At 73.5% G+C, this 57,671-nt stretch carries 19 protein-coding genes (1 of these 19 running past the window's edge); 6 read left to right on the top strand and 13 right to left on the bottom strand.

From position 1 onward, the window contains the following. The 3 genes in view from ACZ7CH_RS05085 to ACZ7CH_RS05075 are tightly spaced (at most 44 nt apart) and all read right to left on the bottom strand, a layout consistent with a single transcriptional unit that may run on beyond the window. On the bottom strand, positions 1–9,038 hold the 5' portion of the coding sequence (locus tag ACZ7CH_RS05085) for an SDR family NAD(P)-dependent oxidoreductase (RefSeq protein WP_470373196.1). Its footprint begins 6,475 nt before the window's first position; only the first 9,038 of its 15,513 coding nucleotides appear in the window; it begins with the start codon at positions 9,036–9,038; its stop codon lies beyond the left edge, outside the window. Positions 9,039–9,082: 44 nt separating this feature from the next. Then, complete coding sequence (locus ACZ7CH_RS05080; protein WP_470373456.1) at positions 9,083–13,891, bottom strand: type I polyketide synthase; 4,809 nt, start codon at positions 13,889–13,891, stop codon at positions 9,083–9,085. Next, on the bottom strand, positions 13,888–19,200 hold the full coding sequence (locus tag ACZ7CH_RS05075) for a type I polyketide synthase (protein WP_470373195.1): 5,313 nt from the start codon (positions 19,198–19,200) through the stop codon (positions 13,888–13,890). Before ACZ7CH_RS05075 ends, ACZ7CH_RS05080 begins: the two co-directional genes overlap by 4 nt. Before the next feature lie 608 nt (positions 19,201–19,808). On the opposite strand from ACZ7CH_RS05075, the gene ACZ7CH_RS05070 reads away from it, so the two are divergent. Beyond that, positions 19,809–22,592: an AAA family ATPase gene (locus ACZ7CH_RS05070; RefSeq protein WP_470368743.1), complete on the top strand. Its 2,784-nt coding sequence runs from the start codon at positions 19,809–19,811 to the stop codon at positions 22,590–22,592. A 69-nt stretch (positions 22,593–22,661) separates the two neighbouring features. Here the strand turns inward: ACZ7CH_RS05070 and ACZ7CH_RS05065 are convergent, their stop codons facing one another. The 10 genes from ACZ7CH_RS05065 to ACZ7CH_RS05020 form a co-directional block, all read right to left on the bottom strand. Further along, positions 22,662–33,122 (bottom strand): SDR family NAD(P)-dependent oxidoreductase, encoded by a 10,461-nt coding sequence (locus ACZ7CH_RS05065; protein ID WP_470373194.1) that lies wholly within the window; start codon positions 33,120–33,122, stop codon positions 22,662–22,664. A 64-nt stretch (positions 33,123–33,186) separates the two neighbouring features. Next, positions 33,187–43,716 carry an SDR family NAD(P)-dependent oxidoreductase gene (locus ACZ7CH_RS05060; protein ID WP_470373193.1) on the bottom strand — a complete coding sequence of 3,510 codons (10,530 nt, stop codon included), beginning with the start codon at positions 43,714–43,716 and terminating at the stop codon, positions 33,187–33,189. A gap of 89 nt (positions 43,717–43,805) precedes the next feature. Next, positions 43,806–45,071 carry a methylaspartate mutase gene (locus ACZ7CH_RS05055; RefSeq protein WP_360398837.1) on the bottom strand — a complete coding sequence of 422 codons (1,266 nt, stop codon included), beginning with the start codon at positions 45,069–45,071 and terminating at the stop codon, positions 43,806–43,808. Then, entirely contained in the window at positions 45,068–45,550 is a 483-nt protein-coding gene (locus ACZ7CH_RS05050) for a cobalamin B12-binding domain-containing protein (RefSeq protein WP_360398840.1), read from the bottom strand. Before ACZ7CH_RS05050 ends, ACZ7CH_RS05055 begins: the two co-directional genes overlap by 4 nt. After that, complete coding sequence (locus tag ACZ7CH_RS05045; RefSeq protein ID WP_360398843.1) at positions 45,550–46,782, bottom strand: type III PLP-dependent enzyme domain-containing protein; 1,233 nt, start codon at positions 46,780–46,782, stop codon at positions 45,550–45,552. The genes ACZ7CH_RS05050 and ACZ7CH_RS05045 overlap by 1 nt, the downstream gene beginning before the upstream one ends. Next, positions 46,779–48,305 (bottom strand): AMP-binding protein, encoded by a 1,527-nt coding sequence (locus ACZ7CH_RS05040; RefSeq protein WP_360398846.1) that lies wholly within the window; start codon positions 48,303–48,305, stop codon positions 46,779–46,781. Before ACZ7CH_RS05040 ends, ACZ7CH_RS05045 begins: the two co-directional genes overlap by 4 nt. 32 nt (positions 48,306–48,337) lie before the next feature. Then, the gene (locus tag ACZ7CH_RS05035; protein ID WP_458433535.1) at positions 48,338–49,912 is read right to left on the bottom strand and encodes an AMP-binding protein; all 1,575 of its coding nucleotides are present in this window, start codon (positions 49,910–49,912) and stop codon (positions 48,338–48,340) included. 3 nt (positions 49,913–49,915) lie between these two features. Next, on the bottom strand, positions 49,916–50,167 hold the full coding sequence (locus ACZ7CH_RS05030) for a phosphopantetheine-binding protein (protein WP_360398852.1): 252 nt from the start codon (positions 50,165–50,167) through the stop codon (positions 49,916–49,918). A gap of 21 nt (positions 50,168–50,188) precedes the next feature. Beyond that, positions 50,189–51,145, bottom strand: a complete 957-nt coding sequence (locus ACZ7CH_RS05025; protein WP_360398855.1) for an ACP S-malonyltransferase — start codon at positions 51,143–51,145, stop codon at positions 50,189–50,191. Positions 51,146–51,148: 3 nt separating this feature from the next. After that, a complete protein-coding gene (locus ACZ7CH_RS05020) occupies positions 51,149–52,015 on the bottom strand; it encodes a proline iminopeptidase-family hydrolase (protein WP_470373192.1) in 867 nt (288 codons plus the stop codon). A gap of 404 nt (positions 52,016–52,419) precedes the next feature. Here ACZ7CH_RS05020 and ACZ7CH_RS05015 point away from each other — a divergent pair, with 404 nt between their 5' ends. From ACZ7CH_RS05015 to ACZ7CH_RS04995, 5 genes are all read left to right on the top strand, one after another. Beyond that, a complete protein-coding gene (locus ACZ7CH_RS05015; RefSeq protein WP_360398861.1) occupies positions 52,420–53,661 on the top strand; it encodes a cytochrome P450 in 1,242 nt (413 codons plus the stop codon). 28 nt (positions 53,662–53,689) lie between these two features. Further along, entirely contained in the window at positions 53,690–54,931 is a 1,242-nt protein-coding gene (locus ACZ7CH_RS05010; protein ID WP_470373191.1) for a cytochrome P450, read from the top strand. A 23-nt stretch (positions 54,932–54,954) separates the two neighbouring features. Beyond that, on the top strand, positions 54,955–55,155 hold the full coding sequence (locus tag ACZ7CH_RS05005) for a ferredoxin (RefSeq protein ID WP_360398867.1): 201 nt from the start codon (positions 54,955–54,957) through the stop codon (positions 55,153–55,155). 320 nt (positions 55,156–55,475) lie between these two features. After that, complete coding sequence (locus tag ACZ7CH_RS05000) at positions 55,476–57,140, top strand: methylmalonyl-CoA mutase family protein (protein ID WP_470373190.1); 1,665 nt, start codon at positions 55,476–55,478, stop codon at positions 57,138–57,140. After that, a partial coding sequence (locus ACZ7CH_RS04995) for a methylmalonyl-CoA mutase family protein (RefSeq protein ID WP_470373189.1) occupies positions 57,137–57,671 on the top strand: 535 nt, incomplete at its 3' end. The genes ACZ7CH_RS05000 and ACZ7CH_RS04995, both read left to right, overlap by 4 nt.

The following is a 57,671-nucleotide window of genomic DNA, read 5'->3' as shown; positions in this document are numbered from 1 at the left end:
ACGAACCACGCGCCGTCCCGCAGCAGCACGTGCGGTTCACCGATCGCGACGGCCTGGCTGATCCGGTCTTCCGTCACGTCCGCGCCGTCGCTCTCCACGAGCAGCACGCGGCCGGGGTTCTCCGACTGCGCCGAGCGCACGAACCCGGCGACCGCGGCGCCCACGGGATCGGACCCGGTCACGACCGCCAGCAGACCGTCCGCGGCGAGGGCGTCCCGCAGCTGGGCGCACACCTGGTTCACCGCGGCGCGCGCTTCGTCCGCACTGCTGCCCGCCGCCGCCCGCAGGACCGCCGCGACGGGTTCGCCGGTGGCGTCCGGCACGGCAACGGGTGTCCAGCCGACGCCGTACAGGGCGCCGTTCGCACCGGCCTGCTCGGCGGCGGCGAGTGCGTCGGTGCGCAACGGCCGCAGCGTCAGCGACTCGGCCGTCGCCACGACGCCGCCCGCGGGATCGGCGAGCACCAGTGAGACCGCGCCTTCGCCCAGCGGGCGGATCAGCGCGCGCAGGGCCGTCGCACCGGTGGCGTGCAGGCGCACACCGGACCACGCGAACGGCAGCATCGGGCCGGACCCGGAGCCGCCGAGCACCTCGCCGGCGAGCGCCACGGTGTGCAGTGCCGCGTCGGACAGCGCGGGGTGCAGGCCGAACCCGTCGGCGGTGGCGCCGCGACCGTCGAGCACCAGGTCCGCGCAGAGGCCGTCCGCCGTGCGCCACGCGGCGCGCAGGCCGCGGAACAGCGGTCCGTAACCCAGCCCGATCTCGGCGAGCTCGTCGTAGAACCCTTCGAGCGGCAGCGGTTCCGCGTTCGCCGGTGGCCAGGCGGCCAGGTCCGCACCGGCGACGGCGGGCAGCGTGCCGGTCGGGGCGAGGACACCTTCGGCGTGCCGGGTCCAGCTCACCTCGTCCTCGCGGTCGGCCGGCCGCGAGTAGACGCCGACCTCGCGCGTGCCGTTGCCCGGGTCCGCGGCGCCGACCACCACCTGCAGCTGGACCGCGCCCTCGTCGGGCACCACCAGCGGGGCGCCGAGGGTCAGCTCGGCGACGTCACCGGCGCCGACCTGCTCTCCCGCGCGCAGGGCGATCTCCAGGTGCCCGGTGCCGGGGAACAGCAGCCGGCCGGCCACGCGGTGGTCGTTCAGCCAGGGCTGCAACGCGGGCGAGAGCCGTCCCGTGAACACGGCGCTGTCCTCGTCCGCGCGCAGGACCGCCGCACCGAGCACGGCGTGCTCCGTGGGCGCGAGGCCGAGCGAGGTCACGTCGGCGCCGGCCGCGGTGCTGTCGAGCCAGTACCACTCGCGCTGGAACGCGTAGCCGGGCAGCGCCACCCGCTTCGGACGCCCGCCGTGACCGTCGGCGACGGCGGCCCAGTCCACGGCGGCACCGTGCGCGAACGCCTCACCGAACGAGGCGAGGACCCGGTCGAGGCCTCCGTCGTCGCGGCGCAGCGAGCCGACAGCGGCCACCGCGGCGTCGGTCTCCTGGATTCCCACGGTGAGAACCGGGTGCGGGCTCGCCTCCACGAAGAGCGTGTGCCCGGCGTCGACCGCCGCGCGCACGGCCTGTTCGAACAGGACGGTGCCGCGCAGGTTCGTGTACCAGTAGCCGGCGCCCATCGTGGCGGTGTCGATCGGCTCACCGGTCACCGTCGAGTAGAACGGCACGCCGGTCGAGCTCGGCCGCAGGCCGTCGAGCACCTCGGCGAGGCGTTCGCGCAACGACTCGACGTGCGCGCTGTGCGAGGCGTAGTCCACCGGGAGCCGCTTCGCCCGGACGCCGCCGGCCACCAGCTGCTCGTACAGCTCGTCGAGCGCGTCACCGTCACCGGAGACCACGGTCGAGGCGGCACCGTTGACGGCGGCGACCGACAGCCTCCCCTCCCACGCGCCGAGGCGTTCCCGGACGTCGTCCACCCCGGCACCGACCGACATCATGCCGCCGGTGCCCGCGAGCACCTCCGCGATGGCGCGCGACCGCAACGCCACGACACGGGCGCCATCGGCCAGCGACAGCGCGCCCGCGGCGCACGCGGCGGCGATCTCCCCCTGCGAGTGGCCGATGAAGGCCGCGGGGGTGACACCGGCCGCCTGCCAGGTGTGCGCCAGCGACACCATCACCGCCCACAGCAGTGGTTGCACCACGTCCACGCGGTCCAGCGCGCCGGAGAGCTCGGAGTCGAAGTCCCAGTCGGTGTACGGCTTCAGCGCGGCCGCGCAGTCGGCCATGCGCGCGGCGAACACCGGTGAGGAGTCGATCAGCTCGGTGGCCATGCCCCGCCACTGCGACCCCTGGCCGGGGAAGACGAACACCGGCTTGGCCCTGCCCGCCGCGGTGGCGGAGGTGAGCGCGGCGTGGGTGCCGCCGGCCGCGAGCGCGGCCAGGGCCTCGCGCCGTTCCGCGTCGGTACCGGTGATGGACGCGCGCTGCGCGAAGCGTGCCCTGCCGTGGGCGAGCGACCAGCCGACTTCCGGCGTGCCGAGCCCGGGATGCGCGTTCAGGTGGTCGCGCAGGGCGGCCGCCTGGCCCGCGAGCGCGTCCGGCGTCTTCGCGGAGAGCAGCCAGGGCAGCCGCGCTCCTTCCCCGGCGGCGCTCGCGGCGGGCACGGCGGGCGCCTGCTCGACGATCACGTGCGTGTTGGTGCCGCTGATCCCGAACGAGGAGATCCCTGCGCGGCGCGGACGGGACAGCGCGGGCCACTCCCTCGCCTCGGTCAGCAGCCGCACCTCGCCCGCCTCCCAGTCCACCTTGGACGAAGGGGCGTCGACGTGCAGGGTCTTCGGCATGATGCCGTGGCGCAGCGCCTGGACCATCTTGATGACGCCGGCGACACCGGCGGCCGCCTGGGTGTGACCGATGTTCGACTTGATCGAGCCGAGCCACAGCGGTTCGCCGTGCTCGCCGCGTTCCTGCCCGTAGGTGGCGAGCAGCGCCTGCGCCTCGATGGGGTCGCCCAGGGTGGTGCCCGTGCCGTGCGCCTCCACGACGTCCACATCGGACGGTGAGAGGCGCGCGTTCGCCAGCGCGTCCAGGATGACGCGCTCCTGCGACGGCCCGTTCGGCGCGGTCAGGCCGTTGGAGGCGCCGTCCGAGTTCACCGCGGTCCCGCGGACCAGGGCGAGGACCTCGTGGCCGTTGCGGCGTGCTTCGGAGAGCCGTTCCACGACCAGCACGCCGACGCCCTCTCCCCACACCGTGCCGGACGCCGAGTCGGCGAAGGCGTGGGTGCGGGCATCGGCGGCGAGCGCGCCCTGCCGGCTGAACTCCACGAACGTGTCCGGCGTCGCCATCACCGCGACACCGCCGACGAGCGCCAGCCCGCACTCGCCCTGCCGCAGCGCCTGCCCCGCGAGGTGCAGCGCCACCAGCGAGGAGGAGCACGCGGTGTCCACGGACAGGCTCGGGCCCTCCAGTCCGAGGGTGTAGGAGATCCGGCCGGAGATGATGCTGCCGGTGCCGAAGCTGCCGAGGTAGTCGTGGTACTGCACACCGGCGAACACGCCCGTGCGGCTGCCCTTGAGGGACTGCGGGTCGATGCCCGCCGCTTCCAGCGCCTCCCAGGAGGCTTCGAGCAGCAACCGCTGCTGCGGGTCCATCACCGCGGCCTCGTTGGGGCTGATGCCGAAGAACGCCGCGTCGAACTCGCCTGCCTCGTGCAGGAAGCCGCCTTCGCCGACGTAGCTGGTGCCGGGACGCCCGCCGGTCGGGTCGAGGACGCGGTCGACGTCCCAGCCGCGGTTGCGCGGGAACGGGGTGATCGCGTCGGAGGCGTCGTGCACCAGCCGCCACAGCTCGTCGGGCGAGGTGACACCACCGGGGTACCGGCAGGCCATGCCGACGATCGCGAGCGGCTCGTCCGCGGGGGCGGTGGAGGTGCGGCCGCGACGCTTGCGCCCTCCGCCGGTGACGAGGGTGCCGAGGTAGCTGCTGAGCACCTCGGACGACGGGTGGTCGAACACGAGCGTCGCCGGCAGGCGCAGCCCCGTCTCCTGGATGAGCGCGTTGCGCAGCTCGATCGCGGCGAGCGAGTCGAAGCCGAGGTCGTTGAACGCGCGGTCGGCCTCGATCCCCTCGGGTGAGGCGTGCCCCAGCACCGCGGCGACGTGCGTGCGCACGAGCTGCAGCAGCGCCTCGGCGCGTTCTTCGTCCCCGAGGGCGGCGATGCGGTCGGCGAAGGCCGTCCCCGTCTCGCCCGCGGCGGCCCTGCGGCGCTCGGTCCGTCCGGCGAGCGCGCGGAACACGGGGGCGAGCGACTCACCCTGCGCGCGCAACGCGGTGAGGTCGAGCCGCACCGGTGCGAGCGCCGGCACGGCGGTGCGCAGGGCGCGGTCGAACAGCGCCGTGCCTTCTTCTTCCGTCAGCGGCGTCATGCCGCCGCGCGCGATCCGCGCGTGGTCGGCCGCCTCGATCGTGCTCGTCATCCCACCGGTGGGCACCCAGGGTCCCCATGCGAGCGACAGCGCGGGCAGACCGCTCGCGGCGCGGTGCGCGGCGAGGGCGTCGAGGAGGGCGTTCGCCGCGGCGTAGTTGCCCTGGCCCGGTGCGCCGGCGGTGCCGGCGATCGAGGAGAACAGCACGAACGCCGAGACCTCGCCGGCCAGTTCGTGCAGGTGCAGCGCGCCGAGCGCCTTCGGCCCCAGCACGGTGTCGAGCCGTTGCGGTGTCAGGGAGTCCACGACGCCGTCGTCGAGCACGCCGGCCGCGTGCACGACGGCGGTGAGCGGGTGCCCGGCCGGGATGGCGGCGAGCACGGCGGCGAGCGCGGCGCGGTCGGCCACGTCGCAGGCGGCGCTCGTCACCGCCGCGCCGAGATCGGTCAGCTCCGCCACCAGCTCCGCACCCGCGCCGCTCCGGCTGACCAGCAGCAGGTGCCGCACGCCGTGCTCGGTGACGAGGTGCCGGGCGAGCACCGGGCCGAGACCGCCGGTGGCACCGGTGAGCAGCACCGTGCCTTCGGGGTCGAACACGGGCCGGTCGTCGTCCGCGGCGCGGTTCGCGCGCAGGAGGCGGGCCGCGTACGCCCGGCCGTCGCGGACGGCGAGCTGCGGTTCGCCGGAGGCGAGAGCCGCCGGGACGAGCTCGGCGAGGTTGTCGGCGGCGCCGGGTTCGAGGTCGACCAGCAGGAACCGGTCCGGCTGCTCGGACTGGGCGGACCGCACCAGGCCCCACACCGCGGCACCGGCCAGGTCGGTGACACCTCCGGCGCCGGTGTGGTCGACCGCGCCGCGCGTCACGACCGCGAGCGGCCGCGCGTCGTCCTCCTGGAGCGCGGCCAGCGCGGCGTGCGTCGCCATGCGGACCGCCTCGGGCGTGGTACCGGGTGTCGTCATCAGCACCCGGTAGCCGGAGTCGCCGCCGGTCTCGCCGAGCGTCACCGGCTGCCAGCCGAGGGCGTACAGCGCGTCGGCGGTCGCGTCGTGCTCCCGGCGCAGGTTCGCCAGTGGCCGCGAGACGAGCGAGGCCGCGGTGGCGACCGGTGCGCCCTCGCTGTCGGCGAGCTCCACCGCGAACTCGCCGTCGGACAGCGGCAGCAGCCGCGCGCGCAGCACCGCCGCACCCGTGGCGTGCAGCGCGACTCCGGTGAACAGGAACGGCAGCCGCGCGCCGTCACCTCCCGGGGTGTCGCCGCCGAGCAGCGCGAGGGAGTGCAGTGCGGCGTCGAACGCGGCCGGGTGCAGACCGAACCGGCCGGCGTCGGCCGCCGGGCCGTCCGGGAGGCGGACCTCGGCGTACACCTCACCGGTCGCACCGCGCCACGCCGCCGTGAGCGCGCGGAACGCGGGGCCGTAGTCCAGCCCGGACTCGGCCAGCCGCTCGTAGAGGCCGGTGACGTCGAGCGGTTCGGCGTCCTCGGGCGGCCAGACGTCCAGCCCGGCCGGCCGCTCAGTCCGCCCGGAGCCGAGCAGGCCCGACGCGTGCAGCGTCCAGGGCTCGTCCGGCGCCGCCTGCTCGGGACGCGCGTACACCGCGACCTCCCGGAGGTCGTCCTGTCCCCCGCCGACGACGACCTGGATGCGCACGGCCCCGTCGGGTGGGAGCACGAGGGGCACCTCGAGCGTCAGCTCGTCGATGCTCCGCGCACCGACCTGGTCTCCCGCGCGGACGGCGAGCTCCACCATCGCGGTACCGGGCAGCACCACCGCGCCGCCCACGACGTGATCGGCGAGCCACGGGTGCGTGCGGGTGGAGAGCCTGCCCGTGAGCACCACCCCGCCCGAACCGGCGACCACCGTCACCGCGCCCAGCAGCGGGTGCTCGGCCGCGTCGACACCGAACGCGGCGACCGAGCCCGTCGAGCCCGTGTCCCCAACCGTCTCCGGCCAGAACCGGTCGCGCTGGAACGCCGTCGGCGGCAGGTCGACCGGACGTGCGCCGCGCACCAGCTCCGTCCACTCGGGACCGGCGCCGGAGACGTGCAGCCCGGCCGCGGCGGTCAGGAGCGTCTCGGCCTCGTCGCGCTCACGGCGCGCCGTCGCGACCAGCACCACGTCCGCCTCGGTGCCGTCCTCGGCGACCAGGCACTCGCGCGCCATCGCGGTGAGCACCGCGTCCGGGCCGATCTCCAGGAAACGGGTGACGCCCGCGTTGTGGAGGGCGCGCACGCCGTCGTGGAAGCGCACCGCCTCACGCACGTGACGCACCCAGTACTCCGGTGCGGCGAGCTCTTCGTGCCCGGCGAGCGCGCCGCTGACGTTGGAGACGACGGGAATCGTCGCGCGCCGGTAGGTCAGCGCGGCGGCGACCGCGCGGAACTCGGCCAGCATCGGCTCCATGAGCGGCGAGTGGAAGGCGTGGGACACGCGCAGCTGCCGGGTCTTCTCGAACTGCGCGGCAACCGACTGCACGGCGTCGGTGTCACCCGAGATGACCACGGACCGCGGTCCGTTGACGGCCGCGATGCCCACCCGTCCGCCGGTCCTGTCGAGCAGCGGCAGGACCTCGCTCTCGGTGGCGCGCAACGACACCATGGCGCCGCCCTCCGGCAGCGCCTGCATGAGCCTGCCGCGCGCGGCCACCAGCCGGACGGCGTTGTCCAGGTCGAGCACCCCGGCGACGTGCGCCGCGGCCAGCTCGCCGATCGAGTGGCCGCCGACGTGGTCCGGTGCCATGCCCCAGGACTCGATCAACCGGTACAGCGCGACCTCGAAGGTGAACAACGCGGCCTGCGTCACCGCGGTGCGGTTCAGCGGTTCGGCGTCGGTGCCGAACATGACGTCGCGCAAGCCGGACAGCGCCGCGTCCTCCTGTGCGAAACGCTCGCACAGCTCGTCGAACGCCGTCGCGAAGACCGGGAAGCCGGCGTGCAGCTCCCTGCCCATGCCGGGCCGCTGCGAGCCCTGTCCGGTGAACAGGTACGCGGTCTGTCCTTTCCGGACACGACCGGCCACGGCGGCGGGTCCGCCTTCGGCGACGCGCGCGACGGCGGCCAGCAGCGCGTCGCGGTCCGCGCCCAGCACCACCGCCCGGTACTGCTGGGCGGTGCGCGTCCCGGCGAGCGACCAGGCGACGTCCAGCGGGTCCAGGTCGCGAGCGTGCTCGGCCAGTCCCGCGGCCTGTGCGCGGACCGCCGCCGGCGTGCGACCGGACAGCACCCACGGCACGACCGCCGGCACGAGGCGGTCCGCCGGCGTTTCCCCGTCGCCCGCGGGCTCCACGACCGGGGCTTCCTCGATGATGGTGTGCGCGTTGGTGCCGCTGGCGCCGAACGACGACACGGCGGCCCGCCGGGGACGGTCCGCCTCCGGCCACGGCCGGTTCTCGGTCAGCAGCCGGATCTCGCCGCCGCTCCAGTCCACCTTGGACGTCGGCTCTTCGCCGTGCAGCGTCTTCGGCAGGGTGCGGTGCCGCAACGCCATGACGACCTTGATGATCCCGGCGACGCCCGCGGCGGCCTGGGTGTGCCCGATGTTGGTCTTGACCGAACCGAGGAACAGCGGGGCCTCACGGGTGTGCTCCGCGCCGTACGTCGCCTGCAGGGACTGGGCTTCGATCGGGTCGCCGAGCGTGGTGCCGGTGCCGTGCGCCTCGACCAGGTCCACATCGGCCGGGGTGAGCCTGGCCGAGTCCAGCGCCGCGCGGATGACGCGCTGCTGCGACGGTCCGTTCGGGGCGGTGAGGCCGTTCGAGGCGCCGTCCTGGTTCACCGCGCTGCCGCGCACGACGGCCAGCACCTCGTGGCCGTTGCGGCGCGCGTCGGAGAGCCGTTCGAGCACGAGCATCCCGGCGCCCTCGCCCCAGCCCGTGCCGTCCGCGGAGTCGGAGAAGGCCTTGCACCGGCCGTCCGCCGACAGCCCGCGCTGGCGGCTGAACGCGATGAAGGCGTTCGGCGTGGCCATGACCGTCGCGCCGCCCGCGAGCGCGAGCGTGCACTCCTTCGCCCGCAGCGCCTGGATGGCGAGGTGCACCGCGACGAGCGCGGACGAGCACGCGGTGTCGACCGTGACCGCGGGGCCTTCGAGCCCGAGGGTGTAGGAGATGCGGCCGGAGAGCACCGCGGCGAGCACACCGGTCCCGAGCGCCGCCTCCCGGTCGCTCGGCATCCGGGCGAGCAGGTCCTTGTAGTCCTGCCCGTTCGTGCCCGCGAAGACGCCGACGCGCGCGCCCCGCAGGGTGCCCGGCGCCACCCCGGACCGCTCCAGCGCCTCCCAGGAGGTTTCGAGCAGCAACCTCTGCTGGGGGTCCATCGCGAGCGCCTCGCGCGGGCTGATGCCGAAGAAGTCCGGCTCGAACCCCGCGGCGTCGTCGAGGAAGGCGCCGCGGGTGAGGTAGGTCTTCCCCTCGGCGTCGGGGTCCGGGTCGAAGAGCTGCCCGATGTCCCAGCCGCGGTCGGACGGGAACTCGTCCACCGCGTCGACCCCACCGGTCACCAGCTGCCACAGCTGTTCCGGCGTGGTGACACCGCCGGGGAACCGGCAGCCCATGCCGACGATCGCGATCGGTTCGGCGTCCTGCGTCTCGACCTCGCGCAGCCGCTGCCGCGTCGCGTGCAGCTCGCCCGAGACGCGCTTGAGGTAGGCGAGCAGCTTCTCGTCGTTGGTCATCGGTGTGTCGCCACTCCTGTGCGAAGCCGAGGGCCGCGGCCGGATCAGGCCGAGCCGAGTTCTTTGTCGATGAAGGCGAAGACGTCGTCCGCCGACGCCTCCTCCAGCCGTCCGGCCAGCACAGCCGCCCCGTCACCGACGAGGGCCTCGTTCAGGTCGGTGAGCAGCGCCTGCAGCCGCATGGTGATCCGGCCCTGCTCCAGGTCGGACGGGCTCATCGCGGTCAGCCGGGCGGCCATGCCCTCCAGCTCGGCCACCACGCCGTCCACGGTGCCCGCCGCGTCCGCGGCCGCGCCGCCGCCGATCTGCTCGTCCAGGTGCCGGGCGAGGGCCAGTGGCGTGGCGTAGTCGAAGATCAGCGTCGCGGGCAACGGGACGCCGGCCGCGCTGCTGATCCGGTTGCGCAGGTCCACCGAGGTCAGCGAGTCGAAGCCGAGGTCGCGGAACGCGGTGCCCGGCTCGATCGCGGTACCGCTCTCGTAGCCGAGCACCGACGCGGCCTGGGTGCACACGAGGTCCTGCAACGCCCGGTCGCGCTCACCGGCGGTCAGGCCGGCGAGGCTGTCGGCGAAGCCCGCGAGCTCGGCGGTGCCGGCACCGCCGCCCGCGCTGACGGTGGCCCCGGGAAGCTCCGCCAGCAGCGGGCTCGGCCGCGTCGCGGTGAACGCTGGGGCGAAGGTGGACCACTCGACGTCCGCGACGGTCACCGCGCTGTCGCCTCCGTCGAGCGCACGGCGCAACGCCACCAGCGCTTTGCCGGGGTCGAGTGCCGTGATGCCCATGGCGGCCGTCGCGGAGCGCACCGCGCCGTGTGCCGCCATGCCCTCGCCGCCCCACGGTCCCCAGGCCACCGACGTCGCCGCGAGTCCCATGCCACGGCGGTGCTCGGCGAGCGCGTCGAGGTAGGCGTTGGCCGCCGCGTAGTTGGCCTGGCCCGCGCCGCCGACCGTCGCGGTCAGCGAGGAGAAGAGCACGAACGCCGAGAGGCCCTTGTCCTTCGTCAGCTCGTGCAGATGCCTCGCGGCGTCGGCCTTCGGCGCGAAGACGCCGCTGAACCGCTCGGGCGTGAGCGAGTCGAGCACGCCGTCGTCCAGCACGCCCGCGAGGTGCACGACCGTCGAGAGTGGACGGTCCGCGGGGATGCCGTCGAGCAGTGCGGCCACCGCGTCGCGGTCGGCCACGTCGCAGGCGACCAGGCGCGCCTCGACACCCGCCGCGGCCAGTTCGGCGACGAGCTCGTCCGCACCGGGTGCCTCCGCGCCGCGCCGCGAGATCAGCAGCAGGTGCTTCGCACCCTGGTCGACGAGCCAGCCGGTGACGGCGGCGCCGACCGCACCGGTGGCGCCGGTGACCAGCACCGTTCCCTCCGGCTCCCAGCGGGACGCGATCCGCGCGGGCGCGGGTTCGAGCCGCCTGCCGTAGGCGACGGACTCGCGGACGAGCAGCTGGTCCTCGTCTCCCGGGTCGGCGAGCACGGCCGCGAACCGCGCCACGGCGGCGGTTCCCAGCTCGGCGGGCAGGTCCACGACGCCGCCCCACCGGTCGGGGTGCTCCAGCGCGGCGACCCTGGCGAGGCCCCAGACCGCCGCCTGGTCGACCCCGGTCACCGCGGATGAGGCGCCGTGGGCCACCGCATCCCGTGTGACACACCAGAGCGGTGCGCCGTGGCCGGCGTCGCCGAGGGCCTGGACGAGGGCCGCGGTCACCGCGGCCGCCTCCACCGCGGTGCCGGCGGCCGGTGCGAGCAGCGACAGCACTCCGTCGGCGCCGGGGCCGGCCGAGGCGAGCAGCTCGGCGAGCGCGGTGCGACCGGTGCCACCGGGCACGGCGAGCACCTCGGTCCGCAACCCGGCCGCCGCGAGACCGTCGAGCACCGCGCGCGTCCAGTCGTCGGGGTCCTGCGGTGCCAGGACGAGCCAGGAGGCCGCTCCACCGGGCGTCGCGGGCGGTGCCAGCGGAGCCCACGTGACCCGGTGGCGCCAGGCGTCGGCGGCCGCGTCGGCGCGCTGCCGGTCGTACCACGAGGCGAGTGCGGGAAGCACCGGCGCGACCGAGTCCTCGCCGACGCCCAGCGTCGCGGTGAGAGAGGCCAGGTCCCCTTCGGACACCAGGTCCCAGAAGGCCGCGGTCACGTCGCCGCGGGTGCCTGCGGACCGTTCGGCCTGCAGGATCGGCGCGTCCTCCCAGTAGCGGTCGCGCCGGAACGGGTACGTCGGCAGGTCCACCTTGCGCCCGCCGGCGAACACGGTCCTCCACTCAGGACCTCCACCGGTGGTGTGCAGTGCGCACAGGGCTTCCACGAGGGTCTCGTCCTCGGCCCGGTCGCGCCGCTGCGTACGGAGGACCGCGACCGTCTCGCCCACCACGGCCAGTGCCATGGTGGTCAGCACCGAGTCCGGCCCCACCTCGAGCAGCCGCGTCGCGCCTTCCTCGACCAGCGTGGAGACACCGTCGCCGAAGCGCACGGCCTGGCGCACGTGCCGCACCCAGTACTCCGGTGAGGTCAGCTCCTCCGCCGTGGCGAGCACGCCGGTGACGTTGGAGACCACCGGCAGCGAGGGCTCGTGGAACGTCAGTCCGGACAGGACTTCCCGGAACTGTCCGAGCATCGGGTCCATGCGGTGCGAGTGGAAGGCGTGCGAGACGGTCAGGCGGGTGGTCTTCTCGAAGTGCGCGGCCACCGCGGTCACGGCGTCCTCGTCACCGGAGATCACGACCGAGCGCGGTCCGTTTACCGCCGCGATGTCGACGCCCTCGGTCAGCAGCGGGACGACGTCGGCTTCGGCGGCCAGCAGCGACACCATCGCACCACCGGACGGCAAGGCCTGCATCAGCCTGCCGCGCGCGGCCACCAGCGCGACGGCGTCCTCGACGCTCAGCACGCCCGCGACGTGCGCGGCCACCACCTCGCCGATCGAGTGACCGCCGACGTGGTCGGGACGCACGCCCCAGTGCTCCAGCTGGCGGTAGAGCGCGGTCTCGAAGGTGAACAACGCCGCCTGCGTGTAGGCCGTGCGCGCGAGCGCCGTCACGGCGGCCGGGTCCTCGGGGTCGGCGAACATCAGGTCGCGCAGCGGTTCGTCGAGGTGCTTGCCGAACGCCAGGCAGAGCTCGTCGAAGGTCTGCGCGAACACGTCGAACCCGGCGTGCAGCGTGCGGCCCATGCCGGGTCGCTGGGAACCCTGGCCCGAGAAGAGGACCGCGAGCCCGCCGGGCGCCCCGGCGACGACGGCGGGAATGTCCCCGGACGCGACCGCGCGCAGCGCCTCCAGCAGTTCGGCGCGGTTCCTGCCGGTCACGGCGGCGCGGTGGGAGAACGCCGCGCGCGTGGTGGCGAGCGAGAACCCGATGTCGAACGGATCGGCGTCGGCGTCGTCGCCGAACCTCGCGCGCAGCCGGTCGGCCTGACGCCGCACGGCGTCGGACCCCTTGCCCGACAGCACCCACGGCACCACCGGCAGCGCGGCGCGCTCCCGCTCCTGCCCGGCGGCGGGCTCGGGTGCCTGCTCGACGATCACGTGCGAGTTGGTGCCGGAGATGCCGAACGACGAGACGCCGATGCGGCGCGGGTGGTCCTGCTCCGGCCAGTCGCGGGTCTCGGTGAGCAGCCGGACGTTGCCCGCGGACCAGTCCACGGCCTTGCTCGGCTCGGTGACGTGCAGCGTCTTCGGGAGCACGCCGTGCCGGATCGCCTGGACCGCCTTGATGATCGAGGCCACGCCCGCCGCCGCCTGCGGGTGACCCATGTTCGACTTGATCGAGCCCAGCCACAGCGGCGCCTGGCGGTTCTGGCCGTAGGCGGTGATCACGGACTGCGCCTCGATCGGGTCCCCGAGCGTGGTGCCGGTGCCGTGCGCCTCGACCGCGTCGACGTGGTGCGGTGCGAGCCGCGCGTCGGCGAGCGCCTGCTCGATCACGCGCACCTGCGCCGGGCCGCTGGGCGCGGTGAGGCCGTTGGAGGCGCCGTCCTGGTTGACCGCGCTGCCGCGCACGACGGCCAGCACCTCGTGCCCGTTGCGCACGGCGTCCGAGAGGCGTTCGAGCAGCAGCATCCCCGCTCCCTCCGACCAGGCGGCACCGGCCGCGTCGTCGGAGAAGGAGTGGCAGCGCCCGTCCGGGGACAGCGCGCGGCGCTCGCTGAACTCGAGGAACATCTCCGGGCTCGCCATGACCGCGGCGCCGCCGGCGAGGGCGAGCGTGCACTCCCCGCGGCGCAGCGACCCGATCGCCGAGTGCAGTGCGACCAGCGAGGACGAGCACGCGGTGTCCATCGTGACCGCGGGCCCCTCCAGTCCGAGCGTGTAGGCGATGCGGCCGGAGACGATGCTGCCGGAGATGGTGCCGCCGACGTAGTCGTGGTGCATCAGTCCGACGAAGACCCCGGTCGGGGTGCCCTTGCAGGCCCCGGGGTCGATTCCCGCGCGCTCGAACGCCTCCCACGTGACCTCCAGCAGCAGCCGCTGCTGCGGGTCGGTGCCCGGAGCGTCCTTGGGGCTGATGCCGAAGAACGCGGGGTCGCACTCGGCGGCGTCGTGCAGGAAGCCGCCCTCGCGGACGTAGGAGGTGCCGGGCGGGCCGGGCTCGGGGACGTAGAACGACTCGGCGTCCCAGCCCCGGTCGGACGGGAACTCGCTCACCACGTCGACGCCGTCGGCGACGATCTCCCACAGGTCCTCCGGCGTGCGCACCCCGCCGGGGTACCGGCAGCCCATGCCGATGATCGCGATGGGCTCGCGGTGGCGGTCCTCCAGCTCGCGGACGCGGCGGCGGCTGCGCTCCAGCTCTGTCGTCGCCCGCTTGAGGTAGTCGCGGAGCTTGTCCGCAGTCGCCGAATCTGCCGTGGCATCCATCAGAGGGCTCCCAGTTCGTTGTCGATCCTCGCGAAGAGCTCGTCGTCGCTCGCCTCGCCGGCATCGGGCGAGGCGGGTTCGGAGCCGTCCGTGCGGCCGTCGCGCCAGGCGTGCAGCAACGCCTCCAGCCGTGCCGTCACGCGGGCCTGCCCGTCACCGTCGCCGTGCAGCGCGCGCAGGGCCGCTTCCAGGCCGTCGATCTCGGTCAGCACCGCCTGGGCGAGGTCCTCGGGGCCGGGCACGAGTGCGGCCTTGAGGTGCGCGGCGAGCGCGATCGGGTTCGGCTGGTCGAACACCAGCGTCGCCGGGAGGGTCAGTCCCGTCGCCGCGGCGAGCAGGTTGCGCAGCTCCACGGCGGCGAGCGAGTCGAACCCCAGCTCCTGGAACGCGCGGCCCGGGTCGATCGACTCGGCCGACGGGTGGCCGAGCACAACGGCCACGTGAGTGCGCACGAGGTCCAGCAACGCCTTGTCCCGCTGCGCTTCGGTGAGCGACGCGAGTCGCTCGCGCCAGCCCGCGCCGTTCGCGGCGCCGGCACCCGGCTCGGCTGCGCGCCGCGGTGCGCGCACGAGACCGCGCAGCAACGGCGGCACACCGCCCGCGCGGTGCCGCACGGCGGCCGCGTCGAGCCGAGTGGGGACGAGCACCGCCTCCTCGCCACCGACCGCGGCGTCGAAGAGGCGCAGGCCCTGCTCGGCGGTCAGCGGCGGGAACCCGAGGCGCCGCAGGCGTTCGGTGTCCGCCTCGTCCATGTCGTCGCTCATGCCGCCGGTGCCCGTCCACAGGCCGTAGGCGAGTGAGACGGCGGGAAGTCCCAGCGCGCGGCGGTGCTCGGCGAGCCCGTCGAGGAAGGTGTTCGCCGCGGCGTAGTTGCCCTGGCCGCCCGGTACCAGCGTGCCCGCGGCCGACGACAGCAGCACGAAGGCCGACAGGTTCCGTTCGCTCGTGAGCTCGTGCAGGTGCCACGCGGCGTCCACCTTCGGCCGCAGCACCCGGTCGACGCGCTCGGGGTCGAGCCCGGCCAGCACACCGTTGTCCACTACGCCGGCCGCGTGCACCACGGCGCGCACGTCGTGCTCGGCGAGCAGCGCGGCGAGCGCCGCGCGGTCCGTCACGTCGCAGCGGGCGAGCGTCACCGACGCGCCGGCCGCCTCCAGCTCCGCGCGCAGCTCCTCGGCGCCGGGCGCGGCCGCTCCCCTGCGCCCGGCCAGGAGCAGCCGCCGCACACCGCGTTCCGCGACGAGGTGCCGCGCGAGCTGCGCGCCGAGGCCACCTGTGCCGCCGGTGATGAGCACAAGTCCGTCGGGGTCCCAGGACAGCGGTTCGGCCGACTCGGCCCGTGCGAGGCGCGGCACCCACAGCTCACCGCCGGCGACGACGACCTCCGGCTCGCCGACGGTCAGCGCCGCGCGGACCGCGTCGTCGGCGGCGACCTGCTCGTCGGTCGCGGCCAGATCGGTGCTCACGACGAGGAACCGGCCGGGGTTCTCCGCCTCCGCGGCGCGGATCAGCCCGCGCACGGCCGCGTGGGCGAGGTCGCCCGTGCGCAGCACCACGGCCAGGCGGCGTCCGGCGGACAGCGGGTCGTCCAGCCACCCCCGCACCCGGTCGAGCGTCGTGTGCACGCGTTCCCGCACCATTCCCGGCACCTCGTCACCGGCGTCGGGCACCGGCGGGACGAACACGGGGTCGGTGTCGGAGCGGTCGGCCGCACCGGACGCCGCGACCAGCTCGATCCGGTACAGCGGCAGGTCCGCGGAGCCCGCGAGCGCCTCCGGGGACACCGGGCGCGCGACGAGGCTGCGCACACTGGCCACCGGGTGCCCGTGCTGATCGGACAGCTCGAGCGACACCGCACCCGTCCCGTCCGGCGAGAGCCGCAGCCGCAGCACGTCGGCTCCCGCGCGGTGCAACCGCACCCCGCCCCACGCGAACGGCAGCACGGCACGTCCATCGGGCAGGTCGAGCAGGTTGACGTGCAACACGGCGTCGAGCAGCGCGGGGTGCAGGCCGAACCCGGCGGCGGTGCCCCGGGCGGAGTCGGGCAGCGCGGCTTCGCCGAACAGCTCGTCGCCGCGGCGCCACATGGCCCGCAGGCCCTGGAACACCTCGCCGTAGCCGTAGCCGGTGCGCGCCAGCCGCGGGTACAGGTCGGCCAGCTCGACCGGCTCCGCTCCCTCCGGCGGCCAGACCTCCGGCGCCGCGGCCGCTTCCCCCGCACCCGCGGCCAGGGTGCCGCTCGCGTGGCGCGTCCAGGAGCCACCTTCGTCTGCGGCGTCACCCCGGCGGGACCAGATCGTCAGTTCACGGCGGTCCGGCGCGTCGTCGCGCGCACCGCCGACGACCACCCGGACGGCCACCGCGCCGTCGCCGGGGAGGAGCAGCGGTGCGTCGAGGGTCAGCTCCTCGACGGTGTCGCACCCGACGTGCTCACCCGCTCGCAGGGCCAGCTCGACGAACGCCGTACCGGGCAACAGCACCGCGCCGTGCACCGAGTGGTCGGCCAGCCAGGTCTGCGCCGTCGGCGAGAGCCGTCCGGTGAGCACGGCGGCCCCGTTCTCGGGCACGTCGGTCGCCGCGGGCACCAGCGGGTGCCCGGTCGAGTGCTGGCCGAGCCCCTCCGGGTCGCCCGCCGGCGTCGTGCTCTCCTCCAGCCACAACCGTTCGCGCTGGAACGCATAGGTCGGCAGCTCCACCCGCTGGGCGTTGTGGGCGGCGAAGAAGCGCTCCCAGTCGACTGTGCCCCCCGCGGCGTGCAGGGTCGCGGCGGCGCTGACGACGTCCAGTTCCTCGTCACCGTCGCGGCGGAGCCCGGCGATCGCCACGCTGTCACCGCCGAGTGCGTCGGCGGCGAGCGCGGTGAGCGCGGCGTCCGGTCCCAGCTCGACGAACCGGCGCGCGCCGAGCGCGTGCGCAGCCGCCAGCGCGGGGGCGAAGCGGACCGGTTTCACCACGTGCTCGACCCAGTACTCCGGTGTGGTCAGCGCGGTGGTCGCGAGCTCACCCGTCATCGTCGAGACGATCGGCACCCGCGGCTCCGCGTAGGAGCACCGTTCCGCCACCTGCGCGAACTCCGCGAGCATCGGACGCATCAGCGGCGAGTGGAAGGCGTGGGACACGGTGAGCCGCTTGACCTTCCCGAACCGCGCGGCGAGCTCGTCGACGGCTTCGGCCGTGCCGGAGACGACGACCGACCGCTCGCCGTTGACGGCCGCGAGTGCCACCTGGCCGGTGAGGAACGGCGCGACCTCGGCCTCGGAGGCCCGCACCGCGGCCATCGCGCCCCCGGACGGCAGTGCCGCCATCAGGCGACCCCGCGCACCGGTCAGCGCGACCGCGTCCTCCAGCGAGAACACACCGGCGACGTGAGCGGCGGCCAGCTCACCGACCGAGTGGCCGACCAGGTGGCCGGGCACGATCCCCCAGGACTCGAACAACCGGTACAGCGCGACCTCCACGGCGAAGATGGCGAGCTGCGCGTAGTCGGTGCGGTTCAGCAGCTCGGCGTCGCCGTCGATCACGGCGGCCAGCGGCTCGTCCAGGTACCGGTCCGCGAGCACGCACACGGCGTCGAAGGTTTCGGCGTACACGGGGAACGCCGCACGCAGCGCGCGGCCCATGCCGATCCGCTGCGAACCCTGGCCGGTGAACAGGAACGCCGTCGAACCCCTCTTGCCGGCCAACGGGGACGCGAGGGCGAGCCGGTCGAGCAGCTCCCCCTCGTCCCTGCCGACGGCGATGACGCCGTGCTCGAACCTGGACCGCGTGACGGCAAGGGACAGCGCGACGTCCGCACTGCGCAGCTCGGGGTGTTCGGCGAGGTGCGCTCGCAGGCGGGCACGCTGGTCCTCGAGCGCACGCGGCGTGCGCGCGGTGACGATCCACGGCACCGCGGAACTCGCCGGTGTCCCGGCCTCCGGGGGCGGTGCCGGCGCGGGAGGCTGCTCCAGCACCACGTGCGCGTTGGTCCCGCTGAGCCCGAACGAGGACACGGCGGCCCTGCGCGGCCGGCCGGTCTCCGGCCACGGCTGCCGCTTCACCGCCAGCTCGACGGCGCCCGCGGCCCAGTCCACCTGGTCGGTGGCGGTGTCGGCGTGCAGCGTCGGCGGAACCTCGCCGTGCTTCATGGCCAGCACCACCTTGATCACGCCCGCGATCCCGGCCGCGGCCTGGGCGTGACCGATGTTCGACTTCACCGAACCGAGGAGCAGCGGGTGCGCGCGGTCCTGACCGTAGGTGGCCAGCAGCGCCTGCGCCTCGATCGGGTCGCCCAGCGCCGTACCGGTGCCGTGCGCCTCCACGACGTCCACGTCCGACGGCTTCAGGCCGGCACTCGCCAGCGCCTGCCGGATGACGCGCTGCTGCGACGGCCCGTTCGGTGCGGTCAGCCTGCTGCTCGCACCGTCGGAGTTGATCGCGGAACCGCGGATCACCGCGAGCACGGGGTGACCGTTGCGCTGAGCGTCGGACAGGCGTTCCAGCAGGACCATCCCGGCGCCTTCGCCCCAGCCCGTGCCGTCCGCGTCGGCCGAGAACGCCTTGCACCGGCCGTCGGGAGCCAGTCCGCGCTGCCGTGAGAAGTCCACGAACGTCTCGGGAGTCGACATCACCGTCACGCCGCCGGCCAGCGCGAGTGAGCACTCGCCGGACTGCAACGCGCGCACCGCCCAGTGCAGCCCGACCAGGGAGGAGGAACAGGCGGTGTCGACGGTGACGACCGGGCCTTCGAGCCCGAAGGTGTAGGCGACGCGACCGGAGGCGATGCTCGCGGCGCTGCCGTTGGAGAGGTAGCCGTCGAGGTCTTCCGGGACCGAGGTGATCCTGGTGGCGTAGTCGTTGTACATGACGCCCGCGAAGACTCCGGTGCGGCTGCCCCGCAGGGACGACGGGGCGATGCCGGCGCGCTCGAACGCCTCGAAGGACGTTTCGAGCAACAGCCGCTGCTGCGGGTCCATGGCGAGCGCTTCACGCGGGCTGATGCCGAAGAAGTCGTGGTCGAACTCGGCGGCGTCGTGCAGGAATCCGCCCGTGCGGGCGTAGGTGTGCCCGCGGCGCGACGGATCGGGGTCGTACAGCGCCGAGATGTCCCAGTTCCGGTTCGACGGGAACTCCGAGATCGCGTCGACACCGGAGGAGACCAGGTCCCACAGGTGTTCCGGCGCCGTGACGCCGCCGGGGAACCGGCAGCCGATCCCGATGATCGCGACCGGGCCGCGTTCCCGCTCTTCCTGCTCGCGCAACCGCTTCCGCGCCTCCCGCAGCTCCGCCGTGGTCCGCTTGAGGTAGTCGAGAAGCTGATCTTCGTTGTTCACCAGCGCGCCATCCGATCACGATCGCCGTGCCTGTTCGGCCGTTGGCTTCCGCCCGCGGACCCCCTTGGCCGCTCTGCATCGGAGGCTAGGGAGACGGCATTCACGTCAGGTACCCCTAATGCCCCCAGGAGGGCGTCCTGCAGTGCAGGGGTCAGACGTGGGGACGGGCCGGCACACCCTGGCGCAGGTCGCTTGCCGGAGAGGGCCGGATGAGGCCGGCACACACGCGCGACCAAGTGGTTTAGGAGAATTCCCAGGACGGTTCCGCGTTGATCCGCGAGTCAGTTAACAACGGTGTTACCGGCAGGTTCACCGTCCGGAAAGGATCTTGAACGGCCGGGCGCGAATTGAGACATGTGCCCTTCGTACACCGGCGAAAGTATCCCGAATCGTGCTAGCTTGGACCCATGCCGGGCAACACCGCTGCATGACATGAGCGACTCCGGAAGCAGTCATTGCGGAGTCGTTCCCCGTGAGGTCGGAGTGACCGCGGACGAACGGTCATCACCCTTCTCACCGGCGGTGGCTTCGCACCAGGGCGCGGCCGCACACAACGGCGAGTGCGAGTTCCCCGGCTCCCTGCGGGTACTGGGACGGAATACGAGGCGATGGCGCGCATATTCGGTCGAACGAGAGAACTGGCCAGTCTGCACGAAGCATTCGTCGAGAGCACCAGAGGAAACGGCCTGCTCGTACTGGTGAGCGGCACACCCGGTTCCGGAAAGACCCAGGTTCTCGACGAGTTTCTGATCAGCGTCCGGGAATCGGGTGCGCGGATACTGCACGCCACGGCAGACCCCGCCTCCCGGGACAGACCGCTGAGCCTCGCCCGGAATTTGCTGAAGAACAGCGGAACCGCCTGCCCGGAGCTGTGGAGCGAAAAGCAAGACCACATCGTTTCCGACCGCGTTCACCCTCCGCGAGAAAAAAGTGAAGAAGTCGATTTCCCCACGGCCGAGCTGGAAGCCTCTGCGGAGGCTCTGCTCGGCCGCGCGGACGAGGACTGCCCGCTGGTGCTCGCGGTGGACGACGCCCACCTGATGGACGCCTGGTCCACCACGAGCATCGTGCACCTGCTGCAGCGCGGCCGGTTCCGCAAGCTGCTCGTCGTGTGCACGCTCGGGATCGAGGACGACGCCTCGCGCACCGTCTCCTCCCGGCAGCTGAACCGCCATCCGCACCGGCGCATCCGGCTGGCGCCGCTGTCCGCCGCGGAGCTCGCCGAGCTGCTCGCCGCGGACGCCGGAGGACCGCCTTCCGAGGAACTGACGACCGGGTTCTCCCGGATGACCGCGGGTGTCCCGCTGCTCGCGCACGCGCTCCTGGACGACTGCAAGACGCGCGGCGCCCTGGTCGAGCGGCCGGTCGCGGGAGCCGCGTACCGCAACGCGGTCCTGCAACTGCTGCACCGCAACTCGTCCGAGAAGATCCACGTGCTGCGGCTGCTGGCGTTGTTCGGCGAGTCCGTCCAACACCTCAGCGACACCATCGACAGCGTCAACCTGTCCGAGACCATGGGTGTGAGCGACGAAACGGTCAGCAACGCCGTCGACCGGGGCAACTCGACCGGCCTGCTCACCGGTCGCCGTTTCCTCGACCCGGCCGCGGCGGCCGCGGTGCGCGAGGACATGAGACCGGACCTGCGCACGACGCTGCACTGCAGGATCGCCGAAGCGCTCTACAACTCCGGCGCACCGGCCGAGGTGGTCGCCTCACACCTGCTCGCCGCCGAGCTCGTGCCGGCGGGCTGGGGCACGAGCACGCTGCGCAGCGCCGCGGAGGCGGCGCTCGGGCGGGACGACCTCGAACGCTGTGCCGCCTGCCTCCAGCTCGCCCTGCGCGGCTGCTCCGGCACCGCGGAAAGCCACGAGATCACCGCGGCGCTCGCCAGGGTCGAGTGGCTCACCAACCCGGCCGCGGCCGGCAGACGCCTCGACCCGCTGCGGCAGGCCGCCGAGAAGGGCGAGCTGGACCTGCGTGATGCCACCACGGTGCTCCGGCACGTGCTGTGGCAGGGCGACACGGAGCTGGCCGGCCGGATCGCGGAAGCGCTGCCGCCGCCGGTCTCCTCGGCCGACGAGCTGGTGCGGCAAGAGGTCGACATGATCCGGCAGTGGTTCTACGGCGCGGGCGAACCCGCCGGCCCCTCCCGTTCGAACGGGCACCCCGACAAACGGCGCACCATGTACGGCATCATGGCGCCGCTGAGCGCGCTGCTCAACGGGGTGGACACGGCGGAGTCCACCACCGCGCTGGCGCAGTGCCTGCAGGGCCACCGGCTGGACGACCTCAACCTCGAGATCGTGGCGATGTCGCTGCTGGCGATCGCGTACGCCGGCCAGCCGGCGCTGGCCGGCGCCGCCTGCGAGGGACTGCTGGAGTCCGCCGTCGCGCGGCGTGCCAAGACGTGGCAGGCGATCCTGGGCAGCGTGCAGGCCGAGGTCGCACGATTACAGGGAGACCTGCCGGCCGCGCTGACAGGGGCGAGGGAGGCGGTGGAGCTGCTGGCCCCGCAGGGGTGGGGTGTGCTCATCGGCCTGCCGCTGTCCACCGCGTTGTTCGCCAACCCCGGGCTGGGCGCGATCGCGCACAACGAGCAGCTGCTCAACCTCCCCGTGCCGAAACCGATGTACCGCACCGTGTTCGGCGTGCAGTACCTGCGCGCGCGAGGGCACCACTACCTGGAGACCGCGCAGCCGTTCGCCGCACTGAACGACTTCGAGACCAGCGCACGGCTGATCCGGGAGGGCAACTCCCAGCTGCAGCGCGGCATTCCGTGGCGCACCGACCTCGCCATGGCGTACCTGCGGCTGGGCAAGACGCGCACGGCCCGCACACTGGCCGAGGAGGAGCTGCGGCGTTCGCGGACCAGCAGCGCGAACGCCCAGGCCCTCGCGCTGAGGGTGCTGGCGGCGACCAGCAAGCCCTACCAGCGCGCACCGCTGCTCCACCAGTCGATCGACCTGCTCAAGGCTTGCGGCGACCGGCAGTCCCTCGCTCACGCGTACGCCGAACTGGCGTCCGCGCACTACGAGTTCGGCGAGTTCGCCCGCGCACGGCTGGTCGCCAAGCACGCCGCGCGCGAGGCGGAGGCGTGCCGGATGGTCTCCCCCGTCGACCAGCACCTGCTCGAGGACGCGGAACCGACGGCCTCCGACTCCGACCAGAGGGGGACCGTCCTGCTCAGCGACGCCGAACGCCGCGTCGCGCACTTCGCCGTGCTCGGCTACACCAACCGCGAGATCAGCGACCGGTTGCACGTCACGATCAGCACCGTCGAACAACACCTGACCCGCGTGTACCGCAAGCTCAACGTCGCCAAGCGCTCCGAGCTCCCGTCGGACATCATCGTCGGTGAGCAGGCGCAGCGGCAGAAGACGGCGGTGGACTGACAACCGCCCGGGGGACGAGCCCAGACGTGCCGAAGCGGCCCGCCACAGGACGGCGGGCCGCTTCGCGCGTCAGATGTGGCTTCCGAGCTCGTCGTCCAGGATGCCGAGCAGTTCCTCCACGGTCGCGGTCTCCAGCGCGCGCTCGTCGCTCACGACCGGTACGTCCGCGCCGTAGGTGGCGGCACCGTCCCAGCGCGCGCTCAGTGCGCGCAGCCGGGCGCCCACCCTGGCGCGCTGCTCGTCGTCCACCGAGGCCGGGTCCGCGGTGGAGTCCAGCAGCGTCTCCAGCCGGACCACCTCGGCCTCCAGGTCCACCGCCCCCGCAGCCGCTGTCGCCCCGCCCAGCTCGGTGAACAGGTGCTCGGCGAGTGCGTCGGCGGTCGGGTGGTCGAACGTGAGCGTGCTCGACAACCGCAGGCCGGTGTCGGCTCCGAGCCGGTTGCGGAGCTCGAGCGCGGCCAGTGAGTCCACGCCGAGGTCACCCAGGGAGCGGTCGGGTTCGACCGCGGCCGCGGAGGTGTGGCCCAGCACGCCGGCGACGTGACCGCACACCAGCTCGGTGAGCAGCTTCCTGCCTTCGGCCGCCGGGAGCTTCGGCAGCCGTGCGGACAGCGGCTCGGCCACGACCTCACCGGCGGCGTTCGCCACCCGGCGAACCGGTGCCGCCGCGGCGTGCCCGGACAGCGCGCGGACGAGGGCGGGAGCGTCCTCGGTGACGCGCACCCGCACCGGCAGGACGGCAGCGTGGTCAGCACCGAGCGCGGCGTCGAACAACTCCAGCGCGCGACTCACCGGCAACGGCAGGATGCCGTCGCGGGCGAGCCTGCTCCGCTCCGCCTCGTCCAGGCTCGCGCCCATGCCTCCCGCGCCCGCGGTCTCCCACAGGCCCCACCCGAGCGAGTGCGCCGGCAGGCCCAGGGAACGGCGGTACGCGGCGAGGGCGTCGAGGAAGGCGTTGCCCGCCGCGTAGTTGGCCTGTCCCGCGGCTCCCAGGGTGCCCGCCGCCGACGAGAACAGCACGAACGCCGCCAGGTCCAGGTCCTTCGTCAGCTCGTGCAGGTGCCACGCCGCGTCCGCCTTGGGCCGCAGCACCGTCTCGAACCGGTGCGGGGTGAGGTCGGTGAGCAGTCCGTCGTCGAGGACGCCCGCCGCGTGCACGACGGCCGTCAGCGGGCGGTCCGCGGGCACCGCGGCGACCAGTCCGGCCAGCGCGGCGCGGTCGGTGACGTCACAGGCCACCACCTCCACCAGCGCACCGAGCTCGTGGAGCTCCGTCAGGTCCGGCTCGCGGTGACCGCGCCCCACCAGCACCAGGTGACGGACCCCGTGGTTCGCCACCAGGTGGCGGGCCAGCAGCAGACCGAGGCCACCGGTGCCGCCGAGGACGAGCACCGTGCCCGCCGGGTCGAGCGGCACGGGCGTGCCCGGACCGTCCACTTCGGACAGCTCGGGGACGTGGGCCACCCCGGCGCGCAACGCGAGCTCCGGAGACCCGGTCGCGACAGCGGCCGCGAGGACGGCGTCCGACTCGGCCGTGCCGTCGGAGTCGAGCAGCACGAACAGGCCGGGGTGCTCGACGGCGGCCGCGCGCACCATGCCCCACACCGCCGCCTGCGCGAGGTCGGGGGTCTCGTCCGCGGTGACCGCCACCGCACGCCGGGTGCGGACCACGAGCGGACCGCTCGCGGTGCCACCGGCCTCGCGTTGCAGCACCGCGAGGGTGGCCGCCACCGTCGCACGCGTCGCGGCCGTCACCTCGCCACCGGCGTGGTCCACGGTGTGCACCCGCGGTTCGGCGGTCGCGGTTCCGACCGGCTTCGGCGTCCAGTGGAGGCGCAGCAGGTCACCGGGCTCGGTCGTCCGCAGCTGGCCGGGGTCGATCTCGCGCAGGCTCAGCGCGGCGACGTCGGCGACCGGAGCGCCCACGCCGTCGTACAGGCGCACGCCGAGCCGGCCCTGCTCCAGCGGCGTCAACCGCACCCGGAGCGCGGTCGCCCCGGTGGCGTGCACCTCGACGCCCTCCCACGAGAACGGCAGGGCCATGACGTCCGGGTCCTGGCCATCAAGGAGGTCGAGCAGGTGCAGTGCCGAGTCCAGCAGTGCCGGGTGCAGGCCGAAACCGGTGCCCTTGCCGTCCGGCAGCCGCACTTCGGCGCACACGTCGGCACCGTCGCGCCACGCGGCGCGCAGCCCGCGGAACAGCGGCCCGTAGTCGTAGCCCTGTGCCGAAAGCCGGTCGTAGACGCCGCTGACGTCGATCGGCTCCGCACCCGCGGGCGGCCACTCGCCCAGCGCGGGCGGTTCCTCCGCCGAGGCCGTGCCGAGGACACCGGTGGCGTGCCGCGTCCAGGCCGCGTCCGTCCCTTCCGGACGCGAGTGCACGGCGAGCGCGCGACTGCCGTCCGATCCTGGTGCGGCAGCGGTCACCTGCAGCTGAACGGCCTCGCCTGCGGTGAGCGTCAGCGGCCGTTCGAGCGTCAGCTCGGCCAGGTGCGGGCAGCCGGCCTGGTCGCCCGCGCGCACAGCGAGTTCCACGAACGCGCTGCCGGGCACGAGCACGGTCCCGGCGACGACGTGGTCGGCGAGCCACGGGTGCGTCGCGATCGACAGCCGCCCGGTCAGCGCCACGGTGTCGTCGCCCGCGAGCGTCACGGCAGCGCCCAGCATCGGGTGCGCCGCGGGGGTCTGGCCGAGGCCGCGGGCGTCCACCACCGCGCCGGGCTCGTCGTGCAGCCACAGCCGCTGGTGCTGGAAGGCGTAGGTCGGCAGGTCGATCGTGCGCGCGCCGGTGCCCTCGAACGCCTGCGCCCAGTCGACGTCGACTCCTCGGACGTGGGCGGTGCCGAGCAGCGTGGCGAAGGTGCGCACCTCGTCGTGCCCGCGTCGGCACACCGGTGCGAAGGCCGGCGTGGCGTTCTCCGCGTCACCGACGACCTCGCGGCCCATCGCGGTGAGAACCGCATCGGGACCGACCTCGATGAAGGTGCCCACCCCGGCGTCGGCGAGCGTGCGAACGCCATCGGCGAAGCGCACGGCCTCGCGCACGTGCCGCACCCAGTACGCCGGTGAGCACAGCTCCTCGTCGGTCGCGCGCTCACCGGTCACGTTGGACACCAGGGGGATCGACGGCGCCGCGAACTCCAGTCCGGCTGCGACCTGCTCGAACTCCGCGAGCATCGGTTCCATCAGCGGCGAGTGGAAGGCGTGGCTGACCCGCAACCGCTTCGTGCGGCGGCCGGTCAGCTTGTCCGCCACCGCGGCCACGGCGGCTTCGGAGCCGGACACGACGACGGCGCTCGGCCCGTTGACCGCGGCGATCGCCACGTCGTCGGCCGTCAGGTACGGCAGCACGTCGGTTTCCGCCGCGTCGACGGCGAGCATCGTGCCTCCGGCTGGCAGGGCGGCCATGAGCCGTCCGCGTGCGGCGACGAGACGCGCGGCGTCCCGCAGCGACCACACGCCCGCGACGTGGGCCGCGGTCAGCTCGCCGATCGAGTGGCCCGCCACCCAGTCCGGCCGCACGCCGTAGGACGCGAGCAGCCGGAAGAGCGCGGTCTCGACGGCGAACAACGCGCACTGGGTGTAGTCGGTGCGGTCGAGCAACGCGCTCGTGTCGTCCGCATCGGCCCACACGACCTCGCGCAGCGGTACGTCGAGGTGCTCGTCCAGCGCCTCGCAGACCTCGTCGAAGGCGGCGCGGAACACGGGGTGGCTCTCGTACAGCGCACGCCCCATGCCGAGTCGCTGGGCGCCCTGCCCGGTGAACAGGAACGCGACCTTGCCCGCCACCGGACGCCCGGTGACGACCGCCTCCGACGTGCGTCCCCCGGCGAGCGCCTCGAGCGCCGCGTCCAGCTCACCGGCGTCGCGCGCCACCACGGCGGCACGGTGGCCGAACGTGCTGCGCGTCGTGAACAGCGAGTAGGCGAGGTCCGGCAGCGACGCGCCCGCGACCTGCCGCAGTCGCGCGGCCTGCGCGGCGAGTGCGTCCGGTGTGGTCGCGGAGACCACGAACGGCAGCAGGGGGGCCTCCGCCGCGGGTTCCGGCGCGGGAGGTGCGGCCGGGGCCTGCTCCAGGATCAGGTGGGCGTTGGTGCCGCTGATCCCGAACGACGACACGCCCGCACGACGCGGGTGGCCGGACTCCGGCCAGGCGCGCTGCTCGGTGACCAGCCGCACGGCACCGGCGTCCCAGTCCACCTCCGCCGACGGCGCGGTGACGTTCAGCGTCGCGGGCAGGACGCCGTGGCGCATCGCCTGCACCATCTTCACCACCCCGGCGACGCCCGCCGCGGCCTGCGTGTGCCCGAGGTTCGACTTGATCGAACCGAGCCACAGCGGTTCACCGCGGTCCTGGCCGTAGGTCGCGAGCAACGCCTGCGCCTCGATCGGATCGCCGAGGGTCGTTCCGGTGCCGTGCGCCTCCACGGCGTCCACATCGGACGGTCCGAGGCCGGAGACGCGCAACGCCTCCCTGATCACGCGCTGCTGCGACGGGCCGTTGGGCGCGGTGAGGCCGTTCGACGCCCCGTCCGAGTTCACCGCGGAGCCGCGGACGACGGCCAGCACGTCGTGGCCGTGGCGCCGGGCCTGCGACAGCCGTTCCACCACGAGGACGCCGACGCCTTCGGACAGCGCCGTGCCGTCCGCGTCGGCGGAGAAGGCCTTGACCCTGCCGTCGGCCGCGAGGTTGCGCTGCCTGCTGAAGTCCACGAACGTGTCCGCGGTCGACATCACGCTCACGCCACCGGCGAGAGCACGGTCGCATTCGCCCCGTCGCACGGCCTCAGCGGCGAGGTGCAGCGCGACGAGCGACGACGAGCACGCGGTGTCCACGGAGAGCGTCGGGCCCTCCAGGCCCAGCGCGTAGGCGACGCGGCCGGAGGCGACACTGCCGAGACTGCCGTTGCCGAGGTAGTCGCGCACCTCCTCGGGCACGGCGCGCAGCCTGCTGCCGTAGTCGTGGTACATCACGCCCACGTAGACACCGGTCCGGGTGCCGCGCACGGTGTGCGGGTCGACGCCCGCGCGCTCCAGCGCCTCCCAGGAGACCTCCAGCAGCAACCGCTGCTGCGGGTCCATCGCGAGCGCCTCCCGCGGGCCGATGCCGAAGAAGTCGGGGTCGAACCGGTCGGCGTCGTGGAGGAACCCGCCCACGGCCGTGCTGCAGTGCCCGGCCTTGCCCGGCTCCGGGTCGTAGAGGTGCGCGAGGTCCCAGCCGCGGTCGGTGGGGAACCCGCCCATGCCGTCGCGGCCGTCGGTGACGAGCTGCCACAGGTCCTCCGGCGTGGCGATGCCGCCGGGGAACCGGCAGGCCATGCCGACGATCACCACCGGATCGTCCTGCGCGTCCACGGTGACCGGCGCGGCCGGCACGGGCTCGTCCGCCTCGGCGCCGAACAGCTCCGCGCTGACGTATGCGATCAGCGCGTCGGCGTCGGGGTAGTCGAAGACGAGCGTGGCGGGCAGTCGCAGGCCCAGCGCCGTGCCGAGGCGGTTGCGCAGTTCCACGGCGGTCAGCGAGTCGAAGCCGGTCTCCCGGAACGGGCGGCGCGGGTCGAGCACGAGGTCGTCACCGAAGCCGAGCACGGCGGCGACGAGCGTGCGGAGGAGCTCGCGCAGCTCGGTGTCGCGTTCGGCGGGACCGAGGGCGGTGAGGCGGTCGACGAGCGACGACCGCGCGGCGGCGGCGAGGCCGGTCGCGGCGCGCTTGCCCGAGGGCACGACGCCCCGCAGCAGCGGTGCCACCTCTCCCGCCCTGCGCAGAGCGGGGAGGTCGAGAGCGATCGGCACCAGCCGGGCGTCCGGCGCGGACAGCGCCACGTCGAACAACCGGAGTCCGTCGGCGGTCTGGATCGGGCGCACGCCCGCGCGGGCCATGCGCTCGACGTCGGCGTCGGTCAGGTGCTCGGTGAGCCCGGTGCGCTGGTCCCAGAACCCCCAGGCGAGGGAGTGCGCGGGCAGGCCGAGGGACCGGCGGTGCGCGGCGAGCGCGTCGAGGAACGCGTTGGCCGCCGCGTAGCCGGCCTGTCCCCCGCCGTCGACCGTGCCGGCGGCCGAGGAGAACAGCACGAACGCCGCGAGGTCCAGGTCCTTCGTCAGCTCGTGCAGGTGCCACGCCGCGTCCGCCTTGGGCCGCAGCACCGCGTCGAGGCGTTCGGGGGTCTGGTCGCTCACCAGGCCGTCGTCGAGCACACCCGCGAGGTGCACCACGGCGGTCAGCGGGTGTGCGGGGTCCACGGCGGCCACCACGCGGGCGAGCTGGTCGCGGTCTGCGGCGTCGCAGGCGACCACCGACACGTCGGCGCCGAGGTCCGACAGGTCGTCCGCCGCCACACCGCGGCGGCCGGTGAGGACGAGCCGCCGCACACCGTGCTCCCGCACCAGGTGCCGGGCGACCAGGCAACCGAGGACACCGGTGCCCCCCGTCAGGAGCACCGTGCCCTCCGGGTCGAGGGTCGCGGTCCGCGCGGTGGCCGGCACCCGCGCGAGGCGTGGCACGGACACGGTGCCGTCGTGCACGGCGAGCTGCGGTTCGGTGGTCGCGCCCGCGGCCGCGACCGCCGCCTCCACCCCGTCGCCGGAGTCGACCAGCACGAACCGGCCGGGGTGCTCGTCCTGGGCCGCGCGCACCAGGCCCCACACCGCGGCGGCGGCCACGTCGCGGACGGGTTCGGTGACAGCGCCCCCGGTGAGCACGAGCAGCCGCGCGGAAGGCTCCTCGGCGATCCAGCGCTGGATCGCGGCGAGCGCGAGTCCCGTGGTGCCGCGTGCCGCGGCAGCGGGGTCGAGAGCGCCTTCAGTGGTCCCGTCGATCGGCAGGACCACCCACTCGTGTGCGCCATCGGGCAGTGCGGAGTCACCGTCCCACACGACGAACGAGCCGGGTTCGGTCCTGGGCACCGGCAGCACCGGCCAGCTCAGGCGGTAGAGGTCGTCGGTGCGGGTGGCGACGGCACCCCGGTCGACCGGGCGTGCCACCAGCGCTTCCACCTCCGCCACCGGCGCGCCGGTGGGGTCGGCCATGCGCAGCGACAGGGTCTCACCGCGCCGGATCGCCACTCGCAGGGCGGTCGCGCCGGTGGCGTGCAGGGAGACACCGGTCCAGGCGAACGGCAGGCTCGTCTCGCCGGCACCGTCGGCGGCCAGGCCGTCCACGTGCAGGGCGGCGTCGAACAGCGCCGGGTGCAGGCCGAAGCCCGCCGCCTCGACGGGCAGCTCCACCTCGGCGAACAGCTCGTCACCCCGCCGCCAGGCCGCGCGCAGCCCCTGGAAGGAGGGACCGTAGTCGTAGCCGAGCGCGGCGAGCCTGTCGTAGGCGTCGTCGACGACCAGCGGTTCCGCGCCGCTCGGCGGCCACACCGCCAGGTCGAAGGCCGCGGCCGCGGACTGGGGAGCGAGCAGGCCGGAGGCGTTGCGCGACCAGGGTTCGCCGGGATCGCCGTGCGGTCGCGAGTGGACGGTCAGCGCGCGGTGCCCGGTCTCGTCCGGCGCGTCGACGCGCACCTGCAGCTGGACGCTCCCCCACCCGGCCAGCACGACCGGCGCGTGGAGGGTGAGCTCCGCGAGGTGACCGTGCCCGAGGTCGTGGCCCAGCGACAGCGCGAGCTCGACCAGCGCCGTGCCGGGGAGCAGCACCGTGCCGGCCACGGCGTGATCGGCGAGCCACGGCAGCGCCGACGTCGAGAGACGGGCGGTGAAGACCACCGCTCCCGCACCGTCCTCGTCCTGGGCCACGGGGACCGCGGCGCCGACGAGCGGGTGCGCGACGGTGTCGAGGCCGGCCGCCGTGACGTCGCCCGTCGCCCCGGACCGGCCCAGCCAGTAGCGTTCCCGCTGGAACGCGTACGTCGGCAGATCGGTCACGCGCGCGCCGGAAGCGCTGAACACCGCGCGCCAGTCCACGGGAACCCCGGCGACGAACGCCTCGGCCAGCGAGGTGAACAGCCGTTCGGGACCGCCGTCGTGCCGGCGCAGCGACCCGACCCCGGTGACGTCGACGCCGGCGGCGTCGGCCGTCTCCGCGATGCTGTGCAGCAGCACCGGATGCGGGCTGCACTCGATGAAGGCACCGTACCCGGCGTCGAACAGCTCGCGGGTCGTCTGTTCGAAGAGGACGGTCTGCCGCAGGTTCTCGTACCAGTACTGGGCGTCGAGGACCACCGTGTCGATCCGGCCGCCGGTCACGGTCGAGTAGAACGGCACGTCCGCCGTGCGCGGCCGGATGCCGGCGAGGTCGGTGAGCAGCCGCTCGTGGATCGCCTCGACGTGCGCGCAGTGCGACGCGTAGTCGACCGGCACGAGCTTGGCCCGGTGCCCGTCCGCGATCACCGCCGCGCGCAGTTCGCTGAGCGCCTCGGGGTCGCCGGAGACCACCACCGACAGCGGGCCGTTCACCACGGCGATCTCGAGGAGGCCGCCGTGGGCCGCGAGTCGTTCGCGCACCTGCTCGGCCGGGAGCGCGACCGACAGCATCCCGCCGCGGCCGGAGAGCTCGTCGGCGATGGCCTTCGCGCGCAGGGTCACCACCTTCGCACCGTCGGCGAGGCTGAGCGCGCCCGCCACGCACGCGGCGGCGATCTCGCCCTGCGAGTGGCCGATGACCGCCGCGGGCTCGACCCCGTGCGCACGCCAGAGTGCCGCCAGCGACACCATGACCGCCCACAGCACCGGTTGCACGACGTCGACGCGGCTCAGCTCACGCCGGGCGCGGACGGTGTCGAGCAGGTCCCATCCCGTGATGGGGTCGAGCACCGCCGCGCACTCCGCCAGCGCGGCGGAGAACGCCGGTGAGGAGTCGAGGAGGTCGGCGGCCATGCCGGCCCACTGCGAGCCCTGGCCCGGGAAGACGAACGCGACCCGCGACTCGGGGGCGCGGGCACCGCGCACGACACCGGTGGCGGTGTCGCCCGCGGCCAGCGCGGTGAGCCCCGCCGTCAGCGCGGCGAGGTCGTTCCCGACGACGACGGCGCGTTCGTCGAGCACCGCACGCGACGCCACGAGGCCGTACGCGATGTCGGCCGGGGAGTCCGGGGTCGCGGCGAGGTGGTCGAGCATCCGGCGGGCCTGCGCCGCGAGGCCGCGTCCGCTCGCTCCCGACAGCACCAGGGGCACCGGGCCCGACCACGGCTCGGCCGGTTCCACGACGGGCTCTTCCGCCGGCGGTGACTCGAGGATGACGTGGGCATTGGTGCCGCTGATGCCGAACGAGGACACGGCGGCCCTGCGCCGCCCGTCGCGCGCCGGCCAGTCGCGCGCCTCGCGGAGCAGCTCGACCGCGCCCTCCTCCCAGTCGACCTTCGAGGTGGGCTCGCCGGCGTGGAGGGTCCGGGGCAGCCTGCCGTGCCGCATGGCCTCGACCATCTTGATGATCCCGGCGACGCCCGCCGCGGCCTGCGTGTGCCCGATGTTCGACTTGATCGAACCGAGCCACAGCGGTTCACCGCGGTCCTGGCCGTAGGTCGCCAGCAGCGCCTGCGCCTCGATCGGGTCACCGAGCGGCGTGCCGGTGCCGTGCGCCTCCACGACGTCCACATCGGACGGTTCGAGTTCCGCGTCGGCCAGCGCCGCCCGGATCACGCGTTGCTGCGACGGGCCGTTCGGCGCCGTCAGCCCGTTCGACGCACCGTCCTGGTTGATCGCGGAACCGCTCACCACGGCCAGCACCCGGTGCCCGTTGCGCCGCGCGTCGGAGAGGCGTTCGAGCAACACCATCCCGGTGCCCTCGCCCCAGCCCGTGCCGTCCGCGCCCTCGGCGAACGACTTGCAGCGCCCGTCCTGCGCGAGACCGCGCTGCTTCGAGAAGTCGATGAACGTGTCCGGGGTGGACATCACCGTCACCCCGCCCGCGAGCGCCAGCGAGCACTCGCCTGACCGGAGCGCCTGCACCGCGAGGTGCAGCGCGACCAGCGAGGACGAGCACGCCGTGTCCACCGTGACGGCGGGGCCTTCCAGCCCGAGCGTGTACGACACCCGCCCGGACGCGACGCTGCCCAGGTTGCCGTTGCCGAGGTAGCCCTCGACCTCCTCGGGCACCTCGGTGAGCCAGGTCCCGTAGTCGTGGTACATCACGCCCGCGTAGATGCCGGTCCGGCTGCCGCGCAGGCTGTGGGGGTCGATGCCCGCGCGTTCCAGGGCCTCCCAGCAGACCTCCAGCAGCAACCGCTGCTGCGGGTCCATGGCGAGCGCCTCCCGCGGGCTGATGCCGAAGAAGGCGGGGTCGAACCACGCGGCCTCGTGCAGGAACCCGCCTTCGCGCACGTGGGTCCTGCCCGGTGCGTCGGGATCGGGGTCGTAGATGTTGTCGACGTCCCAGTCGCGGTCGGCCGGGAAGTCCCCGATCGCGTCGGTGCCTCCGGCGACCAGCTCCCAGAGCTTCTCCGGGGTGTCGGCGCCACCGGGATACCGGCAGCTCATCCCGACGATCGCGACCGGTTCACGAGCCGCTTGGGCGTTCTGCGCGCGCAGCCGCTCGTTCTCGATCAACGACTGGCGCAGCGCTTCGACGATCTGTTCGACGGATGTTTCCATGCTCGGTGTCGCTCCCCTGCTCGCTCGGCTTGGCCCTGCTTCCCCGGGTGGCCGGGCGGGCGGCTCAGGTGCCGCTGCGGTTCAACGCGGCGCGCACGAGGTCGGCCACGTCCATGGACTTGATGTCGGTGCCGGGTTCGCCGTCCGCTGTCCGCGGCACCTGCGGTTCGGCCGGCGGTTCCGGGGCCAGGCGGCCGAGGAGGTAGCCGGCGAGTGCGGCGGGCGTCGCGTAGTCGAAGATCATCGTGGACGGCAGCCGCAGCCCGCTGACGGCGTTGAGCCGGTTGCGCAGCTCCACCGCGGCGAGCGAGTCGAACCCCAGCTCGGTGAAAGCGCGCCGTGGTTCCACGTCGGCGGGCCCTGCGTGGCCGAGCACCCCGGCCACCTCGGTGCGGACGGCGGTGAGCACGACGTGCTCGTGGTCGGCCTTCGGCAGCCCGGCGAGCCGGTCGCCGAGGGTGCGGGCGTGCTGGGCGGGTGCCACGGCGACGCCGGCGAGCGTCCGCAGCGGCGCGGGCACCTCCTCGCCTCGCCGCCGCAGCGCGCGGAGGTCGAGCCGGACCGGCAGCACGGCGGGCAGGCCGGTCGTCACGGCGGCGTCGAAGAGGGCGAGCGCGTCGTCCGGTTCGAGCACGCCGACGCCGGAACGCTCGATCCGGGCGAGCTCGCCCTCGTCCAGCGACGCGCCCATGCCGCCGCCCGCCCACAGGCCCCACGCCATCGACGTCGCGGCGAGCCCGAGGTCCGCCCGGTGCGCGGCGAGCGCGTCGAGGAACGCGTTGGCCGCCGCGTAGTTGCCCTGGCCGGAGGCGTCGATGGTGCCCGCGGCCGACGAGAACAGCACGAAGTGCGCCAGCTCGCGGCCGAGGGTCAGCTCGTGCAGGTGCCAGGCGGCCTCGGCCTTCGGGCGCAGCACGGTGTCCACACGCGACGGTGTCAGCGCCGTGATGACGCCGTCGTCCAGCACACCGGCCGTGTGCACGACGCTGTCGACCGGTGTGAGCGCGAGCAACGCGGCGACGGCCGCGCGGTCGGCGACGTCGCAGGCGACGACCTCGGCCTTGGCACCCAGCGCGCTCAGCTCGCCGAGCAGGTCGGCGGCACCCGGCGCGTCCGGCCCGCGCCTGCTCGTGAGAACGAGCCTTTCGACGTCGTTGCGCCGTGCGAGGTGCTTCGCGACGAGCGCGCCGAGCCCGCCCGTCCCTCCGGTGATGAGCACGGTGCCCCACGGGCGCTGCGCCGTGCGGTCCACCGCGTCCGGTGCGCGGACGAGACGCGGTGCGTGCACGTCGCCGTCCTTGAGGCGCACCTCCGGCTCACCGGTGTCGAGTGCCGCGCCGAGGGACGCGAGGTCCGGCCGGGCGTCTCCGAGGTCCACGAGCACCACGCGTCCGGGTTCCTCCGCGTACGCGGCACGGACGAGACCGCGCACCGCCGCGCCGGCGAGATCGTCGCGGGTCAGCACGACGAGCACCGCCTGCCGTTCGTCGGCGAGCCACGCCTGCACGACCCGCAGGGTCTCGGCGAGGGCTGACCGCACGGCGTCCGGCACAGCGGTGCCGTCCGGCACCGGTGCGGCGTACAGGACCGCGTCGGCGGTGCCCAGCGCGGCGGGCTCCGGTGCGACCGGGACGCCGAGTCCGAGGTCGTCGTCACCGAGCACCGCCCAGCTCCGGTGTGCCCGCACGACGGGCTTCGGCACCGGCTCGCCGGCCACGACGTACAGCTCCCGGGCCGGGGCACCCAGCCGGTCTGCGGCGACGGGCCGCGTCACGTACGACGCCACGGTCGCCAGCGGTGCTCCGTCCTCTGTGGAGAGTTCGATCCGCAGGCCGCCGGTGCCCGCGCGGGTCACGCGCACCCTGGCGGCGAGCGCGCCGGAGCCGTGCTGGGTGACCCCGGTCCACGCGAACGGCAGCTCGACCACGCCCGCGCCGGCATCGGCGGGTTCGGCTCGCGGGTCGAGCAGACCGGTGACGTGCAGCGCCGCGTCGAGCAATGCCGGGTGCAGGCCGTAGCGGGCGGCGTCGTGCCTGGCCTCCGCGGGCAGTTCCAGCTCCGCGAGCACGGTGTCCTCGCCGGCCCGCCACGCGGCGCGCACGGCGTGGAAGACGGGCCCGTAGTCGTAGCCCTCGGCGTGCATCCGCTCGTACAGGCCGCTGACGTCGAGCCCGGTCGCGCCCGGCGCGGGCCACTCGCCGACCGGCGCCTGACCGGACGCGTCCCCGACCACGTCGAGAACGCCCGTGGCGTGGCAGGTCCACTCGCCGGTCGCGTCGTCGGGCCGCGAGTGGATCTCGACGGTGCCGTCGGCGGCGGCCGAGACGTGCAGCCGCACGGCCGACTCCCCCGGCACGACGAGCGGCGACTGCAGGGTCAGCTCGGTGAGCGCGGGGCGGCCGGTGAGGCGGCCGGCGTGCAGGGCGAGGCCGACCAGCGCGGCACCGGGTACCAGCACGGTGCCGAGGACGGCGTGCTCGGCGAGCAGCGGGTGCGTGGCGAGCGAGACGCGTCCGGTGAGCAGCAGGCCGCCGTCGCCTGGCAGGTCCACGGCCGCGCTGACCAGCGGGTGGTCCACTGAGGACAGTCCGTGCGCGGTGACGTCGCCACCGGTCGCGGCCAGCGGCAGCCAGTGGTGCCGGTGCTGGAACGGGTAGGTCGGCAGGTCCACGTGCGCGCCGGTGAAGTCGCCGTAGAGCTGACGCCAGTCGACGTCGAAGCCCCGCACGTGCACCTCGGCGAGCGAGGTCAGCAGCGCGCGCACCTCCCCGGTGTCCTTGCGCGCGGTGCACGCGAAGGCCGGTTCGGCATCGCCCTGGGCTTCGACGAGGCAGTCGGGTCCCATCGCGGTCAGCACGGGGGCGGCGCCGAGCTCCAGGAACGTGTCGACGCCGCGGTCGGCGAGCGCGCGCACGGCGTCGGCGAAGCGCACGGTCCCGCGCACGTGGTCCACCCAGTAGCCGGCCGAGCCGAGCTGGGCGGCGGTCGCGGGCTCGCCGGTGAGCGTGGACATGATCGGCACCGCGGGCTCGTGCGCGGTGAGCCCGGCCATGACCTCGCGGAAGCCGGCCAGCATCGGTTCCATGCGCGGCGAGTGGAAGGCGTGCGAGACCCGCAGCCGCCGGGTCGTGGCGAACCGCGCGGCGACCGCCTCCACGGCGTCCTCGTCACCGGACACCACGACCGCGCGGGGCCCGTTGACCGCGGCGATGCCGCACCGCTCGCCGAGGAGCGGGGTGACCTCCTCCTCGGTGGCCTGCACGGCGATCATGGCCCCGCCGGCGGGCAGGGCCTGCATCAGCTCGCCCCGCGCGGCGACCGCGGTCACCGCGTCGGACAGCGACCAGACACCCGCCACGTGCGCGGCGGCGAACTCGCCGATGGAGTGCCCCGCGAGCCACGCCGGACGCAGCCCCGCCGACTCGAGCACCCGGTAGAGGGCCACCTGCGTGGTGAACAGCGCGGCCTGCGTGTAGGCGGTCTGGTCGAGCAGCGCGGCCGCCTCGCCGTCACCGAACAGCACGTCGGCGAGCGGGTGGCCGAGGTGACCGGCGAACTGCGCGGCGATGCGGTCGAAGTGCTCCGCGAAGACGGGGTGGGTGCGGTACCAGTCGCGTCCCATGCCCGGTCGCTGGGCACCCTGACCGGAGAACAGGAACGCCAGCGTGCCGTCGGTGACCGAACCGGTCACGACGAGCCCCGGCGCGTCGGCGGCCAGGGCGAGCGCGTCGAGGCCCGCCGTGACGTCGTCGGAGGAGTCCGCGCCGGCGAGGACGACGGCGCGCTCGTCGTGCGCCGCGCGCGTGGTGGCGAGGGCGAAGCCGAGGTCGGCGGGGGCGGTGGTGGACGCCGCGATGACCAGGTTGCGTGCCTGGTCGCGCAGCGCCGCGGTCGTCCGCGCCGAGACCGGCAGGGCGACGACCGGGGGCGCTTCTCCTCCGGCCACCGCCTCCTGCGCGCCGGGCTCCTCGATGATGACGTGGGCGTTCGTGCCGCTGATGCCGAAGGACGACACGGCGGCACGGCGCGGCCGGGCTCCGGGTTCCCACGGACGGGCCTCGGTGAGCAGCTCGACGGAGCCCGCCTCCCAGTCGACCTTCGAGGACGGCGCGTCGACGTGCAACGTCTTCGGGAGGACGCCGTGCCGCAGGGCCTCGACCATCTTGATGACACCCGCGACACCCGCCGCGGCCTGCGTGTGCCCGATGTTCGACTTGATCGAACCGAGCCACAGCGGTTCACCGCGGTCCTGACCGTAGGTCGCCAGCAGCGCCTGCGCCTCGATCGGGTCACCGAGGGTCGTGCCGGTGCCGTGCGCCTCCACGGCGTCCACATCGGACGGTGCCAGGCCCGCTGCGGCGAGGGCCGCGCGGATGACCCGTTGCTGCGACGGGCCGTTCGGCGCCGTCAGCCCGTTCGACGCGCCGTCCTGGTTGATCGCGGAACCGCTCACCACGGCCAGCACCCGGTGCCCGTTGCGCCGCGCGTCGGAGAGCCGTTCGACGACGAGCACCCCGACGCCCTCGCCCCAGCCCGTGCCGTCCGCGCCGTCGGCGAACGACTTGCAGCGGCCGTCGGCGGCGAGCCCGCGCTGGCGGGAGAAGTCGATGAACGTGTCCGGTGTGGACATCACCGTGACGCCGCCGGCGAGGGCGAGGTCGCATTCGCCCTGCCGCAGCGCCTGAGCGGCGAGGTGCAACGTGACCAGGGACGAGGAGCACGCCGTGTCGACGGTGACCGCGGGGCCCTCGAGACCGAGCGCGTACGCGACGCGGCCGGAGACGACACTGCCCAGGTTGCCGTTGCCCGCGTAGGCCGCGAGGTCCTCCGGCAGCTCGGGGAGCCAGGCACCGTAGTCGTGGTACATCACGCCCGCGTAGACGCCGGTCCGGCTGCCGCGCACGGTGGCGGGATCGATCGACGCCCGTTCCAGCGCCTCCCAGGACACCTCCAGCAGCAACCGCTGCTGCGGGTCCATCGCGGTGGCCTCCCGTGGGCTGATGCCGAAGAAGCCGGCGTCGAACCGCGCGGCGTCGTGGAGGAACGCGCCTTCCCGCGTGTACGTGCGGCCGGGCGTGCCCGGCTCGGGGTCGTAGAGCGCGTCGGCGTCCCAGCCGCGGTCGGCGGGGAACCCGCCCACCGCGTCGACGCCGTCGGCGACCAGCCGCCACAGGTCCTCGGGCGAGGTGACGCCGCCGGGATAGCGGCAGGCCGTGCCGACGATGACGATCGGATCGGTGGTGGTGCCGGGGTCGCGCACGACGACGGGAACCACGGGCTCGGCGCTGCCGAACAGGCCCTCCTCGACGTGCTTGGCGAGCGCGCGCGGCGTCGGGTGGTCGAACACGAGGGTGGCGGTCAGCCGCAGCCCGGTCACCGCGTTGAGCCGGTTGCGCAGCTCGACGGCGGCGAGGGAGTCGAACCCGAGCTCGGTGAACGCGCGCGCCGGGTCGATGGCGGAGGCTCCGTCGTGGCGCAGCACGTCGGCCACCTCGGTGCGCACGAGGTCCAGCACCACGCGTTCGCGCTCGGCGACCGGAACGGTGGCGAACCGGCCTTCCTCGGTGGTCCGCGCACCGCCCGCGGCAGCACGGCGCACGGCGGGACGCACGAGCTCGCGCAACAGGTGCGGCACGCCGTCGGGACGGCGTCGCACGGCGGTCGCGTCCACCTCGACCGGCACCGCGGTGGACCGTCCTGATCGGACGGCGAGGTCGAACAGCCGCAGCGACCGTTCCGCCGGGAGTCCCGGCAGCCCGGCGGCGGCGATGCGGCGCAGCGCGGCGGCGTCGAGTGCGGCACCCATGCCGGTGCCCGTCGCCCACAGGCTCCAGGACAGCGCCGTGGCGGGCAGGCCGAGTGACGCGCGGTGCTCGGCGAGCGCGTCCAGGTAGGCGTTGGCGGCGGCGTAGTTGGCCTGGCCCGGCGCGTCGAGCACCGCGGCGAGCGAGGAGAACAGCACGAACCGCTTCAGCGGGCGGTCGAGCGTCAGCTCGTGCAACAGCCAGGCGCCGTGGGCCTTGGCGTGGAAGACCTCGTCGACCATCTCGTCGGTGAGCGAGCCGAGCAGACCATCGCGGACGACTCCCGCCGCGTGCACCACCGAGTCGGCGGGGTGCTCCGCCAGCAACCGCGTGACGGCGTCGCGGTCGCCGATGTCGCAGGCCACCACGGTCACCTCGGCGTCCAGGTCCCCGACGAAGCCGGGCACCTCCCCGCGCCTGCCGGCCAGCACCAGGCGGCGGACGCCGTGCGCCTCGACCAGGTGCCGCGCCACGAGCGACCCGACCCCGCCGGTGCCACCGGTCACCAGCACGGTGCCCCAGTCGTCGGCGGCTGCGGTGGCCGGGACCGAGACCGGAGCGGAGACCAGGCGCGGGACGAGGAACTGCCCGCCGGTCAGCGACAGCTCCGGCTCACCGCTGGCGAGGGCCTGGGCCAGTTCGGTCTCGGAAGGCTCGGCGTCGTGCTCGACGAGCACGAAACGACCGGGGTTCTCGGCCTGCGCCGCGCGGACGAGCCCGCGGACCGCGGCGTGCGCGGGGCTCGCGGGTGGGGTCACCACGACGAGCGGCGCGGTCGTGCTGTCGTCTTCCAGCCACGTGCGCACCAGGCGCAGTGCCGTGCCGGCGTGCTCGCGGGCGTCCCGCGCGTCCGCGCTCGCGGCACCGCCGAAGCGGTGCACGACAGTGCCCTGTGGAACTGCGGTGGGTGCCGGGGCACGGTGTGGCACCCACCGCACAGCGTGCAGGACCTCCTGGTCCTGCACGAGCCGGGAAACCAGTCCGCCGATGTCGGCCACCGGTGCACCGGTGACGTCGGCGAGCCGGAGCGAGATGCCGCCTCCGTCGCCGCGCGTGATCGCGACGCGCACGGCGGTCGCGCCGGTGGCGTGCAGCGTGACGCCGGTCCAGGCGAACGGCACGCTCACCTCCGACGGAGGCGCGTCCAGGTCTGCCGCGTGCAACGCCGCGTCGAGCAACGCGGGGTGCAGGCCGAAGGCACCCGCGCTCTCCGCGATCCCTTCCGGCAACGCGACCTCGGCGTACACGGTCCCGCCCTGCCGCCACGCGGCGCGAAGACCCCGGAACGCCGGCCCGTAGCCGTATCCCTCGTCGGCCAGGCGCTCGTAGAGGTCGTTCGTGTCCACCGGGTCGGCACCCGGCGGCGGCCACTCGCCGAACGGCGCGGGATCGGCGGTGTCGGCCGGGGCGAGGACGCCAGCGGCGTGCTCGGTCCACGGGCCCGCCTGGTCGGCGCGGCTGTGGACGGTGACCGGGCGACGGCCGTCCTCGTCCGCCACGCCGACCGCCACCTGGACGGAGACCTCCTCGTCGCCACCGAGGACGAGCGGTGCGCTCAGGGTCAGTTCCTCCAGCTGCAGCGGCGGGCCGGCGGGTACGTGGTCGGCGGCGCGCAGAGCGAGCTCCACGAACGCCGTGCCGGGGAACAGCACCCTGCCGCCGATGACGTGATCGGCGAGCCACGGCTGGGTGCGCGTGGAGATCCGTCCGGTCAGCACCGCGGCGTCCGCGCCCACGCCGGCGACAGCGGCGAGCAGCGGGTGATCGGCGGGCAGCTGTCCGAGCGCGCCGGCGCCGGCGGACGTGCCCTGGTCGAGCCAGAAGCGCCGCCGCTGGAACGGGTACTGGGGCAACTGGACCGGAGCGCCGCCGAACCCGGCGAAGTGCCGCCGCCAGTCGACGGGGACGCCGCGCGAGTGCACGGCCGCGAGCCCCGACATGGCCTCGTGCGCTTCGGGCCGGTCCCGGCGCAGCGCCGCGATGAAGGCCACTCCGCCGGCGTCCACGCACTCCGGCCCCATCGCCGACAGCGTGGCGCCCGGTCCGAGCTCGAGGAACGTGCGCACGCCCGTGTCGGCGAGCAGCCGCAGCGCGTCGTGGAAACGCACCTGTGCGCGGACGTGGCCGACCCAGTACTCCGGATCGCACATCTCGACCGACACCGGCTGCCCGGTCACGGTCGACACGATCGGCAGGCGCGGCTCGCGGAAGTCGAGCACGCGCACGACGCGGCGGAACTCGTCGAGCACCGGCTCCATGAGCGGCGAGTGGAAGGCGTGGCTCACGCGCAGACGCCGGGTGTCGCGATCACGTGACGACAGCTCGGCGGCGATCCGCTCGACGTCGCCGAGCTCGCCCGACACCACGACCGACTCGGGGCCGTTGACGGCGGCGATCCCGGTTCCCGCGGTCAGCAGAGGGGTCACTTCGGCCTCGGACGCGCGAACGGCGAGCATCGCGCCCCCGGCGGGCAGCCGCTGCATGAGCCGGCCGCGCGCGGCGACGAGGATCGTCGCGTCCTGCAGCGTCAGCACGCCCGCGACGTGCGCGGCCGCGATCTCGCCGACGGAGTGGCCCGCGAGGTGGTCCGGCGTGAGGCCCCAGCTCTCGAACAGCCGGTACAGCGCGACCTCGACGGCGAACAGCGCGGGCTGCGCGTACTCCGTCGTGTCCAGCAGGGCGGCGTCGGCACTGCCCGGCTCGGCGAACATCAGCTCGTCGAGCCGGCGCGGCAGCTGGAGGTCGAAGTGGGCACAGGTCGCGGCGAGCGAGTCCGCGAAGACGGGATAGGCGGCCGCCAGCTCGCGGCCCATCCCCGCGCGCTGGCTGCCCTGCCCGGCGAACAGGAACGCGATCTCGCCCGGCACCCGCTGCGGCACCGCGGTGGCACCGTTCGCGAGTCCTTCCAGGGCAGCGCGCAGCTCGTCCCGGCCGGTCGCGACGAGCACCGCCGAGTCGCGCAGCGCGGCACGCGTGGTGCCGAGCGCCTGTGCCAGCTCCACCGGTTCGACGGTGTCGACGAGGGGCAGCAGGTCACGGGCACGCGCGCGGAGCGCGTCCTCGCCGCGCGCGGACAGCGGGAACGCCAGCGGGCGCCCGCCGGCCGGGCTCGGCGCGGAGGTGTCCGGTTCCTGCTCGGGGCGTTCGAGGATGACGTGCGCGTTGGTGCCGCTGACGCCGAAGGACGACACGGCGGCGCGGCGCGGGCGGCCCGTCTCCGGCCACGGACGGGACTCGACGGTCAGCTCGACCTGGCCGGAGGACCAGTCGACGTGCGGCGTCGGTTCGTCGACGTGCAGCGTCGCGGGAACCTCGCCGTGCTGCATCGCGAGCACGGCCTTGATCACCCCGGCAACGCCGGCGGCGGCCTGGGTGTGCCCGAGGTTGGACTTCACCGACCCGAGCAGCAGGGGCCTCGCGCGGTCGCGTCCGTAGGTGGCCAGCAGCGCCGTCGCCTCGATCGGGTCGCCGAGCCGGGTACCGGTGCCGTGCGCCTCGACGACGTCGACGTCCGCCGGCGTGAGTCCCGCTGACGCGAGCGCACTGCGGATGACCCGCTGCTGCGCGGTGCCGTTGGGCGCGGTGAGGCCGTTGGACGCGCCGTCGGAGTTCACCGCGGAGCCGCGCACCACGGCGAGCACCCGGTGGCCGTTCTTCCGCGCGTCCGACAGCCGCTCCAGGACCAGGACGCCCACGCCTTCGGCGAAACCGGTGCCGTCCGCGGCCGCGGCGAAGGGTTTGCAGACCCCGTCCGGCGCGAGGCCGCGCTGCCTGCTGAACGCGGTGAAGACGCCCGGTCCACCGAGCACGGCCACACCACCGGCGAGCGCGAGCGTCGTTTCCCCCGCGCGCAACGAGCGGCACGCCAGGTGCAGCGAGACGAGTCCCGCGGAGCACGCCGTGTCCACGGTGAGCGCGGGACCTTCCACACCGAGCACGTACGCGACCCGGCCGGACACGACGCTGGAGGCGTTGCCCGCCAACAGGTACGCGTCCATGCCGTCGGGTGCCTCGTGCAGGTGCGGGCCGTAGTCCAGCATCTCCGCACCGACGAAGACACCGGTCGCCGTGCCGCGCAACGCGGTGGGGTCGATCCCGGCGTTCTCGAGCGCGTGCCAGGTGGTCTCGAGCACGAGCCGCTGCTGCGGGTCCATGCCCAGCGCCTCGCGCGGGCTGATGCCGAAGAACTCGGCGTCGAAGTCGGTCGCGGTGCCGAGGAACCCGCCCTTGCGCACGTAGGCGCTGCCCGGCGTCTCGGGATCGTCGTCGAACAGGGCGCCGAGGTCCCAACCGCGGTCGGAGGGGAAGTCGGACAGCACGGTGCCGCCCTCGGCGAGCAGCTGCCACAACGCCGCCGGATCGTCGATGCCGCCGGGGAAGCGGCAGCCGATGCCCACGATCGCGACCGGCTCGTCGTCGACGGCGGCGGGGGTGGTGGGTGCGGCGGGCACGTCCGCGGCGTCGTCGGTTCCGTCGGCCGCGCGCAGCAGCCGGTCCACCAGCTCCGGCAGCGTCGGGCAGTCGTAGGCGAGGCTCACCGGCAGGGGAATCCCGGTGCGCTCGGTGAGGACGTGGTGCAGGTGGACGGCGGCCAGCGAGTCGAGCCCCTGCGCCGCGAAGGACTGCTCGGCGTCGAGCGCGGCGCCGGCGGCCGCTGCGTCCGGCCGCGCCTGCGCGATGGCCTCCGCCACGGCGGCGCGCACCAACTCGGTGACCACCCGGCGGCGTCCGCCCGGCGCGGCCTGCGCCAGCCGTGTCGCCAGTGCTGATTCGGCTACGAGCCCGTTCATCCGCGCATCTCCCGACTGACCGGCGCGATCTCTGGTCCTTGCTTGGAACGTAACGAGAGCAGGAGGAGGGACCCCACCCTTAAAAGCCCCTAAGACACACCGGCGGCGGCCATGCCGTCGTAGCTGCGGCGCACGAAGGACAGCGACCGCAGCAGTTCCGACGACGTGAGTCCGCGCGCCGCGCGGCTCTCGGCGATACCGCGCAACGGCATCCGCCCGATCCGCGACCAGCGCAGGCTGCCATCGGTGTCGATGTAGCTCCTGCTCTCCCCCGCGTTGTCCGGGTGCAGGCAGTACGGCACGTCGAGCAGGCCCGTCGCGAACGCCGTCAGGAACGCCTGGCCGAGGTCGTCGTTCAACGCCAGCACGGCCTCCACCAGTGCGCGGGCTTCGGCGTGGACGGCGTTGCCCTCCAGCGGGGCCGGCGCGTACGGCGTGCGGGCGGCGACGTCGGAGGCCAGCTCCAGGGCGGCCACGTTCTCCTCGATCGACGGGATGCGTTGCGACTCCGCGACCGTCTTGACGATGATCCGCTCCGACCCCGTGCGCGACGCCAGCCCTGCCGCCGCGCCGAGCAACGCACGCGCGCCGTCCTCGGTCTCCGGGAACACTCCCATGTAGGCGTAGATGACGACGTGCCAGTCGACGTCCGGCAGGAGCATCGAGCACAGCGCGCGCAACGCGGCGACGGCTTCGGCGTCCTGCGCCTCGTTCGTCTGCTGCGCATAGCTGACCGAGATGCTGCGTATGCCCAGCCGCCGGAAGAACACCGCTTCCAGCACGCTGATCGCGACGAGCAGGCTCGGCGGGCACAGCTGCCCGAGCATGCACCCGCCGAACGTCTCGAGGTGCGGTTCCACGCCCGGCCCGCGCGCGGCCGCCATCAGCTCGGACGCCGCCGTCCAGTGCGCCACGGACTCCCGCAGCGACACCCGCCCGTAGGGCAGGCAGTAGGAGATCGGCCCGCCCTCCGAAGCGTCCAGCCCGACCTCGAGCAGAGCGCGGATGATGTCCTCCGGTGCCGCCGAACCGTGCCGCACCTGGACCGGGAAGTCCGGTCCGCAGACGCCGTCGAGCACCGCCTCGGTGGTCCGGCGTTCGTGGCTCACGATCGGGTAGCCGTTGAGCGCGGCCCCTTCGAGCAGGGCCAGGCGGGCCGACTCCAGATCACCGACGCGCGTGTAGCTGTCGATGGTCAGGGTGCCGACCGTGGTCGCGTCGGCCTTCCTGGTGGCCCGCAGGCCCGCGCGCATCCGCTCGGGATCGCTCATCCCCATGCGCGGTTGCACGACGAGCCTGCCGCGCTCGTGCGCCTCGCGGACGAAGGCGCCGAAACCGGTTCTCGCGCGGGTCATACCCGCAGCCGCTGGGGCAGTTCGAACAGCAGGCGGCTGAACTCGTCGATGCCCCCGCTGTCCACGCCGTCGGCGAACACCGCGTCGTAGCCCGCCGCCTTCAGCTCGGCGACCTGTTCCGCGGACGAGCTGCCGGTGATGCCGAGCTTGCCCCCGATCACCGCGGGGACGTCGGCGAGCTCCTGCCGCGCGCGCAGTCGTGTGACCATCCGGATGCCGTCGTGGAAGCCGTGGCCGTTGACGCTGCTCACGACCACGAGCGCGGGCTGCTCCGCCACCGCCTCTTCGACGAGCAGGTCCTCCGGCACGCACGGGCCGAGGTTGACCACCCGCCTGCCGTGCTCCTCGATCAACAGCTGCAGGTAGACGAGGTTCCAGGTGTGCGAGTCCGACGTACCGCCCGCCACGAGCACGGGCTGGTCGCCCGCGTCGCCGGGAAGGAGATCGACGTTGTCGCGCTGCGGCGAAGAAATGGTCATCAGAGTGCCTCTCCGTGTTCATATGCTCGTGAGTGCTCGATGCGGGAGGCGGAGACGACATCGGCACCGCGGACGACGACTTCGGTGGGCGCGGGCCTGCCGAGGAACATCAGCAGGCTCGCGGTTGGGCCGTAGGACCCGGCGTTGGGCACGGTCAGCAGTTCACCGGGCTCCAGGTCGGGCAGCCGGACCCCCCTGCCGAGCAGGTCGCCGGGGGTGCACAGCGGACCGGCGAGGTGCGCGCCGGCGCCCTCGGCGACGGCCTCGTGCGGCTCGACGGAGATCGGCATGATCCGCCCGAGCCCGGACATGCCGCCGAAGGTGTTGATCCCCGCGTCGAGGACCAGGTAGCGCTGTCCCCTGCTGTGCTTGACGTTGACGACCGAGGTCAGCAGCGTGCCGCTGTCCGCGACGAGGTACCGGCCCGACTCGCAGGCGATCCGCGGCGCGCCGTCCCGCCAGCCGGGGAAGTGCTCGTCGAGCGCCTCCGACATGGCCTTGCCCAGGTACTCGTAGACAGGGCGGTGGCCCTGCACGGCGTACGGCGCGGCGAAACCACCGCCGATGTCGACCAAGCGGAACCGGACACCGAGAACGTCCTGCAGCCGTGCGGCGCTGGTGATGGTGTGCTGGAACTCCGCGATGAGGCTGTCCTCGTCCTGGGTGTTGCTCAACGGGAAGAAGTGCAGCCCGGCGATGGTCGTCCCCGGCACCTCGCGCAGAGCCGGGGCGAGGTCGGCCAGCGTCTCGCTGTCGAACCCGAACTGCGACGGCACACCGGTCATCCGGATGCTCGTCGCCGCGGCCCCCGTGGCGTTGTTGACGCGCAGGAGGCAGTCCGCGGTCGTGCCCGCCTCCAGCGCCACCGCGCCGACGCGGCGCAGGTCCCCGATCGACTCGACCGAGAACAGCCGCACGCCGTGCGCGATCGCCGTGGCGAGTTCGCCCGCCGTCTTGCCGGGGCCGGTGTAGAGCACCTCGTCACCGCGGAAACCGGCGCGCAGCACCGCGTCCAGCTCGCCGGTCGAGCTGATCTCCGCGCGGACGCCGCGTTCGCCGGAACGGAGCTCGCGCAGCAGCTCGGGGTGGGGGTTGGCCTTCGCCGCGTAGTACAGCACCACCTGCTCGGGCAACGCCGCGAGCAGGTCGTCCCTGGCCGCCACGACGCGGTCGAGGTCGTAGACGAAGGCAGGCGTGCCGAAGCGGTCCGCGATCTCCCGGTAGCCGGTCACGGTGCGACTCCTTCCAGGAGCTTGGTGAGGCGGGCCCTGTCGTACTTGCCGTGCTGGGTCAGCGGCAGTTCTTCGACGATCCTCGCCACCGAGGGCACCTTCGCGGGTTCGAGCCGGCGCGCGAGCTCCCGCAGCAGTGCGTGCGGTTCGATGTCGCCCTCCACGAACACGGCGAGCGCACGGCCGTCCTCGGGCGGCACCGCGGCTGCCGCGCGCACACCGGGCACGTCGGCGGCCGCGGCCTCCAGCTCGGTCGTGCTCATGCGCACGCCCTTGTGCTTGAACATGTCGTCGCGGCGGCCCTCGTAGTAGAGGAACCCGTCCTCGTCCACACGACCGAAATCGCCGGTGTGCAACCGAAGCCCGCCATCGGACCCGACGCGGAAGGAACGCGCGGTCTGCTCGGGGGCGCGCCAGTAGCCCGGCATCACGTGCGGTCCTTCGACCACGATCTCCCCGATCTCTCCCGGCGGCAACGGCTCACCGTGCTCGTCCACGACGAAGGCGCGGGTGCCGGGCAGTGGCCTGCCCACCGAGTCCGGCTTGCTGCCGGCGAGCTCCGGCGGCAGCACGGACACCCGCTTGCACTCGGTCTGTCCGAACTGGATGATCACCTCGGCGCCGGGGAAGGCCGCGCGCAACGCGTCGGCGGTGGGCTTCGGCAGCGCGGCACCGGTGTTGGTGAACATCCGCACCCGCGCACCCTCCGGGACACCGCGCTCCGCGAGCGTGCTGATCATGGTGGCCAGCGAGGGCACGATCGGCACGACGGTCGCGCCGGTGTCCACGATCCGGCTCAGCAGCAGCAGGTCCGACTCGCCGTCGGCGAGCACCAGCTCGCTGTGGCCGGCTGCGGTGAGCAGCACCTTGTAGAGCCCGTAGTCCCAGGAGATGGGGAACCGGCAGAAGACCACGTCGTCGGGCCGGTAGCCGAGCTCGGCGTTGATCGCCCCGGTGACGAACACCATCTGCCGGTGCGGGCAGATCACCGCCTTGGGCGCCGCGGTCGAGCCCGAGGTGTAGACGAGCACGGCGACGTCGTCGGGGTGCACGTCGGTGCCGGCGCCCCGCGCCTTCATCCGGTACAGGTCCTCGATCTCGGCCCACACACCGGAGAAGCCGCGCACGGCCACGCCGCCGGAGAACGCGGCGACGCGGTCCACCGCCTCGTCGGGCACGATGATGAGCGCCGGTTCGGCGTTCTGCACCACCGCGCGGAGGTGGAAGTCCTTCATCCCGGTGTTGACCGGCACCAGCACCGCGCCGCAGCGCGACGTGCCGTACAGCAGGGCCGCCAGTTCGCGGTTGCTCGGCAGCTGGACCAGCACGCGGTCGCCGCGGCCGATGCCGGAGAGGGCCAGCCAGGCGTCGACGGCGTGGCTGTGGCCGGCCAGCTCCTGGTAGGTCCACCGGCCGGCGGAGTCGCTGATCGCGAAGGAGTCGGGGTGGCCGGCGAGGGCTTCGTCGAGCAGGTCGTGGACCAGGGCGCCGGTGCGGGCCCCGGTGGTCTGGGTGGAGTTCACTTGTGGCTCGGGCCTTTCGTGCTGGTTCCCGGTCACCGGCCGCCGCGAGGGCGGGGCCGGCCTCTGACCGCGGCCCCGCTCGCCTCGGAGGTGAGCTTCGAGCGGTCGATCTTGCGGTTGCTGTTCAACGGGAACGCGTCGATGTGGTAGTAGGCCCGCGGCACGACGCCGGAGGGCAGCCGGTCGCGCAGGTGCCGCGCGAGCCGCGCGGGCGAGAGCGGTTCCCCGGTGTGGAACACGGCCAGCTCGACCGTGCCCTCCATCTCCAGCGCCACCGTGACGGCCTGGTCGACGCCTTCGCAGTCCCGGACCGCCGCGTCCACCTCGGCCAGCTCGACGCGGATGCCGTGCACCTGCACCTGGGAGTCCCTGCGGCCCAGGTACAGCAGCCCCGCGCCGTCGGTGGCGAGCCGCACGCGGTCGCCGGTGCGGTAGAAGCGCTTTCCCTCGTGCACCAGGAAGCGGTTCACGTCGTCGGCCGGGTCGAGGTAGCCCGCGGTCAGCTGCGGGCCCGCGACGCACAGCTCGCCTTCCCCGGTCCGGCTCGGCCTGCCGTTGTCGTCCAGCAGCACCAGGTCGTGACCTTCGTGGAGCTCGCCGATGGGCACGACGTGGTGCCGCCGTTCCTCGTCGCACCAGCGGTAGGCGCTGACGGTGATCGTCAGCTCGGTGGGCCCGTAGAGGTTCTCCAGGGTGGACCTGGACGCGGCCTGCGCCCAGTCGGCGGCGTCGACGTCGTGCAGCGCCTCACCGGCGAAGAAGCTCCAGCGCAGGGTGCTGAGGGACCCCGCCTGGAGACCGCCGGTCTTGCGCACCAGGGAGATCGCGCTCGGCGTGGAGAACCACACCGTGATGCCGTGCTCGCTCAAGAACTCGGGGAGCCGCGCGTAGGCTTGGGGCGGCAGCGGAACCACCGGCGCGCCCGCACCCCAGGCGCAGAACAGGTCGAACATCGCGCAGTCGAAGTTGAGGTCGAAGGTCTGCGAGAAGACGTCCTCGGGACCGAAGTCGTAGCGCTTGTCCTGCAAGGCGAAGTAGTGCGCCGTGTTGGCGTGCGTGACCGGGACGCCCTTGGGACGTCCCGTGGACCCCGAGGTGAACAGCACGTACGCGACGTCGTGCGGACGTGTCGGCATCGGGGCCGTCAACGCGCTGCCGGGGTCGATCCGCAGACCCGGCGCCGGGTGGCCGCCCGGCGCGAACAACGTCGGCAGCTCGACCCCCTCGTCCGCCAGCGCGCGCAGCGCGGGCAGGGAGTCGTCGTCGGCGAGAAGTGCCTGCACACCGGCCGCCTCGATCATCTGCCGGGTGCGCGCCGCGGGGAACGCGGGCTGCAGCGGCACCACGGTCAGTCCACTGTAGAATCCCGCGAGCAGGGTCGCGTAGGCCGAGGTTCCCTTGCCCACCAGCACCCCGAGCGTCCGGGTGTCCTCGGCGAGGCCGGCGAGTGCGGAGCCGGCGAGCAGCAGTGCCCGCTCGTGCAGCTCGCGGAAGGTCGTCACGCCCCCGTCCGCGCGCACGGCCGGCCGCTCCGGTGACAGGGCGAGGCCGCGGGAGAACCGTCCCGCCAGGGTGCTGTCGGTGATCTGGACCAGGTTCGCCGTCATGGCTCAGCGCGCCGCGTGGTCGAGTGTGCGCTCCACGGTCGACCACAGCATGCCCGCCGTGCGGAAGGTCTCCATGCTCAGCGCGCTGTCGTCGAAGCGGACGCGGTAGGCGTTCTCCAGAACGCTGAGCAGGTGCACCGCGTTCAGCGAGTCGAGGCCGAGCTCCTTGAGGTCGGCCTCCGGTGCCAGGTCCTCGGTGTCGGGAAGGAACGGCAGAAAGCCGCGGACCAGGTCCTCGAAGTCATCGTTCCACATGGTTTCCTCCATCTGTCTGGCTCAGGCCGCGAGCACGCGGCGCCGGGGTGTCATCGCGAGCCGCGGCTGGGCGGCGACGACGTCGAACCGCTCCGCCGCGCACGGAACGCGGCCGAACAGGCTGTCCGGCCCGGCGACGCACAGCCGCCGCACGCCGGAGTCGCGCAGCGCGTCCGTCACGCTCGGCCAGTTCATCGGGTGGTCGAACCCGTCGAGCAGCATCGTGCGCAGCTGCTCACCGGTGTGCAGCAGCGAGCCGTCCTGGTCGGCCACGACGGGCAGCGAGGGGTCGGCGAACCGGTAGCGCGAGACGACCTCGCGCTCGGCCTTGTCGCGCAGCCCGCGGAAGAGTGAGGCGTGCATCGGCGGCCGCATCGTGTAGAGCGGCATCCCGCCGATCCCGCGCACCCGTGCCGCCAGCCACTCGACCTCGCTCTCCGCGATCGACACCATGAAGAACCCGTCGTCGACGTAGCAGGAGATCTCGTGCCACTCGCCGCGTTCGGTGAGCTCGGCGAAGATCGGCTCGATCTTCGCCATGGGGGCGCGGACGAAGGACAGCGTGACGACATCGGTGTGCTCCTCGGCGAAGTACTCGTCGAGGCACCGGGCGATGTCGGCGGTGAGCCGCACCGCGTCAGGCAGTTCGAGCACGCCGGTGTAGGCGAGCACCGCCTTCTCGCCGAAACTGGGTCCCGTCACCACGTCCGGTGTCACGCCGAGGTCCGCCTCTGCCCACCGCGCGCAGGCGAGGCAGTTCACGAAGAACGCCACCTGCGCGGCCTCGGTGTAGTCGCCGGGGTCCTCGCGCAGCGAGTCCACCAGCGAGTAGCCGAGCACGTCGTCGGCCACGGCGACCAGTTCCCGCGCGAACGGGTTGGCCACCATGAACCGGCCGATGTCGCGGAACGGCACCGGTCCCATGCCGGGGAAGACCATCGCCGTGGTGAACCCACCGCCGCCACTGGGCGCGCCCACCGTTCAGAGCCCCTTGAGGAAGTCGACGAGCACCTCGTGGAAGAGCTCGGGCTCTTCGAGGTGCGGAAGGTGCGCGGAGTTCTCGAAGATCTCCCAGCGCGCGCCCTTGACGTGCTCCTCGTAGGGCCGCATCACGGTCGGCGTCGCCTCGTCGTAGCGGCCGCTGAGCAGCAGCGTCGGGGTGTCGATCGCGGGGAGGTCGTCGATGACCGAGAAGTCCTTGAGCGAGCCGATCACGTGGAACTCGTTCGGCCCGTTCATCGCGTAGTAGACGGTGGGGTCGTTGTAGATCTCCATGTACGAGGAGACGAAGTCGCGCGGCCACGGCCGGGCGCGGCAGACGTGCCGGTCGTAGAAGACCCGCATCGCGGCGAGGTACTCCCGGTCGTCGTAGGTACCGGCCGCCTCGTGGCGCAGCAACGCTTCCTGGGTCTCCCTCGGCAGGTCGGCACGCAGGCGCGCCATCTCCTGCAACCAGATCGGGTACGAGGCCGGCGCGTTGGCCACCACCAGCCCGCGCAGCCCTGCCGGGCCGGCCGCGGCGTGCTTCGCGCACAGCGGACCGCCCCACGACTGTCCGAAGAGGACGTAATTGTCGGCGATCCCGAGGCCGGTCAGCAGGTTGTCCAGCTCCTCCAGGAAGAGCTCGACCGTCCAGAACGCCGGATCGGCGTCGGGCAGGTGCGTCGACCCGCCGTTGCCGAGCTGGTCGTAGTGCACCACCGGCCAGCCGTCGTCCGCGAGCCGCGCCAGCGGCAGCAGGTAGTCGTGCGTGCTGCCCGGTCCACCGTGGACCGCGACCACGGCCGGCCGGTCGCCGCCGAGCTCACCGGTCACGCGGTACCAGGTCCGGTAGTCGCGGAAAGCCACCGTTCCCTTGGTGCTGGCCAAGGGGACACGGGTTCCGAACGGCACGAAGACCACCTCCTCGGGCAGCACTCGCTGGAACGGCCGCGGCACCGGCAAAATGGCGCGCTGACCGTTGGGGACCGAACTTCCAGCCGAAAGCTATCGCCGACCCCGACCCCTAAAAGCCCCTACGCGGCGGGGTCGGGTTCCGGTGCTCCGTGAGGTGCGTCCCCTGTGTGGTTCGCTTCAGAAATGAGAACGCTCACAACGGAAAGCTCGCACGGCACAACCGAAAGCGTCTCACTACGGACAGCGGTTTCTAGGGGCGATTAGGGGTGGGAGCGCTCTCCCCCTCTCCCTAGGTTGCGGACAGTGGCGTGCACCGCTGCCATCCCGTCCGTCTACCCCAGCGACGAGGACTGCCCATGGCTACCCCCGACTCCCCCTCCGCACCGGTCGGCGACTCCGATCTCCCGGACTTCCCGATGCGCAGGGCCTGTCCGTTCAGCCCGCCCGCCGAGTACGCGCGACTGCGCGAGACCGAGCCCGTCTCCAAGGCGAAGCTGAAGGTCAACGGCAAGCACACCTGGCTGGTGACCCGCCACGACCTGTACAAGAAGCTGCTGTCGGACTCGAGGGTGAGCTCGAACCTCAAGCTGCCCGGCTACCCGCTCCAGGTCCCGGTGCCCGACGAGATCCTCCAGCAGGTCCCGCACACCTTCCTGTCGCTGGACCCGCCGGAGCACTCCGTGCAGCGGCGCATGCTCACGCCGGAGTTCAGCGTGCGCAGGATGCGCCAGCTGCGCACCCGCGTGCAGGAGATCGTCGACGAGCGGGTGGACGAGCTGCTGGCCAAGGCGGGCGACGGCCCGGTGGACCTGGTGTCCGTGCTCGCGCTGCCGGTGCCCTCGCTGGTGATCTGCGAACTGCTCGGCGTGCCCTACGCCGACCACGGTCGCTTCGAGGCCTGGGCGTGGGCGATCATGAGCCACGAGCTGAGCGAGGAGGAACGCGGCCGCGCGCACTACGAGCTCGACCGCTACGTCGACGAGCTGGTCACGCTCAAGGAGTCGGAGCCGGGCGACGACATGATCAGCCGGCTGATCGCGTTCAACCGGGAGACCCCGTCGGTCACGCACTCCGAGCTCTCCAGCATGGCCAAGGTCATGCTGATCACCGGGCACGAGACGACGGCCAACATGATCGCCCTCGGCGTGCTCGCCCTGCTGGAGCACCCCGACCAGCTCGCCGCACTGCGCGCCGAGCCGGAGCTGATGACGACCGCGGTGGAAGAGCTGCTGCGGTACTTCTCCATTTCCGACGCGGGTACCGCGCGCGTGGCGATGGAGGACATCGAGCTCGGCGGGGTCACCATCCGCGCCGGTGAGGGCATCCTGCCGCTCAACCACGCCGCGAACCGCGACGTGAACGTCTTCGAGGACCCCGACCGGCTGGACGTGCGGCGCGAAGCGCGCAGCCACGTCGCCTTCGGCTACGGGGTGCACCAGTGCGTCGGGCAGAACCTCGCCCGCATGGAGCTGGAGATCGTGTACTCGACGCTGCTGCGCCGCGTGCCGGGGTTGCGCCTGGCCGCACCACTGGAAGAACTGCGCTTCAAGGACGACGCCATCGTCTACGGCGTCTACGAGCTGCCCGTCCACTGCTGAGACCGCCCACGCCTTCCGAGAGGCAGTCATGACCGAATCGCTCCAGTCCCCCGGCACCGTCGGCACAGAGCCAGAGCTGCCGCAGTTCCCGATGCGCCGCGAATGCCCGTTCAAGGAGCCGGCCGCCTACTCGGAGCTGCGGGAACGTGAACCCGTCTCACGGGCGACGGTGAAGGTCACCGGACGACCCGCGTGGTTGGTCACCCGGCACGCCGACGTCAAGCAGGTCCTCGGCGACCCGCGCGTCAGCTCGAACCTCAAGCTGCCCGGCTACCCGCACCAGTTCCACATCCCACCGGAGCTGCTGGCACAGGTGCGGCTGATGATGCTGTCGATGGACCCGCCGGACCACACCGCGCAGCGACGGATGCTGATCCCCGAGTTCACCGCCCGGCGCGTCCGTGAGATGCGCCCGCGCATCCAGCAGATCGTGGACGAGCGGATCGACGCGATGCTCGCGGCAGGCGGTCCCGCGGACCTGGTCACGGCACTCGCGCTGCCGGTGCCGTCACTGGTGATCTGCGAACTGCTCGGCGTGCCCTACGCCGACCACGCGCAGTTCGAGGAGTGGTCGGCGGCCATGATGAACCACGAGCTGAGCCCGGCCGAGTACGGCGCGGCCGTGCAGGCGTTGGACGCCTACCTCGACGGGCTGGTCACCGCCAAGGAGAAGGAGCCCGGCGACGACCTGATCAGCCGGTTCCTGGAGAAGAACCGGGTGGAGCAGGTCGCCGACCACCTCGACGTGGTCACGATGGCCCGGCTGATGCTCGTCGGCGGGCACGAGACGACGGCGAACATGATCTCCCTGGGCGTGCTGGCGCTGCTGGAGCACCCCGGGCTGTCCGAGGAGCTGCGCGCTGACCCGTCCCTGCTGCCCGGCGCGATCGAGGAGCTGCTGCGCACGTTCTCGATCTCCGACTCCGGCACCGCCAGGGTCGCGCTGGAGGACATCGAGGTCGGCGGCGTGACCATCCCGGCCGGCGACGGCATCCTCGCCCTGAACGGCGCCGCGAACCACGACGCGTCGGTGTTCCCCGACCCCAGCGTGATCGACCTCCACCGCAAAGAGGCCCGCAGCCACCTGGCCTTCGGTTTCGGCATCCACCAGTGCATCGGCGCCAACCTCGCCCGCGTCGAGCTCGAGGTCGTCTACGGAACGCTGCTCCAGCGGATCCCCGGGCTGAAACTGGCCGTACCCGCCGACCAGCTGCGCTACAAGGACGACGCGATGGTCTACGGCGTCTACGAACTTCCCGTCACCTGGTGAGGAACGGCAAGAGGAGCACCCTGATGCACGTCACCACCGACAGTGCCCGCTGCGTGGGCGCGGGTCAGTGCGCCATGGTCAGCCCCGAGGTGTTCGACCAGGACGACAACGGTCTGGTCGTCGTGCTCCAGGACCACCCCGCCGAGGACCTGCACGACTCGGTCCACCAGGCGGCGGACCTGTGTCCGGCGCGCACGATCGTCCTGAACACCGCGAGCGTCTGAAGTCTGGCGGCCGAGCGCTGTTCGAGTGGTTGCCCCAGCCACTCGAACGGCCGGTTGCACGGTTCCCGCGCTCCTGCCCGCACCGGAGGCGGTGACCACCCCGCCGCCGCTCACCTGCAGGTGTGGCGCGGCGGCTTTGTGCATCGCGGCGAACGTGCGTTCATTGAGTCCACAATGGACATACGGACGTGATCTCGGCAAAAGCCGTGGGGACTCGGTTCTCCTGCACCGCACGCCGCTCGCGCTGACCGGCCCCGGCACCCCCTAAGCGTTGTGGGATAGGGGTTGTCGAAGCCCGTAGTCGTGGAAAGACTCGACACATGATGGAGCTGGCAGCAGAGTTCCCAGCAGCGTCGTACGGACAGTGGCGCGATCTGGTCGACGCCGTGCTCCGCAAGTCGGGAGCGGACTTCGACTCACTGATCACCCGCACGCCCGACGGCATCGACGTTCAGCCTCTCTACACCGACGCACCGGCGAGCTTTCCCTGCCTGGCACCGGTGAAGCAGGGCTGGGACATCCGCCAGCGGCACTCCGTGCCGGACCCGATCGCCGTGCTGAACGACCTCGAGGGCGGCGTCACGTCGTTGTGGCTGTCCGTACCGGCCGATTCCCTCGAGACCGTGCTGGCGGACGTCCACCTGGACCTGGCGCCGATCGTGCTGGACGGCTCGCCGGAGGTGGCCGTCGCCATGCTGCGGCTGTGGGGCCGGATCGCTCCGGAGTCCGTCCGCGGAAACCTCGCGCTCAGGCCGACCGGCGACGCACTCGACTTGATCACGCGGGTTTCCCGCACGTTCCCCGGTCTGCGGACGGTCGTGGTGGACGCGTTGCCGTTCCACGACGCGGGCGGGTCGGACTCGGAGGAGCTGGGTGCGTCGCTGGCCCTGGCTGTGTCCTACCTGCGTGCTCTGGTTTCCGGTGGTCTGTCGGTCGAGTCGGCGTTCGCGCAGTTGGAGTTCCGTTTCGCGGCCACGGCGGACCAGTTCGCGACGATCGCGAAGCTGCGTGCGGCGCGCCGGTTGTGGGCGCGGGTGGCTGAGGTGTCGGGCGTGGACGTGCCGCAGGTGCAGCACGCGGTGACGTCGTCGGCGATGATGACGCGCCGTGATCCGTGGGTGAACATGCTGCGCACCACCGTCGCCACCCTGGCGGCCGGTCTGGGCGGTGCCGATGCGGTGACGGTGCAGCCGTTCGACGCGGCGATCGGGCTGCCGGACGAGTTCGCGCGCCGGGTCGCGCGCAACACGCAGAACCTGCTGTTGGAGGAGTCGCACCTCGGCGCGGTGATCGACCCGGCGGCGGGGTCCTGGTACGTGGAGCAGCTGACCGAGTCGCTTGCGGTGGCGGCGTGGGCGTGGTTCCAGGAGCTCGAACGCGCCGGCGGTATCGGTGAGGCGGGGGAACTGGTCGCGTCGCGGATCGCCGCCACGTGGGAGGCGCGGTCAGCTCGGCTCGCGAACCGGTGCGACCCGATCACGGGCGTCAGCGAGTTCCCGAACCTGGCCGAGAAGCCCGTGGTCCGCGAACCGGCGCCGCTGCCGGACGGTGAGTTGCCGCGGGTGCGTTATGCACAGGCCTTCGAGGAGCTGCGCGACCTCGCCGACGCCCAGCCCGAACGCCCCGTGGTCTTCCTCGCCACCCTCGGCCCGGTCGCGGCCCACACCGCCAGGGCCATCTTCGCCGCCAACCTCTTCAACGCCGGCGGTTTCGCCACCCCCGACGCGGGTCCGACCACCACACCGGCCGAGGTCGCGGACAGGTTCACGGCCTCCGGTGCCAGGATCGCCGTCCTGTGCGGCAGCGACAGCAGCTACGCCGACCAGGCCGGGCGGACCGTCGAGGCCCTGCGTGCGGCCGGTGCCGAGCGGGTGCTCCTGGCGGGCAAGAAGACCGACGCGGACGTGGACGGATTGGTCTTCGCGGGCTGCCCGGCGCTGGAGATCCTGAACAGCACCTACGAGCTCCTGGGAGTGCAGCGATGATCCCCAGCTTCGCGGACGTCGACCTCGGCTCGCTCCCGTCGGCGAAGTACGAGACCGACTTGCCTGCATGGGAGACACCGGAGGGCATCGCGGTCAAGCCGGTCTACGACAGATCCGATGTAGACGGTCTCGACTTCCTGCAGACCTATCCCGGTGTCGCGCCGTTCCTGCGCGGCCCGTACCCGACGATGTATGTCAACCAGCCGTGGACCGTGCGCCAGTACGCGGGGTTCTCGACGGCGGAGGAGTCGAACGCCTTCTACCGGCGCAACCTCGCGGCCGGTCAGAAGGGTTTGTCGGTCGCGTTCGACCTGGCCACGCACCGCGGGTACGACTCGGATCACCCGCGGGTGGCCGGTGACGTCGGCATGGCCGGTGTCGCGATCGACTCGATCTACGACATGCGCACCCTGTTCGACGGCATCCCGCTCGACAAGATGTCGGTGTCGATGACGATGAACGGCGCGGTGCTGCCGATCCTGGCGCTGTTCGTGGTGGCCGCGGAAGAGCAGGGGGTGCGGCCGGAGCAGC

The organism is Lentzea sp. NPDC037011 (assembly GCF_055607425.1).
Note: the sequence above shows the minus strand (reverse complement) of the source record. Positions and strands in the feature narration are given on the sequence as shown.

Coding starts and splice junctions, on each gene's coding strand:
- ACZ7CH_RS05070 (WP_470368743.1), top strand. CDS start 19,809: ATGGCGCGCATATTCGGTCGAACGAGAGAACTGGCCAGTCTGCACGAA.
- ACZ7CH_RS05065 (WP_470373194.1), bottom strand. CDS start 33,122: ATGGAAACATCCGTCGAACAGATCGTCGAAGCGCTGCGCCAGTCGTTG.
- ACZ7CH_RS05060 (WP_470373193.1), bottom strand. CDS start 43,716: ATGAACGGGCTCGTAGCCGAATCAGCACTGGCGACACGGCTGGCGCAG.
- ACZ7CH_RS05055 (WP_360398837.1), bottom strand. CDS start 45,071: ATGACCCGCGCGAGAACCGGTTTCGGCGCCTTCGTCCGCGAGGCGCAC.
- ACZ7CH_RS05050 (WP_360398840.1), bottom strand. CDS start 45,550: ATGACCATTTCTTCGCCGCAGCGCGACAACGTCGATCTCCTTCCCGGC.
- ACZ7CH_RS05035 (WP_458433535.1), bottom strand. CDS start 49,912: ATGACGGCGAACCTGGTCCAGATCACCGACAGCACCCTGGCGGGACGG.
- ACZ7CH_RS05030 (WP_360398852.1), bottom strand. CDS start 50,167: ATGTGGAACGATGACTTCGAGGACCTGGTCCGCGGCTTTCTGCCGTTC.
- ACZ7CH_RS05015 (WP_360398861.1), top strand. CDS start 52,420: ATGGCTACCCCCGACTCCCCCTCCGCACCGGTCGGCGACTCCGATCTC.
- ACZ7CH_RS05010 (WP_470373191.1), top strand. CDS start 53,690: ATGACCGAATCGCTCCAGTCCCCCGGCACCGTCGGCACAGAGCCAGAG.
- ACZ7CH_RS05005 (WP_360398867.1), top strand. CDS start 54,955: ATGCACGTCACCACCGACAGTGCCCGCTGCGTGGGCGCGGGTCAGTGC.
- ACZ7CH_RS05000 (WP_470373190.1), top strand. CDS start 55,476: ATGATGGAGCTGGCAGCAGAGTTCCCAGCAGCGTCGTACGGACAGTGG.